The sequence below is a fragment of the Vibrio coralliilyticus ATCC BAA-450 genome, assembly GCF_000176135.1.
Lineage (GTDB): Bacteria > Pseudomonadota > Gammaproteobacteria > Enterobacterales > Vibrionaceae > Vibrio > Vibrio coralliilyticus.
The window spans coordinates 57,672-107,770 of sequence record NZ_ACZN01000011.1 but is presented as its reverse complement, the minus strand read 5'-3'; the positions used below and the strand labels follow the sequence as shown (position 1 = coordinate 107,770).

Below are 50,099 nucleotides of genomic sequence, written 5' to 3'. Positions count from 1 at the left end.
AACACTGCTGAAGCCTTGTGGCGTCTGCCGTGTCAGTGGAAGCGCATTATAGGGAGTCCTTCTGATAGCGCAAGCCCTTTTTCAAAAAAAATTGAAAAAACTCATCGTTCGTTGAAAATGTGTTCAAAACAACAAAAAAGAGGGCAAAAAGCCCTCTTTTATCTATCTATTTCATTCAGTTTTAAATGAATGCGTACGCGTCAGCAAACATACGATCGCTGTTAGCGCCTTTGTTCTGGGTAAATTGTTCACGAGCCGCACCCGCCATTTCAAAACGTCCAGCAATGTAGATGTCATATTCTGCAAGAGAATCAAAATCGTCACTAACGGCTTGAAGCACGTTTCCGACTTTGCCTTGCCATTCAGAAGTAGCTTCTTCTACCACTGGAATAAAATGCACGTTGCTGAACTGTGCTGCGATACCATCCAGTTCGTCCTTAGCATATAGTTGGCGTTCATCCCGGCCACCCCAATAAAGGTGGATTTCATTGGTCTTATTTTGAGCTACGCAGTGGTCCAATATCGAACGTACGTAACTAAAGCCTGTACCACCAGCAATCAAAAGTAGAGGGCGTTCGCTCTCTTCTTTAACCCAGGCATCGCCATGAGGCGCATCAATACTGATGTCACCATCATTTTCTAATGCGTTTTGCATCGCTTCGACAACTTCAAGAGCATACGCGTTATGCTCTGCTGCACCAATGTGAAGCTCTAGCTCGCCTTCATGACGGCAAGGGCTGCTTGCAATAGAGAATGGACGTTTATCTTTTTCTCCCATCACAACCATTAGATACTGGCCGGCTTTAAAGCTGACTGGTGTCTCTGGATGCAACAGAATTCGATAGGTATTACAAGCTAACGGCTCAATAGACTTTACTTTACATTGGATGGTCATGTTATTCCTCTTACTTACTCCTCAAAAGTAAGTACCAAATTACTTTCTGCGAAGGCCTGACAAGCAAACACCCAGCCTTGTTGCTGCTCTTTCTCTGTGAGCATTGGCTCAAGCTGATAAGTGACTCGACCTTCTATTTTCCGACACAGACACGCTGCGCACGCTCCCACTTGGCAACGGTTTGGGAAGCTGATGTTATGGTTGAGCGCAGCTTCCAATACCGTTTCCCCTTCCTGCACATCGAATTGTATATTCTGCGGCTGCAAGGTCACCAAATGGCTCATAATATTCCCAGCTTACTCCATTTTGCATCGACCTGCGCAACTAACTGAGAATCTTTCTTGATTGGGATGCCCCACTCTCGCTGGACTTCTCCCTCAAACTTGTTGGTCGCATCCAAACCTAACTTAGAACTGCGACCTTCTTTTGCTTCTATTTTAACGGTGTCACGATTAGGGTCCATTCTAGTGGTGATCGCCCAGATAATGTCATTCCAATCGTGCACATCGACGTCATCATCGCAGAGAATAACAAACTTGGCATCCGTATACTGCTTGAGAAACTCCCACACACCATTAAGCACCGCTTTCGATTGCATAGCGTGTGTTTTCTTCATCGAGACCACCATGAAGCGATCAGCGCCAGCAGATTCTGGTAAAGCAATATCAACAATTTCTGGGAATGCCTGACGAAGTTGTTGTAACTGCTCATCCGTAATCGCTGTTTGGCTTGCGGATGTTAACTCTGGGTCAGAGGCCTTTTCGGCATCCCATTTAATCGTTGCATCCAAGCCCATCTTAGAGCCAAGCCCTACAACCGGTGAGGCGAAGTCGAGAGAATCAATAGGCGTGTTGTCAATCATTAAGGTATCGCGAACAGGTTCCATATGCTCACACATGGCCTTCACGACATCATCCCAACTTCGCGCATTGACACTTTCATCGCACACTACAACAAACTTGGTGTACATAAACTGGCGAAGGAAAGACCATACCCCCATCATGACTCGCTTAGCATGCCCTGGGTATTGCTTTTTCATCGTCACCACCGCCATGCGGTACGAACAGCCTTCAGGCGGTAGGTAGAAATCTTCAATCTCGGGAAACTGCTTTTGCAGGATAGGAACAAACACTTCGTTTAACGCTACACCCAATACAGCAGGTTCATCTGGCGGACGTCCTGTGTAAGTGCTGTGATATATCGGGTCCTTACGCATGGTGATATGCGTAATGGTAAAAACATGGTGTTTTTCTTTTTCGTTGTAATAACCAGTGTGGTCACCATAAGGCCCTTCGTCCGCATACTCATTCGGGTCAATGTAACCCTCAAGCACGATCTCTGCACTGGCAGGCACTTCAATGTTATTACTCACAGATTTAACCACTTCAGTTTTACTGCCTCGAAGCAAGCCCGCAAACGCATACTCAGATAAGGTATCTGGTACTGGTGTTACCGCGCCTAATATAGTGGCTGGGTCAGCACCAAATGCGACTGAAACAGGGAAAGGCTCTCCCGGGTTGGTTTTCATCCAGTCACGCAGATCAAGGGCGCCACCACGGTGTGCTAGCCAGCGCATGATGATTTTGTTCTTACCAATTTTCTGCTGACGGTAAATTCCAAGATTCTGGCGCTTTTTATGTGGCCCTCGAGTCACGGTTAACCCCCACGTAAGCAGAGGCGCGACATCATCTTGCCAACAACTCATCACAGGGATTTTATCGAGATCAACTTCGTCACCTTGCCAGACAATCTCCTGACAGGCAGCTTTACGTAACCTTTTGGCTGGCATGTTTAAGACTTGTCTAAAAACAGGCAGTTTCTCTAACGCGTCTTTAAAGCCACGTGGTGGCTCGGGCTCCTTAAGATAAGCCAACAATTTGCCCACTTCACGCAAATCTTTGACGTCTTCACGACCCATACCTATCGCAACCCGTTCAGGAGTGCCAAACAAGTTGGTCAGCACAGGCACATCGTAGCCAATGGGATTTTCAAACAACAATGCCGGGCCACCTGCACGTAAAGTACGGTCGCTAATCTCTGTCATTTCATAATGTGGATCGACAGGCTCGGAAATGCGTTTAAGCTTCCCTCCCTGCTCAAGGTGGGCGATGAAGTCGCGTAAATCCTTAAAACTCATAGGTCTTCTGTGACTGATTAAAGTGCAAGCAGTATAACAAAAAGAGGGATCTTCCGATCCCTCTTTTCTATAAGGTTATTTTTATTGTGATAACACGTTCAAAATCGCGCTGCTGCGTACTTTTTGATTATGGCTGGCGAGCTCTTCTAGCCATGAGGTGTAACCTTGATTTGCCAGCTCTGTCGCTACCATTGAAGCTTCATCACGAATTGCCATTCTGTCGATCAAAAACGCTTTGACCTCATCCGTCATGGGTTTGATACGAGTTAGCTCTTTAATGGCTTGTTCTTTAAGGCTCGGGTTATGAGAAGCGAGCATGATCTGATTCACCGAGAATTCATCGCCGACCTTTGCCAAACGACTCAGCTCGGACTGGCTTTGAAAATCGGCACGCATCAACCAAAGCAGTTTGTAAACATCAGGGTTTTCACTCACCTGAGCTAAACGCACCATCACCTGTGAGGATGGCAGCCAACTGGTCACAGCCTCTCCGGTAAGTTGAACCACTAAACCTTGTACTGCTTCTGGCGATAAGCTGTCTAACTCACGAATCAGTAACGCTTCACGCGCTTGGATTTGGTAATCACTACCCGACAACCACTGCTTTAGATCCAGCTCGCCACGTTCTGCACTCAACACAAACTCAAGTGTCGACTGATCTTGCTGCCACTGTTTCAGTAAACGGCTGGCGATGGCTGGATAGTTAAAGGCAGGAATGGAAAACTCATAGCCATCACCTCTTTCCAACACTTGATAGGTTGGAACCATAGCTTTTTGGTGCTCGACGAACAAAGCCATTTTTGGCGTCAAGATGACGTTTTGATCTTCAATTTTTTTGAGCAGTAGGAAACGCGCCACTTCTTGTTGAGGAAGCGACAGTCTTTCGAGGGCGAAGTTGAGTGAGTCGATATTATCTTCGACAGCATATTGGAGCAGTTCTGCAACTTTCAGATGAATCTGCTTATCCTGAAGTAACAGCTCAGCTTTTTCGGGCTGCATTTCCTTCGCAGCAACCGTTGGCGCTCCAATCAATAAAGATGTGCATAGGAGAACCGACGACAACATTCCTTGTTGCATGTTAACCTCCTCTTAACATTCTCGCTCATTGTGAGGCCAATCAAATGAGAATGCAAACAAAAACGCCACCGACAAGGTCGATGGCGTTTGGAGTCACAAATTCTTACTGGCGACGCATGGCATCAAAGAACTCATCGTTGGTCTTCGTCATGGCTAACTTATCGATTAAGAACTCCATCGCGTCGATCTCACCCATTGGATGAACAATCTTACGCAGAATCCACATCTTCTGAAGCTCTTCATTCTTAGTCAGAAGTTCTTCACGACGAGTGCCTGAACGGTTGAAGTCGATGGCAGGGAAAACACGTTTCTCAGCAATCTTACGGTTCAGGTGGATCTCCATGTTACCTGTACCTTTAAACTCTTCGTAGATAACTTCGTCCATCTTAGAACCAGTATCAACTAGAGCTGTTGCTAGAATCGTCAGGCTACCGCCTTCTTCTACATTACGTGCCGCACCGAAGAAGCGCTTAGGACGGTGCAGTGCGTTTGCATCCACACCACCAGTAAGAACTTTACCTGATGAAGGAACAACTGTGTTGTATGCACGTGCTAGACGAGTGATAGAGTCAAGCAGGATAACCACGTCTTTCTTGTGTTCAACAAGACGTTTTGCTTTCTCAATAACCATCTCAGCAACTTGTACGTGGCGAGACGCTGGCTCATCAAACGTTGACGCAACCACTTCACCTTTAACCAGGCGTTGCATCTCGGTAACTTCTTCAGGACGTTCGTCGATAAGAAGTACCATTAGCTCACATTCAGGGTGGTTGTAAGCAATGCTTTGAGCAATGTTCTGCAGCAGCATTGTTTTACCCGCTTTTGGCGGAGCAACAATCAGACCACGCTGACCTTTACCAATTGGTGAAGCCAGGTCAAGAACACGTGCAGTAATATCTTCAGTCGAACCGTTACCACGCTCCATCACCATACGCTCGTTTGCGTGCAGTGGCGTCAAGTTTTCAAATAGAATCTTGTTACGCGCGTTGTCTGGCTTGTCATCGTTAACTGTATTGACTTTTAACAGAGCAAAGTAACGTTCGCCATCTTTCGGTGGACGAATCTTACCTGCAATGGAATCACCCGTACGTAGGTTGAAACGACGGATCTGACTTGGAGAGACATAGATGTCATCTGGGCCTGCCAAGTAAGAACTGTCTGCACTGCGCAAGAAGCCAAAGCCGTCTTGAAGTATTTCCAGAACCCCGTCGCCAAAAATATCTTCACCACTTTTCGCGTGTGCTTTAAGGATGGCGAAGATAATGTCTTGCTTTCTTAGACGCGCCAGGTTTTCAAGGCCTAAGCTTTCGCCAAGTTTGACAAGATCAGACACAGGTCTGTTCTTCAGTTCTGTTAGATTCATTGTGGTGGATACTTTTTTAGTCAAAATAGGATCTGTTATTTTAGTTAAGATGAATTTTGGTCACAGGATCGACCAAGAAGAGAAACTTGTTTATTTAACGTGCGATAAATTAGCACTAAATACTAGCCTAGTCTAGATTTTGTTAGGCTTCAAAAACAAAACCGTGCATTGAAGTGAATGCACGGTCTTATCAGAACAACCCAATTATAGGTTAGCGTCCAAAAACTCTTTTAATTGAGTCTTAGACAGCGCGCCTACTTTGGTTGCTGCCACGCCACCATCTTTGAAAAGTAGTAGCGTTGGGATACCACGAATACCAAATTTAGGTGGAGTACCTGCGTTTTGGTCGATATTCAGTTTACCGATAGTGAGTTTGCCTTCGTACTCTTCGGCGATTTCGTCCAGGATAGGAGCAATCATCTTACAAGGACCACACCATTCTGCCCAAAAATCAACAAGAACCGGGCCTGCAGCGTTTAGTACGTCGGCTTCAAAACCGTCATCAGTTAGCTGCAAAATCTTATCACTCATCTTCCACTCCAATGTGTTTTTTCGGAACTGGTTGGATGATAACCAGTATTTAGATGCCCTATTGGAATGTATTTACTTTCGTATTGCAAGCTTAAGCTGATATTCTATAGCCATGAAAAAGACGCATATCACAGAGCAAAAGTTCGCCGATTTGGGTTTACACCCCCAAGTTGTTGAAGGTTTGAAGAAAAAAGGGTTCGAGTTTTGTACCCCAATTCAAGCCTTGGCGTTGCCGGTACTGCTCACCGGCCAAGACATTGCAGGTCAGGCTCAAACAGGGACAGGAAAAACCCTGGCTTTCTTGACTGCTACTTTTAACCATCTTCTGAACACACCAGAGCACGAAGGTCGCAAGCCGACTCAACCACGTGCGATTATCATGGCACCGACCCGTGAGCTGGCAATTCAGATTTACAATGATGCTGAACCTCTGGTTGCAGAAACCGGCATTAAAGCTGCGTTAGCTTACGGTGGCGAGAGCTACGACAAGCAACTTGCTAAGTTAGAGCAAGGTGTGGACGTGCTAATCGGTACCACAGGTCGCATCATCGACTTTTACAAGCAGCGTGTCTTCAACCTGAACAATATTCAGGCTGTTGTGCTTGATGAAGCGGATCGCATGTTCGATCTTGGTTTCATCAAAGACATTCGTTTCCTATTCCGTCGTATGCCAGAACCAAAAGAGCGCTTGAACATGTTGTTCTCTGCGACTCTGTCATACCGTGTTCAAGAGCTGGCTTTCGAACATATGCACAACCCAGAACACGTTGTGGTGGAGCCAGAAGTCAAAACAGGTCACCGCATTCAGGAAGAGCTGTTTTACCCGTCTAACGAACACAAAATGTCTCTGCTACAGACTCTTATCGAAGAAGAGTGGCCAGAGCGTGCGATCATCTTTGCCAATACCAAACACAAGTGTGAATCCGTATGGGGTCACCTAGCGGCTGATGGCCACCGTGTTGGTCTATTGACGGGTGACGTACCTCAGAAAAAGCGCGAACGCATCTTAGAGCAGTTCACTAAAGGTGAAGTTGACCTGCTAGTAGCAACAGACGTGGCAGCTCGTGGCCTTCACATCCCTCAAGTGACCCACGTGTTTAACTTCGACCTACCAGACGATTGCGAAGATTACGTACACCGTATCGGCCGTACGGGTCGTGCAGGCGCAAGTGGCCATTCAATCAGCTTTGCTTGTGAAGACTACGCCATCAACCTACCGCCAATTGAAGAGTACATTGAGCACACCATTCCTGTTTCAGATTACGACCCAAGTGCACTGATCGAAGATCTACCAGCACCGCTACGTATGCGTTCTAACCGTCCGCAACAACGTCGCACCAATACTGGTGGCTCACGCTCAGGCAACCGTCGTAACAACAACCGCTCTCGTCAACGTCACCAAAAGGATTCTTAAGTCGTCTATGAGCCAAGCAGTTTCTTCCCCGCTCTACGCAGCCATCGACCTCGGGTCGAACAGTTTTCACATGCTCGTTGTGCGTCACATTGATGGCAGCGTTCAGACTATGGCAAAAATTAAACGTAAGGTTCGTCTTGCCGCTGGGTTAGACGACAACAACGCTTTAAGCCAGGAAGCCATGCAACGCGGATGGGACTGCTTGAGTCTATTTGCAGAGCGACTTCAAGATATTCCAACCCAAAATATCCGCATTGTGGGCACCGCAACACTGCGCACCGCCACCAATGTGGATATCTTTCTTGAGAAAGCAAACCAGATTCTTGGTCACAAAATTGAAGTGATCTGTGGCGAAGAAGAAGCAGCCACTATCTATAAAGGGGTTGCCCACACATCTGGCGGCAGCGGTCGTCGTTTGGTGGTCGATATTGGCGGTGCCAGTACCGAACTTATTATCGGTGAAGGTTTCGAAGCCAAAGCACTGACCAGCCTGAAAATGGGTTGTGTTACTTGGCTGGAACGTCACTTTAAAGACCGCCAGCTCACCGTAACCAACTTTAATAATGCAATTGAAGCGGCTAAAGAAACGCTGAAACCTATCCTTGAGCAATACACTCAAATTGGTTGGGACGTGTGTGTCGGTGCTTCTGGTACGGTTCAGGCTTTGCAGGAAATTATGCTGGCACAAGGTATGGACGAGGTCATTACTCACGCCAAACTCAAGCGTCTGCAAAAACAAGCCATGCTAGCGGATCATTTGGAAGAACTTGAGATTGAAGGGCTAACGCTAGAACGCGCATTGGTCTTCCCAAGCGGTCTTTCGATTCTCATCGCTATCTTTGAACTGCTTGAAATTGATTCGATGACACTGGCTGGCGGCGCACTGCGCGAAGGCCTAGTGTATGAAATGGTCGATGAACTCAAGCAAGACGACATTCGTGCTCGTACAATTGCCAGTGTTCAAACCCGCTACCAAATTGATACGGCTTACGGTCAGCAGGTGGCCACCTTAGCCAGTAAATTGCTTGAGCAATGTGAAGCTGAGTGGATTGCTGAAGCTCAGGGCAGCGTATTGCTAGAGACAGCGGCTAAGCTGCATGAAATCGGTCTGACGATTGATTTCAAGAAAGGCGGCGAGCACAGTGCCTACTTGCTACAAAACCTGGATCTACCGGGTTATACCCGAGCACAAAAGCACTTTCTTGGTGAAGTATCACGTCGTTATCGCGAGCAACTGACTTCTCTACCAGAGCAACATGCGCTGTCAGGTAACAGCGCCAAACGCGTATTACGTTTGCTACGTCTCGCGGTTTTGCTGACCCATCGTCGCAATCCGGATTTAGAGCCGAACATCGCGCTTCAATCACAAGGCGATAAGCTCACCCTGACGGTTGCTGACCAGTGGCTGAAAGCCAATCCTCTGACTGCGGCCGAGTTAGAGATTGAAGCCAACCGTCAGAGTGACATTGGCTGGCCTTTGAGCATCATTGCCAACTAACTAAAGAACAAATAAAAAGCCCGACAAGATAACTTGTCGGGCTTTTTTGTTTTCGAGGAGCGAACCTTACTTAGCGCCAATCACTTTAAAGTCAGGATTAACGGCTGTGAGCTTCTTAACCAAGTAATTCAGCAGCACACCATACATAGGCACAAACAGACCTAAGCTGATCACTAGTTTGAATCCATAATCCACCAGCGCGATTTCGGTCCAGTGCTCCGCCATAAATGGATCTGGGCTTTGGTAAAACGCAATGGCAAAGAAAGCAATAGTATCCAGCGCGTTACCAAACAAAGTGGAACACGTTGGGGCAATCCACCACTGCTTCATCTGGCGCAGGCGATTAAACACATGCACGTCTAGGATTTGCCCTAGCAAATACGCCATAAAGCTCGCAATCGCGATACGCGCGACAAACAGATTAAATTCACCTAAATGTGAGAAACCTTGAAATTGCCCTTCAAAAAACAACACTGATAAGCCATAGGACACTGCGAGCGCTGGTAGCATCACCAAGAAAATAATCTTACGCGCAAGTTGGGCACCAAAAATTCGTACTGTCAGATCGGTCGCTAAAAAGATAAACGGAAAAGTGAAAGCGCCCCACGTGGTGTGAAAACCAAAGATGGTAAAGGGAAGCTGAACCAGATAATTACTCGACGCAATAATGATCAGGTGAAACAGAACTAACAAGAAAAGGGCTTTGCGCTGCTGCGCAGGGGTAAAGTTACTCATGCGATACCTTTTTAGTTTGGTTTGGGGGTGAGGGAACCCAAAGCGAATCTCTTCCAAGCCACGGAAAGACTCTTACCAATAATGTTAAATGAATTTAGATTCGATATTCAGCACAGTCAAAGTCCCAATAACAGAGGCTCAAGCCATCTAAACAAGTGAAACTTCAAATATGATAAATACCGCGGCGGGCGATTATACATTAACCAACATGAGTCGCAACAACTAGACTTTATGCAATCGTTGACTTAGTTAAAAACCACGTTGGAACAAGCCCGCAAGGTAGTCTAGCTCTTCTTTGCTGTCTTCGATGGCTAACGCTTCTAACCAGATGCTTTCACTGTAATGTTCGGACTTGAGAAACAGCTGACACCCCTCAAAATCAATCAACCACGAATGAATGTCGGCGTCCCATTGCTTTTCAATCACAGACGCAGAGAGGAGTTTTATCAGCTTATCGGCCAGTTGAGGAAAACTATCAAAATCAAAACGCGGAGCTCGAATGATGATACGCCCTTCTTGCGCTTGATACTCAAGTAAACCAAATTCCGTTTGCTGCACTGAATCAACCATGATGAGTAATGTGCTCCTGAATTAAATCTAAGAATGGATCCGCGTATTTCTCTAACTTACGTTGCCCTACTCCATTGACCGCTAGCATTTCACCATAAGAGGTTGGCAAAATTTCCGCCATATCAATCAAGGTGGCATCACTGAATACCACGTACGGTGGTAAACCATCTTCATCGGCAATCGCTTTGCGTAACTTACGCAACTTGGCAAACAGCTTTTTGTCGTAGTTTTTACTGGTGAGTTTGTCGGACTTAGCCGCTCTTGCGGCGGTATCCAGACGAGGCACGGCTAATTCAAGAGCGGTATCGCCACGCAATAGTGGGCGCGCTTCCTCAGTAAGCTGTAAGGTCGAGTTGCGAGTAATGTTCTGGAACAACATCCCTTTATGGATCAACTGACGAAAAATACTCACCCAGTAATCGTGACTGTTTTCACGCCCAATACCATAGGTAGTGAGCTTGTCGTGGCCATTTTCACGGATGCGGATATTCTGCATTCCGCGCAGGACTTCAACCACATACCCCATACCAAAGCTCTGATTAACTCGGTAAACACAAGACAACGCTTTACGTGCCTGCTCGGTGGCATCAAAATGCTTGGGCGGGTCCAAACAGATATCGCAGTTGCCACAAGGCTGCTCACGGTACTCACCAAAATAATTCAACAGCACCTGACGACGACACGTCTGCGCTTCAGCAAAAGCACTCATCGCATTGAGCTTATGCGCTTCAACCTGCTTTTGTGGCCCATCGTCTTTTTCATCCAACATCCGCCTTAGCCAGCTGATGTCCGCTGGGTCATACAGCATCATCGCTTCCGCAGGCAAGCCGTCCCGACCTGCGCGACCAGTTTCCTGATAGTAGGATTCAATGTTGCGCGGAATATCAAAGTGAACCACAAAGCGCACGTTAGGTTTGTTGATCCCCATACCAAACGCCACCGTCGCGACCACAATTTGGATATCATCACGCTGAAATGCTTCTTGCACATAAGCGCGCTCGTCTGCCTCTAAGCCAGCATGGTAACTGGCGGCACGAATATGGTTGTTGCACAGTTTTTCCGTCACCATTTCAACTTTCTTACGGCTACCGCAATAGATGATGCCGCAGTTGCCTTTCTGCGTGTCGAGAAAACGGATCACCTGAGAAATTGGTTTGTGTTTCTCAACCAAGGTGTAACGGATGTTGGGGCGATCGAAACTGCTTAGGTGGATATGCGGCTCGTTCAATTGCAGACGATGCATGATGTCATTGCGCGTCGCATCATCGGCCGTCGCCGTCAGCGCCATAAAAGGCACATGAGGAAAGTGCTGTTTGATCTGGCCGAGCGACGCATATTCAGGTCTGAAATCATGTCCCCACTGAGAAATACAGTGTGCTTCGTCAACGGCGATCATGGACAGCGATAGGCTTTCAAGACGCTCAATAAAGTCACGCATCAGCACACGCTCAGGTGACACATACACTAGCTTCAACTGGCCTGACTGCATTCGATTGTAGACCGAAATCAACTCATCGCGGGGCATGGAAGAGTTGACACACTCTGCCGAAACACCATTTGCTTTAAGCTGATCGACCTGATCTTTCATCAGTGATATCAGAGGAGAAATCACCAGTGTTAAACCGCCACGAACTAAGGCCGGAACCTGATAGCAGAGTGATTTACCGCCACCCGTCGGCATGATGACCAAACTATCCTGACCGTTTACGGCTGCTTCAATGACTTCTTGCTGACCATCTCGAAACGACTGATAACCAAACACATCCTCCAGTATGCTTTGTGGAGTCGGTGAAGGATCAGATTGTTCGGCAAGCAGTGTCGCGGTCATTGATATCTCGATTGAGCAAAGAGTGGGGAAATGCAAAGGGCACATTGTAGTAGTGTTCGGATGTGAATAAAACCGCAAATTGCTAGGTGATTAACTGACTCATTCGTATACTGGATGCTTCCTTTTGCAAAAATCATCCTTTGAGTAAACGTCAATGACACCAGAAGAACAGCAAAGAGCACGGCAAGGCGTCCTTCTCGCCATAGGTGCCTACACCATGTGGGGCATTGCACCGATCTATTTTAAAGCCATTAGTGAGGTTTCACCGTTTGAAATCCTCAGCCATCGAGTGGTGTGGTCTTTTGTTCTATTAGCGGTATTGCTACATGTAGGTCGTCGCTGGCGTGGTGTACGAGATGTGATTCGCTCCAAAACCAAAATGCTGTTTCTGGTTTCTACCTCACTACTCGTGGGAGTGAACTGGCTGATTTTTATCTGGGCGGTAAATGCCAATCACATGCTAGATGCCAGTCTCGGTTACTACATCAACCCTCTGATTAATGTGCTGCTCGGCATGTTGTTCTTAGGCGAGCGGCTACGTAAATTGCAGTGGTTTGCTGTGGCACTGGCAGCTTGTGGTGTGATGGTTCAGCTGATCGCTTTTGGCTCTGTGCCTACCGTCGCCATTGCTCTGGCACTGACATTTGGTTTTTACGGACTATTGCGTAAGAAAGTCAGCTTAGATGCTCAAACGGGCCTATTCATTGAAACACTGGTAATGCTGCCTGCCGCAGCGGTGTATTTATTGTGGATTGCCGATTCTCCGACTTCCGATTTTTCAGCGAACCCGATGAACCTAAACCTACTGCTGATCTCCGCTGGTGTTATCACCACTTTGCCGCTGTTGTGTTTCACTGGCGCTGCCACACGCCTTAAGCTCTCAACTCTGGGCTTTTTCCAGTACATTGGCCCAAGCCTGATGTTCTTGCTGGCGGTACTGGTGTACGGCGAGGCCTTTACCACAGACAAGGCCATCACCTTCGCCTTTATCTGGGGCGCGCTAGTGGTCTTTAGCTTCGACGGCCTTAAAACCAGCAAGCAATCACGCAAAGTTGCAACGGCAAAGTGATCGTTTTTTACAAGACAATGTGACACAGCCGATATAAGCTTGGTGAAAGTTTCACCAATCTTTTTTGTTTTATGGACCAGGTCAACTATCACACGACACAGAATAAAGAGATTAGCCTGATTGAAGCCAACTATCAGAAGTTTGCCTTTCAGCGCCACTATCATCTTGATTTTCATATCGGGTTGATCACACACGGCCAGCAAAAATTCCATTATCAAGGTCAGAGCCACAATGTTGGCGCCGGGCAAATTGTCATCATGCCACCGGATGAACTGCATGACGGGCGCTCTATGCTCGACAGTGGCTATCAAGTGCGCGTGTTCTCCGTCGAGCCGGAATGGTTCAGTGAATTAGCCGAGCTGAAACAAAACAGCGCTCAGATCCAATTCAATCAGTTGATTGTCTCCGATTCGCGCATCTTCAATCCTCTCGCTCAGTTGCACAGTGCGTTAGCCGATAACCAACTCAGTCAGCTGGCGAAAGACTGCCTGCCTTACGAAGGCTTCGAACAGCTTTTCACCCATTATGGTGCTCTGGAGCAAAAGCCTGTTGTCCCGCTAGGTAATCAGTCAGTCTCAACGTTAAAAGACTATCTGATGGAGAATCTGGCGCAGCCAGTCAGACTTGAACAACTCTCCCAGCTGTGTGACCTCAGTCCAACGCAGTTCCAGCGTCACTTCAAAGCCAAAGTTGGTCTGACACCTTACGCCTGGCTGAGCCGCCTGCGCTTAGAGCAAGGTTTTAAATTGCTCAAAAGCGGTGTCTGCGGTACCGAAGTGGCACACCAGATTGGTTTCTACGACCAAGCCCATTTCAGCAAAGCGTTTAAAGCCACTTATGGTGTTCCCCCTTCTAAGGTTCAGTGCCAATAATTTACAATCATTACTCTTTCGAACAGGGCACAATCCGGTCATCAATTATCAAAGAGCCTTACCATGAACGAACTGACCATTCTTGCCACGTTAGCCACTGTCCACTTTATCGCTTTGATGAGCCCTGGGCCGGATTTCGCGCTAGTGGTACAAAACGCAACACGTTATGGTCGCCAGACGGGCTTATACATTGCGCTTGGCTTGTCGTTTGGCATTCTGCTTCACTCTGTACTGAGCCTAACGGGCGTCAGCTACCTTGTTCACCAGCAGCCGACTTTATTTGCGGTGCTGCAACTCGCTGGCGGTAGTTACTTATTCTACCTAGGCTACGGCGCACTCAAGGCCAGTTGGTTAACACTACGTAATAACAAGCAAAACGACGAGCCGCCCGCTCAAACCAGCTTATTACTGAACAACAAGCGTCAGGCTTTTTCGCGCGGCTTTGCCACTAACATCCTCAACCCAAAGGCGTTGGTATTCTTTGTCAGCCTGATGTCGAGCTTAGTGCCAGCCAGTATGTCATTAACCGGCAAAGGAATGGCGTTGGTCATTCTTTGGGGGCTGTCTTTGCTATGGTTCTCGTTTCTTGCTTGGGCCTTATCAACTCAACGTATGCAGAGAAAAATTCATTCTCTGGCCGTATATATCGATAGCCTTTGTGGCGTGCTATTCACACTTATCGGCCTAAGCATTTTGTGGCAATCCCTGTCCGCCCTGCTTTCAAGTGTCTAAAATTTGATTCGAGATTACATTTTCATAACAAATCCTTAGACTCAAAGTTACTCCACTGTCACTCTTGTCGCTGCATAAATAACAAGGAGAACAAGATGCAGTGGAAACATACTTTCCTAACGACGTGCCTATTATTAACGTCCGTTGGTGCTGCCGCGAATCAGGCTGCCGATTCAGTTGCCCCAGAACACAGTAGTGGCTTAGAACAAAAGCAACTGGTTAAGGCCAAAGACTGGATGGTCACCGCCGCCAACCCGCTCGCGACACAAGCGGGCGCTGATATCCTCAAGCAAGGCGGCAACGCTATCGATGCTATGGTTACCACTCAGCTCATGCTGGGTCTGGTTGAACCGCAATCCTCAGGGATTGGTGGCGGCGCCTTCTTGGTTTACTGGGATGCCAAAAAGCAGCAGTTAACGACTTATGATGGCCGTGAAACTGCGCCTTTAGCCGCAACCCCTCGCCTTTTCCAAGATGAGAAGGGCGAACCGATGCAGTTTTACGATGCCGTCGTAGGTGGCCGTTCTGTCGGTACGCCAGGTACCGTAAAACTGATGTGGGATACTCATCAGAAATACGGCAAGCTTGAATGGAAAAAGCTGATTGAGCCTGTGGTCGAAGTCGCTAAGAACGGTTTTACCATCAGCCCTCGTCTAGCAACCTTAATTGAGAAAGATGCAGAGCGCCTGTCGCGTTTCCCTGCCACAAAAGCCTATTTCTTTAATAGTGATGGCTCTGCCAAGCAGCAAGGCACATTACTAAAGAATCCTGAATACGCGGCGACTCTCGAAGCCATCGCCAAAGGTGGTGCAGATGCCTTTTATCAGGGCAAGATTGCAAGCGATATTGTCAGTACCGTTCAGTCAGCCGCTGGCAACCCGGGCGTACTGGCACAAGCCGATTTCGATGCTTACCAAATAAAACAGCGCCAACCTGTCTGTTCCGCTTATCTGAGCTACGACATCTGCGGAATGGGTCCACCAAGTTCTGGCGCCCTTACCGTGGGTCAGATTCTGGCGATGACAGAGCAGTTTGATCTCAAAAACTGGGGCCCTGATAACGCCAAATCTTGGCAAGTTATCGCCGATGCTTCACGCTTAGCCTTTGCAGACCGTGGCATGTACATGGCCGATGAAGATTTTGTCCCTATGCCAACTCAAGGTTTGATCAACTCAGACTACCTTAAACAGCGCGCGAAACTGATCACGCCAGGGAAAGCACTCGAGTCAGCACCAGCGGGCACACCACCTTGGGACTACGCTCAGCGCCAAAGCCGTGATGAATCCATCGAACTGCCATCTACCAGCCACTTCAATGTGGTTGATAAAGAGGGCAACGTAGTGTCGATCACCACCACGATTGAGAACGCGTTTGGTTCACGCTTGATGACCAATGGGTTCCTGCTCAACAACGAGCTGACCGACTTCTCGTTTCGTACCCACAAAGATGGCTACCCTATCGCCAACCGCTTAGAGCCGGGCAAACGCCCTCGCTCCTCAATGGCACCGACCATCATCATGCAAGACGACAAACCTTACATGGCGATCGGCTCTCCAGGTGGCAGCCGCATCATCGGTTATGTTGCCCAAGCGATCATTGCTCACACGCAATGGGATATGGATATTCAACAAGCCATCAACCAGCCACACTTACTGAATCGCTTCGGTACATTAGATATTGAGCAAGGTACAGAGGCAGAAAAGTTCAAATCGGAGCTGGAGAAAATGGGTTTCGAAGTGAATATTCGTGACTTAAATTCTGGCCTACACGCAATTCTATTCAAAAATAATGAATTAGAAGGCGCTGCAGACCCAAGACGCGAAGGTGCCGCTATCGGCCAATAGCGTCGATCTGCTCACCGGCTTGTGCGAGATCTCTTACAGGCTGGTGAGCAAAAATAGCTTTTTTAGTGAGAGTATTACAACTTATCGTACATATCCTATTGTAATAAAAGGAAATGTTCTAATTTTGACCAAACTTTTATTCAATAAGTCAAATTCTGTGCTATTGCTGAAAACCGTCAAAAACGTAATATTAAACCTGTCGGAAGGATGCTGACACGGAACAGGAATTACCACGGATTTGGTAATCTTCAGGAAGAAGATACGGTTGCTCAGGATGAACAATCGGCAAGGATAGCGAATAGGACATTGAACGGACTCAATAGTAACTAGGATGGTTGCTACTAGGGATGGGAAATGGACACCTCTGGACGAGGAAAGGACTTATCATCAGGATGATGAAAAGGACACCGCTCAAGGAACAAGCGAAGTGAGCTAACGAGGATTGTTAGCAGACCAGGATAGGGTCAAGGACACCGCTAGGATGGCGATGAATGGACTAAGCTGAAGGACATCAGCATACTATCAAGGATTTGATGCATGGAGCACTTCTAGTAGCCGGATTGCTGCGAGTAAGACTATAACCCCGATGGGCGCAAGCCCTCGGGGTTTTTCTTTATCTGCGTCTCTAAAAATTCATCAAGATTTACTCGCATCTAACTTTTGACATTTTTTTTGTTCCCCACCAACCACGTGCTAGGTTAACGTCGTGATGTAAGTTCAATCACGATAAACACTATCAATAAGGAAGAAAAAATGAACAAGGTAACATTTCAGGGCAACCCAGTTCCGGTATCAGGCGAATTTCCACAAAAAGGCACTCAGGCAGCAGACTTTGCTCTGACAGCCGGCGATTTGTCTGAGCTGACGCTATCGTCGCTGCAAGGCAAAAAAGTCATCCTGAATATTTTCCCAAGTATAGATACGCCAGTATGTGCTCAGAGTGTTCGTCACTTTAATGAGCAGGCAGCAGGAAAAGACAATGCAGTGGTAGTTTGTATCTCAGCAGATTTGCCATTTGCCGCGGGCCGCTTCTGCGAGGTTGAAGGCATTGAAGGGGTTCAGCATGCCTCAACGTTCCGTTCACCACAGTTCGCTCAAGACTACGGTGTCGCAATCTCAGAAGGTCCATTAGCAGGCCTGACAGCACGAGCGGTAGTTTGCCTAAATGAAGAAGGTTTGATCACTCATTCACAGCTTGTCAGCGAAATCACTGAAGAACCGGATTACCAGTCAGCACTTGCTGCGATCTAAGTCCCTCAAGATCCAAAAGAGCGGCTCATCGCCGCTCTTTTCATTCTATAACAACTGCTCAATTCGAAGCTTAAGCTGATTTAAGCGCTCAATAGCACTAGGCTCTCCCTCAGCGAAATCGAACGCTTTATCATTCAGTGCACACACCGTACCAATCGCTTCTCCGCGATGCATGATAGGCAATCCGTAATAGACGCCTAAACCAAACTTCACCAGATCTTCGTTGCCTCGCCACTCTTCATCTGCCGCCGCATCTGCGACAAGTAAAGGCGATTGAGTATCCACAACCCGCTCGCAGTAAAGCTCATGACAACCGGGCTGGACGCTCTTAGGCCCTGCATCTCCGGCGTTATAAATGGGTTGTTGGTTGGCAGCAAAAACAATCATGGTTTCTGGTGTCGACTCCATGATCAATAGAGAGTGAAGACCAAACTGCTGAGCAATGGCATTAAGTTCAGCAGTTAGATCTTGTTGGTGGTTCGCCAACTGTTTGAACGGCATAGCGATTTCCTCTTATCAGACGTTGCCTACCTATTATTTAAACAAGCTCGACATAAGAGCAAAATTTAACCGCCAGAGTGTGAGCAAGATAAAATTAGAGCTTTTCCAACTTAGCGTAAGCCGTCACCAACCATTTGATGCCTTCACCATTGAATGCGACTTGAACTCGGCTCTGTGGACCACTGCCTTCAAAATTGATGATCGTCCCTTCACCAAATTTTGGATGCATCACCCTTGCACCTAGGCTAAAGCCAGTTTCATTGAAACTCTCTTTGACCACAGTCTGACTGAAACGCCCCGAGCTTGCTGGGCGACTGACCTGCGCTTTCATACGCACTTCATCTAAGCAGCCTTCTGGCAATTCACGAATAAAGCGCGACGGTTTATGGTATTTGTCCTGACCGTACAAGCGACGCATCTCAGCATAAGTGATGTAGAGTTTCTCCATCGCACGTGTCATCCCCACGTAGCAAAGTCGGCGCTCTTCTTCTAAGCGCCCAGCTTCTTCAGCGGACATCTGACTTGGGAACATCCCCTCTTCGACGCCGACCATAAACACCAGTGGGAATTCCAGACCTTTTGCACTGTGCAAGGTCATCAGTTGCACCGCATCTTCGAACTCATCGGCCTGACCTTCACCCGCCTCAAGCGCGGCGTGGGTCAGGAATGCCGTAAGCAAGGTCATTTCTTCTGCTTCTTCCGGCTTTTCGAACTGACGCGTTGCCGTTACCAACTCTTCCAAGTTCTCAATGCGTGCTTTGGACTTTTCACCTTTTTCCTGCTCGTACATAGCGAACAAGCCGGAGTATTTGATCACGTGGTCGGTCTGCTCATGCAGAGACATTTCACAAGTATCATCCTCCAGCGCGCTGACCAGCTCAACGAAACGGCTTAACGCCCCCGCCGCTCGACCAGCCAGAACTTGCTCATCGAGCAAAGCAACACTCGCTTGCCACATGGTGCAACCACGATCCCGCGCTGCAAAACGAATCGTCTCTAAGGTTTTGTCCCCGAGCCCACGTGTTGGTGTATTAACCACGCGCTCAAACGCCGCGTCGTCATTGCGGTTTGCCATCAATCTTAGATAGCTCAGCGCATCTTTGATTTCCTGACGCTCGAAGAATCGCATGCCACCGTAGATACGATATGGCAAGCCAGCCTGAATTAACGCTTCTTCCAATACACGAGACTGGGCGTTGTTACGGTAGAGCATGGCGGCATCATTCAGTGCACCACCTTTTTCCTGCCATTCTTTAATCTTGTTGACCGCGAAACGGGCTTCATCCAACTCGTTGTAAGCAGAGTAAACCGAGATAGGCTCACCTTCGACGCCATCAGTCCATAGCTCTTTACCCATACGCTCGGTGTTATTGGCAATCAGAGTGTTGGACGCTTCAAGGATGGTTTTGGTCGAGCGGTAGTTTTGTTCCAGACGAATGGTGTTTACGCTTGGGAATTCGCGGGTGAACTTCTCAATGTTTTCAATCTTAGCACCGCGCCAACCATATATAGACTGATCATCGTCCCCTACAATCATCACGTGTGACTCTGGACCAGCCATCATTCGCAGCCAAGCGTATTGAATGTTGTTGGTATCTTGGAACTCATCCACCAAGATATGTTTAAAGCGTGCCTGATAGTGCTCGCGGACAAATTTGTTATCACGCAACAACTCATGAGCACGCAGAAGAATTTCGGCGAAGTCGACCAAACCCGCACGGTCACACGCTTCCTGATAAGCCGTGTAGAGCTGCAGATAGGTTTTAGTCACAGGATCGTGGTAAGCGTCAATATGATTTGGACGCAGACCTTCGTCTTTCTTGCCGTTGATCCACCAGCTCACTTGACGTGCTGGCCACTGCTTTTCATCCAGATTTTGCGCTTTGATGAGACGACGCAGCAGTCTTTGCTGGTCATCCGTATCGATGATCTGAAAATCTTCCGGCAATTTAGCATCAAGGTAATGCGCGCGCAGAATACGATGACAGATACCATGGAAGGTGCCGTTCCACATCCCAGAAGCACTGCCCATCATCAGCTCTTCAATACGGCCTCGCATTTCCGCTGCGGCTTTATTAGTAAACGTCACCGACATAATGGAAAAAGGAGACGCCTGCTCCACCGACATCAGCCACGCGATACGGTGCACCAGCACCCGGGTTTTACCACTCCCCGCGCCCGCTAGGACAAGTAAATTTTCAAGTGGAGCGGCAACGGCTTCACGCTGCTTATCGTTGAGGCCGTCAAGAAGTAATGAAGGATCCATTATGAGTTCAGCTACTGGTTATCTATACATGAAAATCGATTATAACCTAAACACCCTGCCTATTTCAGAAGAAAAAACACAAATTTTTTATGTTGCATTTTCTTTATAAAACATAGCCTTAAATAAACAAAACCAATAATAATGCGTTTTTTTATATTTTTTCTGAAAGTTTATTTGCGCTTTTTCTATCCTTTTAATTAAGCAAGTTGATGAATTAGCTTGTGAAAAATACCCAAGTGACCTCTAAAGAACCGTTTTGACGGAGATTACTTGGGTATTCACTAAGAAAGGAAAAGTCTGAGGAAATTACTATGAAAAAGTCTAATCTTGCTGTTACTGCTGCTGTTACTGGTCTACTAGCTCTAGGTGGCACAATGCTCACTGCAGCACCTGCTGTTGCTGCAGAGAAAGAGAAATGCTACGGCGTTTCAAAAGCAGGTAAAAATGATTGTGCAACCAAAACCAGTTCTTGTGCAGGTACTGCAAAAGAAGATAACCAGAAAGATGCCTTCGTAGTCGTTCCTAAAGGACTATGTGGCAAGCTAGCTGGCGGTAGCACTCAGTCTTCTTAATAGATTGGATAAGGCGACCTAGGCTCAACCCGGTCGCCTTTATTTTTGTTTTACTCGCATAGGAAGAGTTCGTGAATAAGGACAACTACCACGACCAGGTGGGTGTAGGACTGCGCTCTCCTCATATCGATTATTTCACTGACAATAAGCCCGCCTTATCTTGGTTGGAGATCCACAGTGAAAACTACTTTCAGCCCTACTCACCAGCCAGACAAAGCCTGCGCAAACTGATGGATGACTACCAGATCAGCTGTCACGGTATTGGTTTATCACTGGGCAGCGTTGAAAGAGTCAACCCTAATCACCTTAAACAACTCAAATCGCTCATTGATGAGGTCAACCCATTTTTGGTCTCCGATCATCTCAGCTGGAGTGAAAATGGCGGCCACTATTTCAATGATCTTCTGCCACTGCCTTATACAGAAGAAGCCTTGGAAGTGTTTTGTCGCAATGTCATCGAAGTTCAGGATTATATTCAGCGCCCAATGCTGATAGAAAACCCATCGAGCTACGTGAAGTTTGCTCACTCTACGATTGACGAGTGGGAATTTCTGGCTGAAGTACAGAAGCGCACCGATTGCCGACTACTGCTTGATCTCAACAATATTCACGTTTCCGCCTTTAACCACGGTTTCGATAGCCAGACCTATATCAACGCGATTCCCGCCGATAAAGTCGATGAAATTCATTTGGCAGGCTTTACGATTAAGCAGTTGGAAAAAGGTGAAATCTGGATTGATACCCACAGCCAACCTGTTTCTGATGAAGTGTGGACACTATACGAACAATGGCTGGCGACTCACGGTCCGCGCCATACACTGATTGAATGGGATCTGGATATTCCTCAGCCTGACGTGTTACTGGCAGAATGCCATAAAGCCAGTGAGAGGCTGATTCAGTTTGACGCTCTGCAGGGGAGAAAGGCGTCATGACTCAATCTCTAGCAGAACTGCAAAAAAACTTCGCCAGCGCTCTGCACTATCAGGCGACGGGTGATGCCTGTGATATCTGCTCTGATACCTTCAGTGCCGACGAACGAATGCAGATTTACCGCAACAATTTCATCATCAGCTTAAGCGAAGTACTTCAGGCTACTTACCCTATGGTACTGGCGCTGGTGGGTGAAGAGTGCTTTGAACAATTAGCTCGTCAGCATGTGCTCAACCACCCTCTTCGTTCTGGTGACGTGACTTACTATGGTGAACATTTCGTGACTACCATAGAAGCCTTCCCTGCAGTGGTTGAGGCTGCGCCTTATGCTGCGGATGTGGCACGTTTTGAATGGCAAATCGACCTATCTCAACAGCTTCAAGGTGGTGTCAAAACACCAGAAGCTATTTTGCCAATTGCTCGCCTAGCGGAAGTCGCAGAGCAGCAGCAGCCTTACATCCATTTTCATCTTTCGCCCGGCACTTTGCCTTTTCATTCGCCCTACGCGGTGTACTCGCTGCGTCTGGCCATTGAGAATAATGATTTCGAACAGCTGACGCTCAATCAGGCCGAATATGGCGTGATCATCAGTCAACCCGACGGTCAATGTTGGACTATGTCGCTCGATCAGCTGCCTTTTGAACTGCTTCAGTATCTCAGCTCAGGTTGCACGCTAGGGGAAATCCCTGAAACGCACCTACCTTATCTGGGAGTACTACTGGAGAACCAGTTAATTTCTGGGTTTTCTCTCGCCCAATAAGAATAAGGATTGTTACTATGTCTAACGCAATAAAAAACATGATCGAGAGCTACGACGCCTTAGTCGATAAAGCCCAATGCGTCTTTGTGCCACTGCTGCTACTGTTTTGTCGACTCTGGGTTGCCTGGGTCTTCTTCAATTCTGGCCTAACTAAAATTGCTTCTTGGGACAGTACTCTGTACCTATTTGAGTACGAATATCAGGTGCCAATTTTACCTTGGGAGCTGGCCGCTTACATCGGTACCGCCGCCGAGCTTATTCTGCCTGCTTTCTTAGCATTCGGCCTGTTGACCCGCCCAATGGCGGCCATCTTGTTCGTATTCAATATCATTGCCGTCGTTTCCTACCCGCTGCTGTGGGAGAAAGGCTTCTACGACCATCAGCTCTGGGGCCTGATGATTCTCAACGTCGTAGTCTGGGGACCGGGCTTGGTTTCTCTGGATAAGCTGCTTAAGAGTAAGCTACAAGGTTAAACCCAATACAAAAACGCCCTCCTAATTGGAGGGCGTTTTTAGTTTCAAAGCTCAGTGCTTAAGCACGAATCCCTGAATGACGCAGCAAGGCATCGATTTGCGGCTCACGACCACGGAATCGCTTGAACAACTCCATTGGCTCTTCACTGCCACCCATTTCGAGAATGTTATTTAGGAAGCTCTTACCGGTATCGGTATTAAAAATGCCTTCTTCTTCAAAGCGTGAGAAAGCATCTGAAGAAAGTACTTCCGCCCACAGGTAGCTGTAATAGCCTGCACTGTAACCACCAGCAAAGATATGGCTAAAGCTGTGCGAGAATCGGTTCCACTCCAGACTTGGCAAGACAGCGACCTTAGATTTCACATCCGCCAGTGTTTCCAGCACGCGAGGACCGATTTCAGGGTCAAATTCAGTGTGCAGCGTGAAATCAAACAAACCAAACTCGAGTTGACGAAGAATAAACATCGCCGACTGGAAGTTCTTTGCGGCCAGCATCTTATCCAGCATTTCTTTTGGCAGTGGTTCGCCCGTTTCGAAGTGACCAGAGATAAACGCCAGCGCCTCTTCTTCCCAACACCAGTTCTCTAGGAACTGACTTGGCAACTCTACCGCATCCCACGGTACACCGTTGATGCCCGAAACTGCGCCAGTATCGACCTGAGTCAGCATGTGGTGAATACCGTGGCCAAACTCGTGGAATAAAGTCACGACTTCATCGTGAGTAAACAGCGCAGGCTTGTCACCAACCGGTTTGTTAAAGTTACAGGTCAGATACGCCACTGGTGATTGCAGCTCACCTTTCGCATTGATACGACGTACACGGCATTCGTCCATCCAGGCACCGCCGCGCTTGTGTTCACGCGCATACAGGTCAAGGTAGAAGCTGCCTCGAAGCTGATCGTTGGCATCAAAAATATCAAAGAATCGCACTGACTCATGCCAAACATCAACGCCCTCTCGCTCTTTGACATTCATACCAAACACACGCTTCAGAACTTCAAACAAGCCACTTACCGCTCTTTGTTCTGGGAAGTAAGGACGTAGCTCTTCGTCAGAAATCTGGAACAAGTGCTGCTTCTGCTTTTCGCTGTAGTAAGCAATGTCCCAAAGGTTGAGTTCTTCAACACCAAACTCGCTCTTAGCAAACTGGCGCAACTCTTCAACTTCACGCTCGCCTTGCGGCTTGGCTTTGCTGGCAAGATCATTGAGGAAGCCCAACACTTGCGATGGGTTTTCTGCCATTTTAGTCGCCAGAGACTTCTCACTGAAGGTATTGAAACCTAACATACGGGCGATTTCATAACGCAGCTTCAACTGCTCGTTAATGATTTCACTGTTGTCCCACTCGCCCGCTTTCGGGCCACGATCCGAGGCACGAGTGACGTAAGCTTCATAGAGCTCTTTACGTAATTCCTGATTGTCACAGTAAGTCATCACCGGAAGGTAAGATGGGATATCCAGCGTTAGCAGGTAACCATCCAGCTCTTTGGACTCTGCCGCTGCTTTGGCTGCCGCCAGTGCAGACTCCGGCATACCTGCCAATTGTTTTTCATCTTCAATGTGTTTGGCCCACCCCATGGTCGCGTCCAACACATTGTTAGAGAACTTAGAACCCAACTCAGACATGCGCTTACTGATTTCACCGTAGCGGTGCTGTTCGTCGGCTGGCAGACCAATGCCTGACAACTCAAAATCACGCAGGGAGTCTGTGATGGTTTTCTGCTGTGCCTGAGTCAGCCCAGCGAATGCCTCACTCGCTTTAATTGCCTTATATGCCTCAAACAACCCTTTGTGCTGCCCTACCCAAGTGCCGTATTCGGACAAAAGAGGTAAGCAGCTTTCATACGCTTCACGCAATTCATCACTGTTCATCACCGAGTTCATATGGCTCACAGGTGACCAAAGGCGGCTTAGGTGATCATCCACTTCTTCAATCGGCGCAACGACATTTTCCCAACTTGGGTCGCTGTTTCCTTCCAGTACCAGATCGATTTTCGCCCGGCAGTCTGCAATCGCCTGTTCAACGGCTGGTTTCACATGTTCAGGTTTGATTTCAGAAAACGGGGGCAAATCGGTAAAGCTCAGAAGAGGATTAGACATAAAGCATTCCTTTTATTGGCAAAAAGCGAACTGACGGGTTCGTCTTTGTTATTTCTCGTTCGTCTTAAATAGTAAATATAGGTAGGTTCAGCAATTTTCAATAGTGACGTATACTACAGCTATTAAATTACCCGGTGTTGTCACCAGTTAGAGAGTGTCATTTTGTTAAGTTATCGCCACAGTTTCCACGCAGGCAACCATGCTGACGTGGTTAAGCATATTGTTCAAAGCCTTATCCTCAACGCGCTCAAGCAAAAAGATAAGCCATTTGTTTACCATGATACCCACTCAGGAGTGGGTCGCTATGACTTAACCCACGAATGGTCAGAAAAGACAGGTGAATACAAACACGGTATCGCGCGTGTCTGGCAACAAACTGAGATTCCAGAAGAAATCCAAAGCTACCTTGAATCGATTCAGACACTGAACAACGGTGACAAACTGCGTTACTACCCAGGCTCGCCGCGTGTCGCTCGCGCGCATCTGCGTCCACAGGACCGCATGGTATTAACGGAACTTCACCCAAGTGACTACCCGTTATTAGAACAAGAGTTCCATCGCGACCGTCAGGTCAGCATCTATAAGGAAGATGGCTTCAAGCGTTTGAAGGCGAGCTTACCGCCGCAGGAGCGTCGTGGTCTGGTACTGATTGACCCACCTTACGAGCTGGCGAAGGAATACCGTGATGTCGTCCAAGCGATTTATCAGAGCTATAAACGCTGGGCCACGGGGATCTATGCTATCTGGTATCCGGTCGTTAATCGCTGCGACATTGAAGACATGATTGAAGGTCTTGAAGGCCTTGGCATCCGTAAGATCTTACAAATTGAATTAGGTGTTGCGGCGGACAGCAATGAACACGGGATGACCGCCTCAGGCATGATTGTGATTAATCCTCCATGGAAGCTGGAAAGCCAGATGAACGCCATTCTGCCTTTCCTCAAAGAAGCAATTGCGCCTGCAACCGGTCATTTCAAAGTAGACTGGATTGTACCGGAATAACGGACACTCGCGCTCAATGTACAGCGCAGGCCGAAGAAAAATTAAACAGGGTAGATTGAGTTCAACCGATCTATCCTCCATATCAAAGACAATGAATTAAAACTCGCAGGGAGCTTGCGACTGGGCAACACATGTCGCACAGCGCCTTAATCCCGCAATAATTGGAGAAAGTAATGGCGACTCATTTTGACTATATCTGTATCGGTGGCGGTAGTGGTGGTATTGCTTCAGCAAACCGAGCAGCGATGTATGGTGCTAAAGTTGCGCTGATTGAAGCTCAGGATCTAGGCGGCACGTGTGTAAACGTAGGTTGTGTACCGAAGAAAGTCATGTGGCATGGTGCTCAGGTGGCTGAAGCGATGAACCTATACGCTGAAGACTATGGTTTTGACGTTGACGTGAAAGGCTTTGACTGGAGCAAACTGGTTGAAAGTCGTCAAGCTTACATCGGTCGTATTCACCAATCTTACGATCGCGTACTTGGCAACAACAAAGTCAATGTTATTAAAGGCTTCGCTAAGTTTGTTGACGAGAAAACCGTTGAAGTGAACGGCGAGCACTACACCGCCGATCACATCCTAATCGCTGTAGGTGGTCGTCCAACGATTCCTAACATCCCAGGTGCAGAGCACGGCATCGATTCAAACGGTTTCTTCGAACTAAGCGAGCAACCAAAACGCGTAGCGGTTATTGGTGCTGGTTACATCGCCGTTGAAATTGCTGGCGTACTTAGCGCTCTTGGCACAGACACTCACCTTTTCTGCCGTAAAGAATCACCACTGCGTAGCTTTGATCCAATGATCATCGAGACGCTGGTTGAAGTGATGGAAGCGGAAGGCCCAACACTACACACCCACTCAGTGCCAAAAGAAGTGGTTAAGGAAGCCGATGGCAGCCTGACGCTTCACCTAGAGAACGGCAACACGCAAAACGTCGATACACTGATCTGGGCTATTGGTCGTCATCCAGCAACCGATGCGATTAACCTAGCATCAACGGGTGTTGAAACTAATGACCGTGGTTACATCAAAGTTGATGAATACCAAGCGACCAACGTGCCTGGTATCTACTGTGTCGGCGACATCATGGAAGGCGGTATCGAGCTAACGCCAGTGGCCGTTAAAGCAGGTCGTCAGCTATCTGAGCGCCTGTTTAACAACAAGCCAGAAGCCAAGATGGACTACAACCTAGTACCAACGGTGGTATTTAGCCACCCGCCAATCGGCACTATCGGCCTGACAACCCAAGAAGCTGAAGAGAAGTACGGCAAAGACAACATCAAAGTCTATACGTCTGGCTTTACCGCAATGTACACAGCGGTCACTAAGCATCGCCAACCATGTAAGATGAAACTGGTCTGTGCCGGTGAAGAAGAAACCGTAGTAGGCCTACACGGTATCGGCTTCACGGTAGATGAAATGATCCAAGGCTTCGGCGTTGCAATGAAGATGGGCGCAACCAAAGCAGACTTTGACTCTGTGGTGGCTATCCACCCAACGGGCTCAGAAGAGTTTGTTACCATGCGTTAATCAAACCAAACGACAAAGCAGGCCAATGGCCTGCTTTTTATTGCATCCATTTATTAATCGAGCGTCAATACAAAGTCTCATGGTTGTTTCGAAATTGAATAGGAGTCATGCCAAACCTAGCTTTAAACGCTTTTATAAAGGAAGAATCATTTTGATACCCCACTTTATGAGATATAGATTGAATGGGTAGTCCTTCCTCCAGCAATGGCAAAGAACAAACTAATCTCAAATGCTGCCTCCACAAGGAAAATGAAGTACTAAATTCTTTGCTAAACAGTCTAGTCAATGTCCTTTGAGTAGCGCCTACAGCATTACTCCACTCGCTCAACGTGTAGTTTAGAGATGGCTCTTCAGTAAGTTTCTCAAAAATTAACTTAATGCGTCTATCACGAGGTATCAACAAGCTAAAGTCTCCCGTCTGACTTTCCTTCATTTGGTCGTAAAGGACTTCAATCAAGCGAGCCGTTCTTATTTCACTATCCAGTGACTCAGATTCGCACTCTTTCTTTAAGGTCAACATCAGCTCGCGCATAAACGCAGAGACTGAAACCGACATAATTCGATGTTCAAACTCAGGGCATATATTAGGATTAATGTATATGCCCAAGAATACTGTGTCAGTCAATGCACTAGAGGCATGAACGACACCTGCCGGAACAAGGACGGCTGTCGTCCTCGGTACCAAAAACTTACTTTGTTTAGCTTGAGTCTGTAACAGACCTGTAACCGGATAAACCAACTGATGCCATGTATGCACATGAAAGTCCTCCTCCATTCCTTTTGCCATATGGATAATTTTGCCTACAGCAGATGATGTAATCCTAAGATCAATCATTTTATTTGCAGGAATATTTTGTCCACTTAAGTCCATTAGCCGTCCTTACAGCCTTAATTGATCGTTATATTCATAATGTATCATAACACTAACAAATAAGTCATAAGAATCATTAGGTTAAATGTTATGCATAGATTATTGAGGAACGCCCAATGGCACTGCCGATAGTTATAATTGGGACGGGAGCTAGCGGCATCGCTGCAGCTAAAGCCATCAGGAAGATTAACTCAGAAGTAGAACTAATTCTCATCACTAATGGGGATGGCTATACGTACACAAAGCCCAAGCTATCACTAATATGCAAGAATGACTTTGACGAGCAATCACTGAATATAAAAAACAAAAAAGAAATAGAGACCACTTTATCATGTTCTGTATTATCAAATGTTCAGGTAATTTCGATCAACACTGAAGAAAGCTACATTGCACTAGATAATAACCAAAAAATCGCATTCCACTCTCTAGTCATAGCATCAGGAGCTACACCTAAAAAGTCCACTGCATCTTTGACATCAACGTTTTTTATCCATAGCTACAACTGTATTGAAGGCTATAGGAAACTATTGAAAAGAATAAAAAATGCTAAATCGGTAGCGATAGTAGGCGCTGGGGTTGTTGGATGCGAGATAGCGTATGATCTTTCTTGTAAGCTTGAGCAGGTTTACCTTCTTTGCAATAAAGAACTTATTTTAAAAAACACTGCACCAAAAAGCATTAGCAATGAAATTGAACATCGTCTATCACAAAGGAACGTTAAAGTACTAAAGAATTGTGAAGATATCTCATACAAGAAAGAGAAATCAACAAACGAAATACATTTCAGTTCTAATCAAGAAAAAAAAATCTTACCTGTTGATTTAGTTATAGAAACTATTGGGATAAAACCTAATGTTGGATTTATTGAGGGTAGCCATATAAATATAAATAATGGAGTCATTGTCAATAACCAGCTTAAAACTAATATAGACAATATTTACGCATTAGGTGATTGTGCAAGTTACAAAGGAAAAACAATAAGCAACCTTCAATTTATAAATAAATGCGCACTTATTATATCTGAAAATATTTTTGATAAAAAATCAAAATTAGAAGAAAACAATTACAACTTATTCATTAAGGTTGGACTTCCAATAATAAACCAAACATTCACTATATAAAAAAGGAGAAAATAGTGAAAAAGTATGTATGCGTTGTATGTGGGTACATATATGACGAAAAAAGTGAAGAAAATGAACATTTATTTCATAATCTGCCAGATGATTACATTTGTCCAGAATGTGATGAAGGAAAAGATGCTTTCCAACTAATTAATAACTAATAATAAAGGAATAATAATGAATTCATATCCAAACTATCTGACTTTTTCTGAGCTCAGCAAAAATCCCACTTTCACAGATCAATTTTTTCAAACCGAAGTAAAAATTGAAAAAAATAAAGTTTTTTATCCTAAAAATAGAAGCCTAGAACCTTACTTTTCTAATGAATTTGATAGCCAAAAATTTGGGGCTGCACAGTTTCTAGGTTTCTTACACGATACAATCGCTGTGGAGCACAATATTGTGATCCCCGCTATCAGAGATTTACATCTTCTACCAATTGAAGTTCCACAAACCCCGCTGGAAGATTTATATAAACTTGTGACAGATGAAGGTCATCACGCAGCCCAAGCTCTTACATTTATAAATGCAATAAAAGATTTATTTCATCTGGAAGTGTATGAGAAAGACAAGGAAATGCCATTATTTTTGAGAAAGCTATTTGACAAGAAAGAGTTTTTGGAGACTGAAAGAGATATCGCTATATTTAATATGATAATTGGTGTAGTTACTGAGACGAGGATCTCTAAAGAATTAGGGTTATTCACAAATGATGAGCTAATTAATTCAGCAGTAGTTGATAACTGTCGTTCCCACCAAGAAGATGAAGTAGTCCATGCATCTCAGTTCAGAGCACTAGGAAAGTGGTCCTGGGAAAATTTTAATGATAGGCAAAGAGAAATTGTTGCAAAAATATATGCTGAAACCACTATTGCTAGGAGTTATCCGGATATTGATAGACTAGGATTCTACTTTTCTCAAGCTTCTGGGATAAATCGTAATGAATCCAGAAAGATTATATCTGAAGTGTACACTCAAGATGTTTTGATGGAAGAAATGCTCCTTGCTGCAAGGCCGACCATCGCTTTTCTAAAAAACCTCGGAATACTCGACTACTCATCAGCAACGCAGACACTAAAAAGTGCAGGTATAGAGGTATAGGGATCTTATGACTGAATTTATTAAATCAAGCATTAGAAGCTCATTTCTATTGTGGATAAGTGTAATAAAGCTAATGATACCAATTGCAATAAGTGTCAAGCTATTGGATGAAGTAGGAGGAATACACTTTATCGGTACTTTATTAGAGCCAATCATGATATCAGTTGGCCTCCCAGGAATTATGGGGCTGGTATGGGCTGTAACCATGTTTACTAATTTATGGACAGGTGCATTACTCTTCGTAACGTTAATTGGTAACGTTGAAGTAACATCAGCTCAAGTAACAATTCTTGGGATTATGATGTTAATATCACATGGCCTTCCTCTTGAGATTCGCATGGTTCAAAAGTGTGGCGTGAGTGCTATTTTCTCACTTATTTTAAGACTAAGTGGATCATTAATTCTTGCCTATTTATTTAACTTTGCGTTCAATACTTTCAACCTATTAAATGAGCCTGCACTTGTGATGATAGGTGAGGCAAGTTCACTACAAGAATCATTTTCTTCATGGTGTGTATCTCAATTAAAGAGCTATATTTTGGTATATTTCATGCTAGTTGGACTAGTCCTAACTCTTGATTTACTGAAAAAATTTAACCTAGTTCATAAGTTAGGAAAAATACTATCTCCATATTTTAGCTTAATAGGAGTCTCAAAAAACTGTGCTCCTATAACATTTGTTGGTATGACACTTGGACTCGTGTATGGGGGAGCTCTACTCCTTGAAGAAGTAGAGAAAGGAGAGTTAGATGAGGATGATGTTCTGCTTTCCGTTACCTCGATGAACTTATTCCACTCAATAATAGAAGATACTATAATTATATTCATGATGGGTGGAGCATTGTTTTGGATTTTAGTCGTTAGATTTATTTATACTGCTATCGTTATGAAGTTGATCTCAATATTGATTAAATTAAACGAACAAGCAGTATGGAAAATAATAAAAAATTAAAGGTAAGCTTATGTGTGGGTTTATATTTATACACTCAAAATATAAAAATAAAAACCTAAAAGAGACAGCTCTGAAAATGTCTAAAAAAATTAGACATAGAGGTCCAGATGACTCGTCATCCATATCCAATGACACATTTTCAATGACCCATGAAAGGTTATCTATTATTGGTATTGAAAATGGTAAGCAACCAATTCATAGCAACGAACTAGATTTATATCTTGCTGCAAATGGTGAGATATACAACCATATTGAACTCAAAAATAATTATTCTAATTCATATTATTTTGAAACTAATTCAGACTGTGAAGTAATAATTCCATTATTCAATAAATATGGTGTTGAACTGTTTAATTATTTAAGTGGTATGTATGCCTTCGCAATCTATGACTCCAAAACGGACAACTACTTAATAGGGAGAGATCCTATAGGAATAATACCGCTCTACTACGGATTTGATAAAAATAATAATCTTTATGTAGCTTCTGAGATGAAGGCACTTATCGATATATGTGATGTCGTTATGGATTTTCCACCTGGTCACTATATTTGGAGCAAAGATGGTGATACTCCACAACAATACAATCATTACTCTTGGAAAGAGTATGACTCAGTCAAAAATAACGTTTCCAACTTGAAAGTTATTCACGACTCATTATGTACATCTATCGAAAAGCACATGATGTGTGATGTTCCATTCGGCCTACTATTATCTGGAGGGCTAGATTCTTCAATCATTGCATCTGTCGCTCAGAAAATAAGGCGTTCGAAGGGTCTTAATCCTTTGCATTCATTCGCTGTTGGTCTAAAAAACTCTCCTGACTTAAAAGCAGCTAGAGAGGTGGCAAATAGTATTGGAACCATTCACCATGAAGTGATTTACAATATTGAAGATGGCATTAATGCAATTAAAGATGTTATTTACCATCTAGAAACTTACGATATAACTACTATTCGAGCTGCAACACCCATGTACTTAATGGCTAGGCAGATTAAGGCTATGGGATTGAAGATGGTTTTATCTGGAGAAGGAAGTGATGAGCTCTTCGGTGGTTACTTGTACTTCCACAAGGCTCCAAATGCTAAAGAATTTCATGATGAAACCGTTCTTAAACTAGAACAACTTCATAAATACGATTGCCTTAGATCAAACAAAGCTATGGCAGCCTGGGGAGTTGAGAGCCGCGTTCCTTTCTTAGATAAAGAGTTTGTGGAATGTGCGATGACTCTAAACCCCAATTCAAAGATGTGTGGTAACGGTGTGATTGAAAAGAAAGTTCTTCGTGAAGCCTTCATCGACTACTTGCCTGATGAGATTCTATGGCGACAAAAAGAACAATTTTCTGATGGGGTTGGATATTCTTGGATTGATAAAATCCATTCTTATGCTGAAACTAAAGTCTCCACACCAGAGATGGAAAGAGCTAGTTTAAAGTACCCAACAAACACACCGTTAACGAAAGAAGGTTATTTATACCGGAGTATCTTTGAAAGCTTTTTCGGAGGCAGCTCAGCAGTTCTTTGTGTTCCTCATGGCAAAACAATAGCTTGTTCGACTCCTAATGCTATCGCTTGGGATGAATCCTTCCAGTCTTGTGCAGATCCGTCAGGCCGTGCAGTGAAGAATATTCATCGCAATAGTGAATCAGCCTAAGTAATCTGATTTGGGCATCTGAACTTGATGCCCAAATTATCACTTCTGTGCCTTACTGATAGCTTAACTGGTTACCTTTCTCGAAGCGATACAGCACTGCTAGCCCCGGTAATGTCGCGATCGCAACATAAACACCCACATAGGCGGAGCTAAGCAGCATGGCTTCTGTCACGATCAGTGGTGTTAGGCCACCAAAGATAGACAATGCAATGTTATAACCAATACCTAAGCTGGTGGTTTGGTTAGCAGATTGCTGCCATAACAGCGCGGCCAAGTTACCTAAAATAATCGCTGCCAACGTACTGATACCCAACACTGCTAACGCTTGCCAGATGAATTCGCTGGAACCAAGTAGCGCAAACAAGGGGACCGCTGCAAACAGCATAAACAGCGCTCCGACTTTAAATGCTTGTTGTGGTGAGGAACTTTTGTCGACGACAAACGAAAATACGAACAGCAATACCACCAGTACTGACGAGTTGATCAGTGCGAGGTTCTCAATCCCCATCGCTTTGCCCAAGATACCGCTCGCTAGGTTCTGAACATAGAACACCACCGCACCAAGAATGGAGATACAAAACACTTTGGCAATGATCTGACGGCTCGACTTACTTGCTACCGCTTCTGCTTTCGGCAATTCAGGTAGAGAAAGACGCAAATATAAGCTTACGATAATGTTCGCGACACCCACTAGCAGCGGCACTCGCCAGCCCCAAGCACTCATTTCTTCTGCCGTTAAGTAATGCTCTAAGCCTGCAACGATAAGGAGAGAAATGATGACACCGACAATAGAACTCGCAACAATCAAGCTGCTCACACGTGAGCGTTCTGATTTCTTCGCATCGTAGAGAAGGTAATTGATTAGGGTTGGGTATTCGCCCCCAAAGCTAAACGCTTGAATCATTTGGAAGAACAAGAACACAACCACCACGTACTGTCCGACCGTGTCGACTGGTACAAATGCCATCGATACCGTAGCTAAGCCAGTCAGAAGGTTACAAAAAACCAGTGCTCGTTTACGCCCGTATTTGTCGGCGTAGCGGCCAATCACAACGCCGCCAAAAGGTCGGATCAAAAATCTCAGGGCAAATACGCCCCACACCACCAGCTCTGAGTGCTCAATGCCTTGGGTGGCAAATAGCTGGGAAATGTACATAGATATCGATGCGAATACAGCGATATCATAAAACTCCATGGCATTACCAAGGACAGCACTGGTGCGCTGTTTCCAGGTGAGTGACATTCTGTTTTACTCCTCTATAAGTTCTAATTGATTTCCATCGGGGTCTGAACAGAAAAAGTAACGGAAACTACCTAGCCTAGCGTTGTAAATAGTAGTGATGTTGGTGACTTCCGATAATTTTCTATGAAAGGCTTCAAGATCATTCACACGTAAAGCGAAATGGGTGATGCCCACTCTTTTTAACGCGATCAATGATTCAGAAACTGGGGCTGAAACGTCCCCATAAAAATGAAAAAGCTCGATTCTCGAGCCTTGGTTTTCCAACATATGAATGGTGACCTGCTCATCCCGATAACTTCGTTCAAGCTGGTAACCAAACAATGCATAGAAATTTTGGCTGGCGACTAAATCGCTGACCGTTAGCGATACGTGATGAAACTGTCCAGACATGCGACTGTCACTCCATGTTCCACCAGTTTTCTAAAGAAGACCGAATCAGGCTGAGGTTCACAGCCCAGTTTGCATTTGATGATATAGAGTCGCCGCGCTTCTTCCGCCTCTTGGCAACCTCGAAGCAGAGCCACCTCTTGAAAGGTTTTCATCTCAAGAAAGTAACGCACACTGGTGAGCTCATCGTGTGTCAGCGTCAGATTGCCGAACACATAAGGTTTCTCTTCGTCATAATTCGACTGAACTGAATTGGCGGCTGACAAGCTATCAATAGAGATTTGTATCTCTTTATCACTCCAGCATTCAAGCGCAAGGTGATTGACCTTAGGACGGAACGCAATCGCCTGACTGACCACATCGCAAGGTAACGGCGTGATTGGCAAAGAGATGGAGAGGATGTCGTACTGTGAGCCCTGATTGGTCACGATATCGACGCGGTTATGGCTCGCTTTCGCTGACTCACGGAAATTGTGGGCCCCTTGACTGTTCCACAGGTTAATGCCCGGCTTGAGACGCGAATGGAGGTTTTTATACAGCTCGTCGCCCCAATAAGCCAGATGCCATGAATAGTTAGTCGACACGGTTTTTACTTGCTCAAGTTGTGTATCCACTCGAGAGAAAGACACCGTCTGATCGACTCCCATGTACTCAACATAGCGTTTGAATACATGGCACATCGCTTCCATGTCAGCGTTACGTACATCCATGACTTGTTAGTATTATCAGCAAAAAACAATATGCGTATCATACCTTATGCATTTTGTTTTACTACAAAAAGTAAGGCCGAATTAAACGGGTTATCAATAATTGAGGTAAAAGCAGAAAAATCACATTGAGATGCACAAAAGCTTCCAAGGATAATATTAAAAACATTTTATTTAACAAATAGATAAAAATGTTTACATCAAATAAAACATCACCATTAAAAAAACCACTTCGTCACACCATAACCCGCACCAATAATTAATTACTGTACATCCACCCTATCCTATCGTTGGGCAGTACGCTGTTTAGGATGATTCATAATGAGTCTGAGCGTTGAAATGTATTCGCAACCTAACTTTCATATTCAGACAATAGACTCTGCGGCTTTTGACGATCTGCTAGCAATTTCTTCCTATGAAAATCAACAAACACAACACAGCCCTCCTTTTGCTCTTGGCCCTACTTTCCGGCTGTGAAGATGAAACAGCTAAGACTGAAACGACACCAACTGGACGCTGGGTGACGGGTGACATGCACATTCACTCGACGGCATCAGATGGCCATAACTTGATTACCTCCGTGCTGGACATCGGCTATAACAAATACGGTATGGACTACCTGATTTCCACCGATCACGGAGGCTTTAAGAGCTTTGAAATCTCATCAGATAATATGTGGCGAATGGCGCGGCAAGGTTCGTTTATCGTAGATTGGAACAATCAACAAGAGCCACACAACCACGACTATGCCAAAGACAACTTTGAACACGCCAAACACGAACGCGAGTACGCCTTTAACTCCAATATAATGCTGGAGCATCTGAACAATTATCGTCAACAAGAGCTGGCTAGCGATAAACTGCTATTAAAAGGGATGGAATGGACTGCACCGTACGTAGATGAGCACACCACGCTGTTTATCGATGAAGGCTATCATACCTCCGCTGAGCTCAATAGTTTCCATAACCAATACTTCAAGGGCAACCCAAGCGACCAATCAGAGGGAGGAGCAGACAAGCAAAACATGCTGGATGGCGTGGCTTACCTACAACAAAACCATCCAACCAATAGCTTCTTTACCCTAAACCACCCATCGCGCAAGCACGAGTATCGTATTGAGATTATCCGCGAGATGTTGGCAACCGGACCGAATGTGTTTGCAGGCATGGAAGGCGCGCCTGGACATCAGCGTAATCCAGCTGCTCGCGGCTCTTATGAAATGACCCTACCAATCATGATGACCGATATCCAAGGCAAGGAATATAAAGCCTACCATGGAACAACCTATGGAGGCTTCGATTATATGACAGCAAAAGTTGGCGGCGTCTGGGATGCTTTGTTGTCAGAAGGTCATAAGTTTTCGATTTTCGTCGGAAGTGACTTTCACAGCATGCTGAAAGATTTTTGGCCTGGTGAGTACAGCAAAACGCACTTGTACCTGACTGAAGAGTCACCTCAAGGCATTATCAATGCAATAAAAAGCGGCAAATCTTTTGCGACACATGGTGATCTGATTACACAACTCGATTTCCATGTAACCCAAAACGGCCGCAAAGCTGAGATGGGCGAAGTTCAAGCGATCGATCACACTCAGCCAGCCACAGTAAATATTCAATTTACTATGCCAGAAACGAATAATAATGGTGACGCGGTTAACGTCGAGTTCGTCGATGTCATTGTAGGCACCATTACCAATCAGGTATTACTACCCGGTGATGAAATGTATAACCAGCCATACACAGATCTGGCCAAAGTCATTCAGAGCTTCGAAAGCGGAACCGAAAGCTGGTCAAGAGAAGGAAACACAGTATCACTGAGCTTTACCGTTCCAGCACAAGAGAAACCTTATTACCTGCGCTTACGTGGCTCAAATACTCCGAAAGGCACCGATAAATACGTGGATGCTCAAGGTAATCCAATCTCTGATCTTCAAAAAGACCAATCAGACATTGCTACCATGGCGTGGAAGGACTTGTGGTTCTACTCCAACCCAGTTTATATCAACCACCCAACTCAACACTGACTCATAAACTAAAAGCCAATCAGGGTCACTTTACCCTGCGCCATATCTTCCAGCTGACAGGAGAAGTCGACCCTCTTGTCAGCTTCTTTACTGTACAAAGCTTCGAGCTTTTCAAACGCGGATGGGATAAAACTGACATTTTTCAGTCGCAGGCTTTTGCGTGAATTACTGTCGAGAAACGCAAGAGAAGACTTATCGAGCACTCGCTGGCAGGTATCGAGAATGTCTTTGCTCACCAGCTTGCTATGAATTGCTCTTTGCAGGTCTTGCTTACTGATTGCGGAATTGCTGCGCGAGAATACACAAATCGCATAGATGTCGAGAATAGCCACTGCGCGCGGCCTTTGCGTTTCGCCATCCTCGTACACTGCAAGCAGGCACGGAATTTTACTCTCATCAAAGGATTGCTGGCGGATATTGTTCAGCACTAGGCGATCGCTGATTTCACGTTTCATCAGCTTTTCCAGCTGAGATAACTTAGGCAGAGCGAGCTCTTTCTGCACATCGTTGATGTTTTCCAGCGCCCTTTCGCTCTCTTCAGCTCCTTGCACTAATGGTAAGAGTTTGCGGTGCAGCTCTTTGTCATCAAAGGGCTTGGACAAAACAAAACTCGCGCCAGCCGCTTTGGCTTGATTAATCTGCAGTTGATCGTCAACCGTAGTAATCATGCCCATCTTGACGCCCAGTTCGAGCTTTTTGATTTCCTCAATTAAGGTCAGCCCCGTCATGTCTGGCATGTACCAGTCGGTGAGGACGATTTCTGGCTGCCATTGTTTAACCTGTTCAAGAGCATCAAGTGCACTGTCGGTTTTCTGAATAGACAAGCGGCGGTAGCCGAAATTTTCTAAGGCTCGCCTGACGATTTCTAATGTGGCTTTACTGTCATCGACAATCAGAATCTTCACAAATCGCATTCTACTCTTGCTGGGGGCTGTCTAAATTATAGGCACAATTTGTTATGACAACTAAACTTACACTCTATTAGGATTCAAAAAACATGGAATGAGTTCATGGATTTAGCGCCTCTTCTCACCACAGAAAATCTCATTGCCCTGGCGGTCGACATGGGGTTATTCATTTTGTTGGTATGGTTTGTGATTCTATTGTTGATACTTCGCGAGTTTCGCCACTTCGCTCGAGAGGTCGTTCATGGCAAAAATATGGACCGCAATACCTACGAACTGTGCCAGCAATCCGTCGATAGTGCGCTGAATTACACCGCTGAGAACAGCGACACTCTCAATGACCTCATTATTATCCAGCAGGCGTTGGAAGCGCAGGTATCACAAATAAAATCCGCTAATGACGGGGGGTTAAGCGCTCAAGATCAGGAATCGATTGAAGAGCTCAACCAGAAGTTGAGCAAATCGCATCAGTTGATCAAAAAGCTCAAAGGCGACCTCAGCCGCAGCATCAAGGGATTAAGAACCGCTAAAAATAAACTTCTTAAACAATCAGATACCGTCGAAAGCCTGCAACAGGAGAAAGAGCAGCTAGAGAAACAGTTTGAACAGTTGGAGCAGGAATATGTCCAGATCAGTGAGGCTGGCGGTTTTAATAAGCTAGAGAAAGAATACCAGCATGAACGGCAACAACTGCTTGGCATCATAGACACCTACAAGAAAAAAGCCGCAGAGAAAGGTGACGTCGGAGAAGTCAAAGCTCAGCTGGAAGCGGTGCAACAGCAGCTGCACCACATTACCAAAGAGAAAGACTTTGTTGAGAAAAAGTACCTCGACTTACTCAAAGAAGCTGAAGAAAAAAACCAGTAGCAGAGCCACTGGTTTTTCGATTACTTCACGCACATGACATTCAACAGCGATGTGCCTTTCAACTGATTGACCTTACCGCTATAAAACAGTCCAGTACGCTCTGCGCCCCAGTACGGTAAGTGCATTGGCCACTTGTCTCGTGACATCACCTTCGCATCCAACAAAGATTGCCACTCTTTTGCTGTTGCCAGACGCATTCCCATTCGGTAACAGGTCTTATAGGCCATTTCATAGTCCATGCGATTCCATGGCAATTCATGTTCCATATAGAACTGGTCGTTGCCAAACAGAGCGTATGGCACCTTGTACTCGACCCCATTGATGGTGGTGTGTTGACGAATCGACACGCTTTTATCCTGCTTTTGCTTAGGCTCTGCTTTTGGCACCACCTTAGGTTCAGGTCGGCTTGGTGCCGGTATCACCGTTGTCTGCTGTTGTGCCACTCTAGGCGCTGGCTGAGGTTTAGGCTTGGTTGTAGGCTTAGTCATTGGTGCGGCTTTTGCCGTCGGCGCTCCTTTCACCACTTCGCGGACGAAGGCCTCTTTATACTCTGGCAGCTTCTTCACTTTAGCCAGGTCTTGTTTTGCTTCAGCAAAGTCTGTGTATGGACCAATCAGACAGCGGTAGGCTTTGCCTTCCGGTTTCGCCCATACATCCGAATTGATGTGTTGATAGATTTTCTTCGCTTCAGGCAAAGCCAGCGGTTTGCCGTACACACCACACTGGATCCAGAAATAAGACGCCTGACCTTTTGGCTTCTGTTTTCCCCACATCCCTTTGCCTATCGGGCAAGCAGCATCCAGCACAGGTAAGGTGTCGCTAGACGCCTGAGTTGCATCACACAAAAATTCTTCAGCATATGTCGGAGCTGACAACATCGGCAAAGCCAATATTGCGAGGCTCATGAGTGTTACTAAAGGTCGCTTAGATTTAACGGCCATTCTCATTCCCATACTCTTAATTCAAACCTTTAATTCGATGTCCATATCGTGATCGATATAGTGACATTATTGACGGCTTACTGTTGAGAAAATGTCGATGCAAAAAAAGAGCCGTAACATGTTACGGCTCTTAGTGTAGTGAGATATTTATAATCAAATCTTAGGCTTGGATCACCCTTTGTAAATTTTCGGGTTAAATACATCTCGCAACCAGTCACCCAAAAGATTGATAACCAGTACTAATGTCACCAAAACCACACCTGGGAAAGCAGTAATCCACCATGCACCGGAGAAGATGTAGTTAAAGCCAATGCTGATCAGAGCACCCAATGATGGCTGGTCGACCGGAAGACCTAAGCCAAGGAAAGAAAGTGCCGCTTCAGACATGATGGCATTTGCCACCTGAACCGTCGAGATCACCAAGATAGGCGACAAACAGTTCGGCAGAATGTGGCGGAACATGATGCGTGGTGCTTTAAAGCCCATCACACGTGCCGCTTCCACGTATTCTTTTTTCTTCTCAGCCAGTACCGAGGCACGAATTGTCCGCGCGTATTGCGGCCATTCTGCGACACCAATGATCACCACTAGCATCACAACGGCATATTGACTGTAAAAGTCACTGCCAAAGCTGGCTTTGAAGATGGCCGATACGATGATGGCAACCATCATGGTAGAGAACGAAAGCTGTACATCGGCAAAACGCATTAGGAAGCTATCTACACGACCACCAAAGTAGCCCGCAGACAAGCCGATGACGATACCCAACACTAACTGTAGTCCAACCGCCAGAAAACCGATGGTCAGTGACAGACGTGAGCCGTACAGAATGGTCGATAGAATATCACGCCCCTGTTCGTCAGTACCCAAAACAAAACGCTCGTCGCCGTCTTCCATCCAAGATGGTGGCAACTCTGAGTCCATGATATCAATAGACGCCAGATCATACGGGTCTGTCGGTGACAGTATTGGTGCGGCAATCGCCATCACTAGGAATAACATGAACACGGTAAAGCTGGCCATTGCCACTTTGTCGCGTTTGAAATAGTAGAGGAAATCCGATTGTTTAAAACGCTCCAAATGAGACGGAGCAGTTGCTGTTTGACTCATGGTTATGCTCCTTTGCCTGTCAGGTTAACGGTCGGGTTGATAATGCCGTATAGCAAGTCGACGATGGTATTGGTCACAACGAAAATCAGGCCAACGAAAATAACGTAAGCGGTGATCAGCGGTGTATCCACACGGTTGATTGCTTCAAGGAAAAGGAAACCAGTACCTGGCCATTGGAAAACCGTTTCAGTCAGGATGGTGTAGGCCACCATAGTACCAATTTGCACACCACCAACAGTTAGAACAGGCAGCATGGTGTTTTTCAGTGCGTGCTGGTAGTAGATCTTGTTCAGCGCTAGGCCTTTCGCCTTACCAAATTTGATGTACTCAGAGCTCAGCACTTCCAGCATTTCTGAACGCACCAGACGGATGAAAAGCGGCAGCATGATAGACGCCAGTGCAATACACGGCAGAATCAAATGCGCTAAGCCATCAAGAGTAAAGTAGCCGGATTCCCAGCCGAGCACATTGGCGGTTTCTCCCCGCCCATAGGACGGCAACCAGCCAAGCTCAATTGAGAAGACATACATCAGCATAATCGCGGTCAAAAAGACCGGTATGGAAATCCCGACACTACTGAACGCCATCACCACTTTGGTAAATATACTTTTCGGGTGAATCGCGGAGTAAACGCCGAGGGGTATCGAACAAACGATGATGATAACTGTGGCGCCAAACACTAGCTCTAGTGTCGCAACCAGCTTATCAAGAATCACTTCAACCGCAGGGCGCTTGAAGAAATAAGAAGTACCTAAATCACCTTGCAGCGCAGCGCCAACAAAGCGAGTGTATTTAGTAATGAAGGGATCGTTAAGGCCGAGCTCATCACGCAGAGCTTGACGCTCCGCTTCAGAAACCGACTGACCAACAAGCTCACGCAATGGGTCACCCAGATTGTCCTGAATGGCAAACGCCACCAAACTGATCACAAACATCACTATCAGTGCCTGAAACAGGCGCTTGACCAGAAACGAAAACATTCCTTGCCCCTTTAACTTTCCGTAGATTTCAGTCTGCTAAACCAGAAGTACTCCGGTCGCATTTTCAGTCTTAAAAATGGCACCTAACCCGACTGAAACAAAGCTAAGCACCAAAAAATTAAGTTTTGGCACCCGAAAAGGGTGCCAATATTCCTACTTAATTCTGTGAGGGGTTATTTCACCACCAAGTCACCGAAGTAAGGGAAGTTCATCGCGTTCACGATTGGCGCGATATCAACGTTAGATTTTGCACCCCAAGCAAGGTTCTGCCAGTGTAGAGGAACAAACGCCGCTTCGTTGTACAGCGTTGCTTCTACTTTCTGTAGCATTTCTGCACGCTTCGCTGGATCCGTCTCTACGTTAGATGCGTTAACCAGCTTATCAACTTCAGCGTTAGAGTAATGACCACAGTTGTACTGGCCTTTACCTGTTGTTTCGTCACGCGTCATCGTTAGGAACTCAGAGAAGTTCGCAGAATCTTCTGTATCTGAGTGCCAACCGATCATCAGCATGTCAGCCGCACACTTATCGAACTCTGGCCAGTATTGCGCTTTAGGCATAGTCTTCAGATCTACTTTGATACCGATCTTAGACAGCATTGCCGCCGCAGCCTGAGCAATTTTCGCGTCGTTTACATAACGGTTGTTTGGCGCCATCATTGTTAGCGTGAAGCCGTTTTCGTAACCCGCTTCCTTCATTAGCTCTTTCGCTTTCTTCAGGTCGTAACGTGGCACGAGATCCGCTTCGTAGCCAGCGTAGCCTTCAGGACCTTGCTGACCCGCAACCGTTGCGAAGCCTTTCATGATCTTCTTCACGATGCCTTCGTTGTTGATCGCGTGAACAATCGCCTGACGAACACGAACGTCTTTCAGTGCTTCGTTGCTGCTTTGGTTCATTTGGAATGTGATGATACGAGTACCAGGTAGTGTTACTAGGTCTACGTTCTTCGCACCTTTCACACGTTTGTGATCGTTTGGTGCAACCGGTGCAATCATATCGACGTCACCAGAAAGAAGTGCTGCAACACGTGTTGCGTCTTCTTTGATTGGCACTAACGTTAGCTTGTCTACGTTACCCGTGTCTTTGTCCCAGTAATCGCCAAAGCGCTCGAACGTCACTTTTACGCCTTGCTCACGCTGAGTGACGATAAATGGACCAGTACCAGATACGTTAGTTGAAGCGAACGAGTTACCGTGCTTCACCACTTCCGCTTTGTCTTTACCATCTTCGGTCTTACCAGAGTAGAACTTGCTGTCCATTGGGAAGATGTACGTTGCGGTCTGTAGAACCAGCGGGTAAGCACCTTTCGATACTAGCTCAACTGTGTAGTCGTCTACTTTTACCATCTTCTCGTATGGTTCGAAGATCGCTTTAAAGTCAGGAGAGTCTTTCAGACGGTCAAACGTCCAAACTACATCATCAGCCGTTAGTTCGTTACCAGAGTGGAACTTCACGCCTTTACGAAGCTGGAAGCGGAAAGTTGTGTCATCTACACGTTCCCATTTCTCTGCTAGGCGAGGTTCAAAATCTAACTTTTGTGTGTAACGAACTAGTGGATCAAACACCATGTGAGACATTTGCAGTGTACCGCCAGATAGCTGCTCATGTGGATCCAGAGACACTGGGTCAGCATCATAAGCCACTGTGATATCTGCCGCTGCTGCGCTAAAGCTTAAGCCAGCTGCCATTAAAGCCACTGCTAGTTTGCTTTTCATGGTTTTCATTGCATAACTCCTTATGCGGGATTCATCCCTAGTTGTTGTATTTGCTTCTGTTTTTGTCACCCAAATATCGGGTAATGTCTACGACTTACGCCGTTTTTACTTCTTCTCTTAAGCCTGTAAATTCAGGCATTAATGAAATCAGTTGTTGACTGTATTCGTGCTGAGGTGATCTAAAGAGCTGTTCGGTCGGCGCCACTTCCAGTAGCGAGCCCATTTGCATCACACCCACTCGATCACACATTTGGCGAATAACGGGTAAATCGTGACTGATAAACAGCATGGTTAGATTTAACTCATCTTGTAAATCTTTTAATAAGTTCAGAATCTGTGCCTGTACCGATACATCGAGCGCTGATGTCGGTTCATCACAAATCAGAAGACGTGGACGGGTTGCCAGTGCACGCGCAATCGAAATACGCTGACGCTGACCACCTGAGAATTCGTGTGGGTACTTCACACCCGCCATCTTGCCCAGACCAACGTGATCAAGAAGATCGTGCACGATCTGGCGCGTTTCGTTTTCATTGCTAGTAAGCTTGTGGAAACGAATTGGCTCAGCGATGATATCGAAGATCTTCATCCGCGGGTTCATTGAGGTGTATGGGTTCTGAAACACCATCTGCATTTGACGGCGTAGAGGGCGACGCTCTTTCTCTGACTTCAAAGACGTGAGGTCAATGCCCTCGAATGTCACCTTGCCCGAGTTTGGCTGATACAAACCCGCAATCACACGTGCAATGGTTGACTTACCCGAACCCGATTCGCCTACCAAGCCAAAGGTTTCCCCTTCGAAGACTTCAAAGCTGACATTATTCGATGCCTGCACATACTCACGGCGGCTTTCAAACAATGAATCCTTGGTGGTAAAGCGAAGATTGACGTTCTCAACGGTCAATAATGAGCCGGTGTAATCACGGTGATCCTGACTTTGACCTAACCAGTGATTCTTCACATCCAATGGTTCCATTTCGTGCGCTTCTTCTATATAGCTCACGAGTGGGAAGCGATCGAGTTTTACATCGGAACGCGGTACCGCAGAAATCAGACTGCGAGTATATGGATGATCCGGATCCCCAAGAACTTTGGCAGTGTTACCAAATTCAACCAAGTCGCCTCGGTACATTACCGCTACACGATCTGTTACGTTAGAAACCACGCCCATATCGTGCGTTACCAACATACAACCCACGTTGTTCTTAATACACAATTCTCGAATCAAACTCAGGATTTGATCCTGAATGGATACATCCAGTGCCGTCGTCGGTTCATCGGCAATGATCAGATCCGGCTCACCAGCCAGTGCAATCGCAATCACCACGCGTTGACGCATACCGCCAGAGAATTGGTGTGGGAACTGCTTGAGACGGTTTTCCGGTTGAGGGATACCCACTTGCTGCATCAGAGATAGAGCGCGCTGATACGCTTCTTCATCCGTCACCTTCATGTTGGCATGAATGGTTTCTTTCAACTGCTGTTCGACAGTAAAAAGCGGGTTAAGTGAGGTCATTGGATCCTGAAAGATAAATCCAATTTTTGAGCCTCGAACCTGGCGCATTTCTTCTGCCGATAAGCCTGAGATCAGCTCACCGTCCAAGTAAACATCACCACTCGCGATGCGACCAGGTGGGCTCAGCAAATCAATGACGGCATTACCGACTGTCGATTTACCAGCACCAGACTCACCCACAACGCCCACAATTTCTCCTCGTTCGATGTTGAACGATAGAGATTTAACTGCTGCATGCACACCGTGGCGTGATGGGTATTCGATTCGAAGATTTTTAACTTCTAAAAGTGACATTACCAGACCTCTACTGCTTTGGCAGTTTTCTGCCCTGTCTGAAAAGTGAATCCATTCAAGCCAGCCTGTCCACCCAATCAATTTAGATAAAATTGGGTACACCGTTCTGGCAATTTATAAGGTCATCAATTTGGCAAAAAATTCACAGAAAAGCAACAAACATAGTATAAAAAGTCGATTTCGAACAAATATCAAGCAGCTTATGAAAATAAATATGCAATTAGGTTATATCATCGGTTGGTCAAACCTGTTGCCAATACCCTCTAAAACCCCTTGTTTATAAGCACTACCAGTTATGACTTAGGCCTTGACGTTATAAATAATCAAGAATAAAAATTCACAAAAAACACAATGGAGTCATTTAACAAAATAAAAACATACCACTATAATTAACTAAATAGTTAGTAATTTAAACCATACAAATCGACAATAATAAAACTTTAGTCCAGATAAATAGTAAATCAATAGCAAAAATTGCCATGATTAATGATCAATAATCAGATCGAGCATAGGTGGAATTTCTGCTTAACTATTTAGTGCATACGTAGAATATATGACTGTTGGTAGAAAGAGTGTCACGACCAAGAAACTGAGTGTTCAAGGTGACACAGTAAGCATAAAGAGAACCATAACTGCACTTATTCAAACGCTTGTATCCGGATGCAAGAAACCAATATTTTCTTTATGTCCGCCGGATAGCAAACGCCACCCGCTCAATATGGAATGATGATGCTCTCAGAAGCGAGAGCCCCGCTTTTAATCTAAGAACGCAATCTCCATATTTGCCCTTCAATAAATAAGAAAGCATTAGTGGTTGTCGATGTTTTGAGGAATTACAGAATTGGAGAGGCGAGAGGACTTCTCAATCAAAGAGATTAGACGTGAAAATATGGATAGAACAGAAACGAAAAAACCCCAGTCTTTCGACTGGGGTTCTATCTAATAGTGGTCGGTGAAGAGGGATTCGAACCCCCGACCCTCTGGTCCCAAACCAGATGCGCTACCAAGCTGCGCTATTCACCGACTGTGTTTCATCTTGAATGTATCAAGATTGGAAGCAAAGCTACCAGAATAAATGGGGTGGCTAACGGGACTTGAACCCGCGACAACTGGAATCACAATCCAGGGCTCTACCAACTGAGCTATAGCCACCATCAATTTTTGTGTCTATCGCTCTAAAGCCATAAACGAAAGAGTGGTCGGTGAAGAGGGATTCGAACCCCCGACCCTCTGGTCCCAAACCAGATGCGCTACCAAGCTGCGCTATTCACCGACTTAAGTTTTATCTCGATAATGAATCAAGAAAGGAGACTATGCCACCAGAATAATGGGGTGGCTAACGGGACTTGAACCCGCGACAACTGGAATCACAATCCAGGGCTCTACCAACTGAGCTATAGCCACCATTATATTTGCCAATTTAACTTACCTTAGTAAGCGTCCGGATGGCGCGCCCGAAAGGATTCGAACCTTCGACCTTTGGCTCCGGAGGCCAACGCTCTATCCAGCTGAGCTACGGGCGCATGCCCTATCGGCGGAGTGGAATAATACGTATATCACACTAGGCCGTCTAGTACTTTTTAAACTTTTTTTATCGTTTGGTGCCTTTTTCGGCAATTAAAGTGTGATAAACCCCTATTTCCCATTAGATAACCCCATGGAAGCGGGTAACTTGTTGTTTATTGCAACAAGTTATCAGGATATAATCACCCAATATTTACATTGATTTAACAGCAAAACGCTGTGGATCAAACCACACTCTAATAATAGGTAAGCACGAACTTACCTTCAGGAATGTAAAGTGAGTTTAATGGATATGTCTCGAAAAATCTTAACCGCTTTGGTCGCTGCGATCACTTTTTCTAGCGCCTCTTTTGCAGCTAATGTAAGCCAAGAAGAATACGATGCGATTGCAGAACGCATTAAACCTGTTGGTGGTGTTTATCTAGCAGGCGCAGAGCCAGTAAAAGCAGAGCCAACTGGCCCACGTGATGGTGCGACAGTATACGGTACATTCTGTATCGCTTGTCACGCATCAGGTGTAAGCGGCGCCCCAAAAACTGGTGATGCTGGTGACTGGGGTCCTCGTATCGCACAAGGTAAAGACGTGCTGAAAGACCACGCAATTAACGGCTTCAACGCGATGCCAGCGAAAGGGTCTTGTATGGATTGTTCAGATGACGAAATCGTTGCTGCGATTGAGCACATGATTGCTGGTCTGTAATCCCACCTTATATAGAAGAAGGGCTTGGTTTTTACCAAGCCCTTCTTTTTTGTCTGTGCGCCTTATAAGTGGCAACTACTTCTTATTGAACATCGCACGAATATTAGCGATGTGAGCCTGCCCTTTGGCCATGCGCTCTTCTTGCGTCTGGGGCTTTTTATTCACTTCCCACTCCACATCATCAAATGGAAGCTCATCAAGGAAGCGACTCTGGGTCGGCTTTATCAACTCACCAAACTGGCGGCGCTCTTTACACATGGTAAAGGTTAACTCGCGCTGGGCTCGTGTGATCCCTACGTACATCAGACGGCGTTCTTCCTCGACATTATCTTCATCAATGCTGGTCTGGTGAGGTAAAATGCCCTCTTCCGAACCAATCAAGTAGACATAAGGAAACTCCAAACCTTTTGACGCATGTAAGGTCATCAGTTGCACCGCATCACTGTCATCATCTTCTTCACCCCGCTCCATCATGTCTCGCAGTGTCAGACGTTGAACTACCTCTTTAATGGTCTTTTCTTCCTGATCATAATTGTCCCCTTCTAGGTCAGCCACAATCCAAGAATACAGGTCCGAGACGTTTTTCATCCGCATTTCTGCTGCTTTTGGGCTCGCAGAGGTTTCATATAGCCAGTCTTCGTAGTTGATGTCCCGCACCAATGAACGCACCGCTTCTACAGTGTCTCCTCGCTCAGCCTGATCGGCAATCTTGACTAACCACTGACTAAAGCGGCGCAAATTTTCTAACCCACGGCCAGACAAGTGCTGCTCCAGTCCGATCTCAAAACTGCACTCAAACAGGCTCTTGCCGCGCATATTGGCGTAACTGCCCAGTTTTTCCAAGGTTACTGGGCCAATCTCACGCCGTGGCGTGTTCACAATACGCAAAAATGCATTGTCATCATCCGGGTTCACCAACACACGTAAATACGCCATGATGTCTTTGATTTCAGCACGAGCAAAAAATGAGGTACCGCCAGAGAGCTTGTAAGGCACTCGGTTTTGCATCAGCGATTTTTCAATCAGACGAGACTGATGGTTACCACGATATAAGATAGCGTAATCACGGTAATCAGTACGATTGAGGAACTTATGGGCGATCAGCTCACCCGTCACTCGCTCCGCTTCATGTTCTTCATCTTTCGCCAGCAACACTTTGAGCTTTTCGCCATCGGGGATTTCAGAAAACAGCGACTTCTCATACACGTGCGGGTTGTTGGCAATTAAAATATTGGCAGCGCGCAGAATTCGGCTAGTAGAACGATAGTTCTGTTCCAGCTTGATCAAACGAAGGCTTGGATAATCTTCTCCTAATAACACTAAGTTCTGCGGCTTCGCACCACGCCAAGAATAGATTGACTGGTCATCATCTCCTACCACCGTCAGGCGACCCCGCTCGCCAACAATCAGTTTGACCAACTCGTACTGACTGGTGTTGGTATCCTGATACTCATCGACCAATAAATAGCGAATACGATTCTGCCAACGCTGCCGGACTTCTTCATTGGTACGCAGCAGCAGAACCGGTAAAGCGATCA

The 50,099-nt window shown here is 45.9% G+C and carries 45 protein-coding genes and 5 tRNA genes (1 of these 50 only partly in view); 22 read left to right on the top strand and 28 right to left on the bottom strand.

All coding sequences use genetic code 11. The annotated features are described in order from the left end of the window. The coding region (locus VIC_RS26960) for a hypothetical protein (RefSeq protein WP_236612148.1) at positions 1 to 189 on the top strand (189 nt) is incomplete at its 5' end. Here VIC_RS26960 and fre read toward each other — a convergent pair. The 6 genes from fre to trxA all read right to left on the bottom strand — a co-directional run bounded on the left by fre (position 182) and on the right by trxA (position 6,003). Next, a complete protein-coding gene (fre, locus tag VIC_RS02765) occupies positions 182 to 895 on the bottom strand; it encodes an NAD(P)H-flavin reductase (RefSeq protein WP_006957649.1) in 714 nt (237 codons plus the stop codon). The two genes, VIC_RS26960 and fre, sit on opposite strands and share 8 nt — an antisense overlap. Before the next feature lie 14 nt (positions 896 to 909). After that, positions 910 to 1,179, bottom strand: a complete 270-nt coding sequence (locus VIC_RS02760; protein ID WP_006957648.1) for a 2Fe-2S iron-sulfur cluster-binding protein — start codon at positions 1,177 to 1,179, stop codon at positions 910 to 912. Further along, positions 1,176 to 3,032 carry a 4-hydroxy-3-polyprenylbenzoate decarboxylase gene (ubiD, locus tag VIC_RS02755; protein WP_006957647.1) on the bottom strand — a complete coding sequence of 619 codons (1,857 nt, stop codon included), beginning with the start codon at positions 3,030 to 3,032 and terminating at the stop codon, positions 1,176 to 1,178. The genes VIC_RS02760 and ubiD overlap by 4 nt, the downstream gene beginning before the upstream one ends. 81 nt (positions 3,033 to 3,113) lie before the next feature. Further along, on the bottom strand, positions 3,114 to 4,109 hold the full coding sequence (locus tag VIC_RS02750) for a hypothetical protein (RefSeq protein WP_006957646.1): 996 nt from the start codon (positions 4,107 to 4,109) through the stop codon (positions 3,114 to 3,116). 103 nt (positions 4,110 to 4,212) lie between these two features. After that, positions 4,213 to 5,472 (bottom strand): transcription termination factor Rho, encoded by a 1,260-nt coding sequence (rho, locus tag VIC_RS02745; RefSeq protein WP_004745495.1) that lies wholly within the window; start codon positions 5,470 to 5,472, stop codon positions 4,213 to 4,215. A gap of 204 nt (positions 5,473 to 5,676) precedes the next feature. Further along, a complete protein-coding gene (gene trxA, locus VIC_RS02740; RefSeq protein ID WP_006957645.1) occupies positions 5,677 to 6,003 on the bottom strand; it encodes a thioredoxin TrxA in 327 nt (108 codons plus the stop codon). 112 nt (positions 6,004 to 6,115) lie between these two features. On the opposite strand from trxA, the gene rhlB reads away from it, so the two are divergent. Both rhlB and gppA read left to right on the top strand, forming a co-directional pair. Then, positions 6,116 to 7,417: an ATP-dependent RNA helicase RhlB gene (gene rhlB, locus VIC_RS02735; RefSeq protein WP_006957644.1), complete on the top strand. Its 1,302-nt coding sequence runs from the start codon at positions 6,116 to 6,118 to the stop codon at positions 7,415 to 7,417. 7 nt (positions 7,418 to 7,424) lie between these two features. Further along, on the top strand, positions 7,425 to 8,915 hold the full coding sequence (gene gppA, locus VIC_RS02730) for a guanosine-5'-triphosphate,3'-diphosphate diphosphatase (protein ID WP_006957643.1): 1,491 nt from the start codon (positions 7,425 to 7,427) through the stop codon (positions 8,913 to 8,915). 66 nt (positions 8,916 to 8,981) lie between these two features. Here the strand turns inward: gppA and VIC_RS02725 are convergent, their stop codons facing one another. From VIC_RS02725 to recQ, 3 genes are all read right to left on the bottom strand, one after another. Further along, positions 8,982 to 9,650 (bottom strand): 7-cyano-7-deazaguanine/7-aminomethyl-7-deazaguanine transporter, encoded by a 669-nt coding sequence (locus tag VIC_RS02725; RefSeq protein ID WP_006957642.1) that lies wholly within the window; start codon positions 9,648 to 9,650, stop codon positions 8,982 to 8,984. A 249-nt stretch (positions 9,651 to 9,899) separates the two neighbouring features. Further along, positions 9,900 to 10,220 carry a DUF3630 family protein gene (locus tag VIC_RS02720; RefSeq protein WP_006957641.1) on the bottom strand — a complete coding sequence of 107 codons (321 nt, stop codon included), beginning with the start codon at positions 10,218 to 10,220 and terminating at the stop codon, positions 9,900 to 9,902. Further along, positions 10,213 to 12,048 carry an ATP-dependent DNA helicase RecQ gene (gene recQ, locus VIC_RS02715; protein WP_006957640.1) on the bottom strand — a complete coding sequence of 612 codons (1,836 nt, stop codon included), beginning with the start codon at positions 12,046 to 12,048 and terminating at the stop codon, positions 10,213 to 10,215. Before recQ ends, VIC_RS02720 begins: the two co-directional genes overlap by 8 nt. Before the next feature lie 154 nt (positions 12,049 to 12,202). Between recQ and rarD the strand changes: the two genes are divergently transcribed. From rarD to tpx, 5 genes are all read left to right on the top strand, one after another. Next, entirely contained in the window at positions 12,203 to 13,117 is a 915-nt protein-coding gene (gene rarD, locus VIC_RS02710) for an EamA family transporter RarD (RefSeq protein ID WP_039951214.1), read from the top strand. A gap of 71 nt (positions 13,118 to 13,188) precedes the next feature. After that, positions 13,189 to 13,989: an AraC family transcriptional regulator gene (locus tag VIC_RS02705; RefSeq protein ID WP_006957638.1), complete on the top strand. Its 801-nt coding sequence runs from the start codon at positions 13,189 to 13,191 to the stop codon at positions 13,987 to 13,989. A 63-nt stretch (positions 13,990 to 14,052) separates the two neighbouring features. Continuing rightward, positions 14,053 to 14,721 (top strand): LysE family translocator, encoded by a 669-nt coding sequence (locus tag VIC_RS02700; RefSeq protein WP_006957637.1) that lies wholly within the window; start codon positions 14,053 to 14,055, stop codon positions 14,719 to 14,721. 95 nt (positions 14,722 to 14,816) lie between these two features. Continuing rightward, on the top strand, positions 14,817 to 16,565 hold the full coding sequence (gene ggt, locus VIC_RS02695) for a gamma-glutamyltransferase (RefSeq protein WP_006957636.1): 1,749 nt from the start codon (positions 14,817 to 14,819) through the stop codon (positions 16,563 to 16,565). 753 nt (positions 16,566 to 17,318) lie between these two features. Continuing rightward, positions 17,319 to 17,816: a thiol peroxidase gene (gene tpx, locus VIC_RS02690; RefSeq protein ID WP_006957635.1), complete on the top strand. Its 498-nt coding sequence runs from the start codon at positions 17,319 to 17,321 to the stop codon at positions 17,814 to 17,816. A 45-nt stretch (positions 17,817 to 17,861) separates the two neighbouring features. On the opposite strand, the gene VIC_RS02685 is transcribed toward tpx, so the two are convergent. After that, on the bottom strand, positions 17,862 to 18,317 hold the full coding sequence (locus VIC_RS02685) for a GAF domain-containing protein (protein ID WP_006957634.1): 456 nt from the start codon (positions 18,315 to 18,317) through the stop codon (positions 17,862 to 17,864). Between the two features lie 94 nt (positions 18,318 to 18,411). Next, on the bottom strand, positions 18,412 to 20,586 hold the full coding sequence (gene uvrD / locus VIC_RS02680; protein WP_029236297.1) for a DNA helicase II: 2,175 nt from the start codon (positions 20,584 to 20,586) through the stop codon (positions 18,412 to 18,414). 308 nt (positions 20,587 to 20,894) lie between these two features. Here uvrD and VIC_RS02675 point away from each other — a divergent pair, with 308 nt between their 5' ends. The 4 genes from VIC_RS02675 (at position 20,895) to VIC_RS02660 (ending at position 23,318) form a co-directional block, all read left to right on the top strand. Next, positions 20,895 to 21,155: a BufA1 family periplasmic bufferin-type metallophore gene (locus tag VIC_RS02675; RefSeq protein ID WP_006957632.1), complete on the top strand. Its 261-nt coding sequence runs from the start codon at positions 20,895 to 20,897 to the stop codon at positions 21,153 to 21,155. Between the two features lie 71 nt (positions 21,156 to 21,226). After that, positions 21,227 to 22,087: an MNIO family bufferin maturase gene (bufB, locus tag VIC_RS02670; protein ID WP_006957631.1), complete on the top strand. Its 861-nt coding sequence runs from the start codon at positions 21,227 to 21,229 to the stop codon at positions 22,085 to 22,087. Next, on the top strand, positions 22,084 to 22,845 hold the full coding sequence (locus tag VIC_RS02665; protein WP_006957630.1) for an HvfC/BufC N-terminal domain-containing protein: 762 nt from the start codon (positions 22,084 to 22,086) through the stop codon (positions 22,843 to 22,845). The genes bufB and VIC_RS02665 overlap by 4 nt, the downstream gene beginning before the upstream one ends. A 17-nt stretch (positions 22,846 to 22,862) precedes the next feature. Beyond that, positions 22,863 to 23,318 carry a DoxX family protein gene (locus VIC_RS02660; protein ID WP_006957629.1) on the top strand — a complete coding sequence of 152 codons (456 nt, stop codon included), beginning with the start codon at positions 22,863 to 22,865 and terminating at the stop codon, positions 23,316 to 23,318. Between the two features lie 58 nt (positions 23,319 to 23,376). On the opposite strand, the gene prlC is transcribed toward VIC_RS02660, so the two are convergent. After that, entirely contained in the window at positions 23,377 to 25,419 is a 2,043-nt protein-coding gene (gene prlC / locus VIC_RS02655; protein ID WP_006957628.1) for an oligopeptidase A, read from the bottom strand. 162 nt (positions 25,420 to 25,581) lie between these two features. On the opposite strand from prlC, the gene VIC_RS02650 reads away from it, so the two are divergent. After that, positions 25,582 to 26,421: a 23S rRNA (adenine(2030)-N(6))-methyltransferase RlmJ gene (locus VIC_RS02650; protein WP_006957627.1), complete on the top strand. Its 840-nt coding sequence runs from the start codon at positions 25,582 to 25,584 to the stop codon at positions 26,419 to 26,421. A 173-nt stretch (positions 26,422 to 26,594) separates the two neighbouring features. Beyond that, positions 26,595 to 27,950 carry a glutathione-disulfide reductase gene (gorA, locus tag VIC_RS02645; protein ID WP_006957626.1) on the top strand — a complete coding sequence of 452 codons (1,356 nt, stop codon included), beginning with the start codon at positions 26,595 to 26,597 and terminating at the stop codon, positions 27,948 to 27,950. A gap of 64 nt (positions 27,951 to 28,014) precedes the next feature. Here gorA and VIC_RS02640 read toward each other — a convergent pair whose 3' ends face one another. After that, positions 28,015 to 28,821, bottom strand: coding sequence for an AraC family transcriptional regulator (locus VIC_RS02640; RefSeq protein WP_006957625.1), 807 nt, complete (start codon positions 28,819 to 28,821; stop codon positions 28,015 to 28,017). A 116-nt stretch (positions 28,822 to 28,937) separates the two neighbouring features. On the opposite strand from VIC_RS02640, the gene VIC_RS02635 reads away from it, so the two are divergent. Genes VIC_RS02635 through asnB form a run of 5 tightly spaced genes read left to right on the top strand, consistent with a single transcriptional unit; the run spans position 28,938 to position 33,649 of the window. Then, entirely contained in the window at positions 28,938 to 29,942 is a 1,005-nt protein-coding gene (locus VIC_RS02635; RefSeq protein ID WP_006957624.1) for an FAD-dependent oxidoreductase, read from the top strand. 14 nt (positions 29,943 to 29,956) lie between these two features. Continuing rightward, the gene (locus VIC_RS26090; RefSeq protein WP_080555900.1) at positions 29,957 to 30,103 is read left to right on the top strand and encodes a rubredoxin; all 147 of its coding nucleotides are present in this window, start codon (positions 29,957 to 29,959) and stop codon (positions 30,101 to 30,103) included. 16 nt (positions 30,104 to 30,119) lie between these two features. Then, positions 30,120 to 31,043: a diiron oxygenase gene (locus VIC_RS02630; protein ID WP_006957622.1), complete on the top strand. Its 924-nt coding sequence runs from the start codon at positions 30,120 to 30,122 to the stop codon at positions 31,041 to 31,043. A gap of 7 nt (positions 31,044 to 31,050) precedes the next feature. Next, the gene (locus VIC_RS02625; RefSeq protein ID WP_006957621.1) at positions 31,051 to 31,995 is read left to right on the top strand and encodes a hypothetical protein; all 945 of its coding nucleotides are present in this window, start codon (positions 31,051 to 31,053) and stop codon (positions 31,993 to 31,995) included. A gap of 10 nt (positions 31,996 to 32,005) precedes the next feature. Next, positions 32,006 to 33,649, top strand: coding sequence for an asparagine synthase B (gene asnB, locus VIC_RS02620; protein WP_006957620.1), 1,644 nt, complete (start codon positions 32,006 to 32,008; stop codon positions 33,647 to 33,649). A gap of 52 nt (positions 33,650 to 33,701) precedes the next feature. Here the strand turns inward: asnB and VIC_RS02615 are convergent, their stop codons facing one another. Genes VIC_RS02615 through VIC_RS02605 form a run of 3 tightly spaced genes read right to left on the bottom strand, consistent with a single transcriptional unit; the run spans position 33,702 to position 35,989 of the window. Continuing rightward, positions 33,702 to 34,892 carry an MFS transporter gene (locus tag VIC_RS02615; protein WP_006957619.1) on the bottom strand — a complete coding sequence of 397 codons (1,191 nt, stop codon included), beginning with the start codon at positions 34,890 to 34,892 and terminating at the stop codon, positions 33,702 to 33,704. Positions 34,893 to 34,898: 6 nt separating this feature from the next. Then, positions 34,899 to 35,282, bottom strand: a complete 384-nt coding sequence (locus tag VIC_RS02610) for a VOC family protein (protein ID WP_039951208.1) — start codon at positions 35,280 to 35,282, stop codon at positions 34,899 to 34,901. Next, positions 35,252 to 35,989, bottom strand: coding sequence for a hypothetical protein (locus VIC_RS02605; RefSeq protein WP_006957618.1), 738 nt, complete (start codon positions 35,987 to 35,989; stop codon positions 35,252 to 35,254). The genes VIC_RS02610 and VIC_RS02605 overlap by 31 nt, the downstream gene beginning before the upstream one ends. 412 nt (positions 35,990 to 36,401) lie before the next feature. Here VIC_RS02605 and VIC_RS02600 point away from each other — a divergent pair, with 412 nt between their 5' ends. Beyond that, on the top strand, positions 36,402 to 38,009 hold the full coding sequence (locus VIC_RS02600) for a hypothetical protein (protein ID WP_006957617.1): 1,608 nt from the start codon (positions 36,402 to 36,404) through the stop codon (positions 38,007 to 38,009). Between the two features lie 8 nt (positions 38,010 to 38,017). Here VIC_RS02600 and VIC_RS02595 read toward each other — a convergent pair whose 3' ends face one another. Beyond that, positions 38,018 to 38,914, bottom strand: a complete 897-nt coding sequence (locus tag VIC_RS02595) for a response regulator (RefSeq protein ID WP_029236299.1) — start codon at positions 38,912 to 38,914, stop codon at positions 38,018 to 38,020. Positions 38,915 to 39,019: 105 nt separating this feature from the next. Between VIC_RS02595 and VIC_RS02590 the strand changes: the two genes are divergently transcribed. Next, entirely contained in the window at positions 39,020 to 39,781 is a 762-nt protein-coding gene (locus tag VIC_RS02590) for a hypothetical protein (protein ID WP_006957615.1), read from the top strand. A gap of 20 nt (positions 39,782 to 39,801) precedes the next feature. Here the strand turns inward: VIC_RS02590 and VIC_RS02585 are convergent, their stop codons facing one another. The 10 genes from VIC_RS02585 to VIC_RS02540 all read right to left on the bottom strand — a co-directional run bounded on the left by VIC_RS02585 (position 39,802) and on the right by VIC_RS02540 (position 47,860). Next, positions 39,802 to 40,722, bottom strand: a complete 921-nt coding sequence (locus VIC_RS02585; RefSeq protein ID WP_080555899.1) for an SPOR domain-containing protein — start codon at positions 40,720 to 40,722, stop codon at positions 39,802 to 39,804. 171 nt (positions 40,723 to 40,893) lie between these two features. Continuing rightward, positions 40,894 to 41,832 carry an ABC transporter permease gene (locus VIC_RS02580; RefSeq protein ID WP_006957612.1) on the bottom strand — a complete coding sequence of 313 codons (939 nt, stop codon included), beginning with the start codon at positions 41,830 to 41,832 and terminating at the stop codon, positions 40,894 to 40,896. A 2-nt stretch (positions 41,833 to 41,834) separates the two neighbouring features. Beyond that, positions 41,835 to 42,812, bottom strand: a complete 978-nt coding sequence (locus tag VIC_RS02575; protein WP_006957610.1) for an ABC transporter permease — start codon at positions 42,810 to 42,812, stop codon at positions 41,835 to 41,837. Positions 42,813 to 42,985: 173 nt separating this feature from the next. Beyond that, a complete protein-coding gene (locus VIC_RS02570) occupies positions 42,986 to 44,536 on the bottom strand; it encodes an ABC transporter substrate-binding protein (RefSeq protein ID WP_006957608.1) in 1,551 nt (516 codons plus the stop codon). 85 nt (positions 44,537 to 44,621) lie between these two features. Further along, complete coding sequence (locus VIC_RS02565; RefSeq protein WP_039951204.1) at positions 44,622 to 46,337, bottom strand: dipeptide ABC transporter ATP-binding protein; 1,716 nt, start codon at positions 46,335 to 46,337, stop codon at positions 44,622 to 44,624. Between the two features lie 946 nt (positions 46,338 to 47,283). Continuing rightward, positions 47,284 to 47,360 (bottom strand) — tRNA-Pro (locus tag VIC_RS02560). Between the two features lie 53 nt (positions 47,361 to 47,413). Continuing rightward, positions 47,414 to 47,489 (bottom strand) — tRNA-His (locus tag VIC_RS02555). 44 nt (positions 47,490 to 47,533) lie between these two features. After that, positions 47,534 to 47,610: transfer RNA gene (locus VIC_RS02550), tRNA-Pro, on the bottom strand. A gap of 55 nt (positions 47,611 to 47,665) precedes the next feature. Then, a tRNA-His gene (locus VIC_RS02545) sits at positions 47,666 to 47,741 on the bottom strand. 42 nt (positions 47,742 to 47,783) lie between these two features. Then, a tRNA-Arg gene (locus VIC_RS02540) sits at positions 47,784 to 47,860 on the bottom strand. Between the two features lie 287 nt (positions 47,861 to 48,147). On the opposite strand from VIC_RS02540, the gene VIC_RS02535 reads away from it, so the two are divergent. Beyond that, positions 48,148 to 48,561, top strand: coding sequence for a c-type cytochrome (locus tag VIC_RS02535; RefSeq protein WP_021457724.1), 414 nt, complete (start codon positions 48,148 to 48,150; stop codon positions 48,559 to 48,561). Positions 48,562 to 48,636: 75 nt separating this feature from the next. On the opposite strand, the gene rep is transcribed toward VIC_RS02535, so the two are convergent. Beyond that, positions 48,637 to 50,099, bottom strand: the 3' portion of a protein-coding gene (gene rep / locus VIC_RS02530; RefSeq protein ID WP_006957602.1) for a DNA helicase Rep. It continues 556 nt past the right edge of the window; the window shows 1,463 of its 2,019 coding nt (coding positions 557-2,019); the start codon falls outside the window, past its right edge; it ends in the stop codon at positions 48,637 to 48,639.

Bases quoted from the DNA above. Each gene is read 5' to 3' on its own strand.
- fre (WP_006957649.1), bottom strand. From the start codon at position 895: ATGACCATCCAATGTAAAGTAAAGTCTATTGAGCCGTTAGCTTGTAAT.
- VIC_RS02760 (WP_006957648.1), bottom strand. From the start codon at position 1,179: ATGAGCCATTTGGTGACCTTGCAGCCGCAGAATATACAATTCGATGTG.
- ubiD (WP_006957647.1), bottom strand. From the start codon at position 3,032: ATGAGTTTTAAGGATTTACGCGACTTCATCGCCCACCTTGAGCAGGGA.
- VIC_RS02750 (WP_006957646.1), bottom strand. From the start codon at position 4,109: ATGCAACAAGGAATGTTGTCGTCGGTTCTCCTATGCACATCTTTATTG.
- rho (WP_004745495.1), bottom strand. From the start codon at position 5,472: ATGAATCTAACAGAACTGAAGAACAGACCTGTGTCTGATCTTGTCAAA.
- trxA (WP_006957645.1), bottom strand. From the start codon at position 6,003: ATGAGTGATAAGATTTTGCAGCTAACTGATGACGGTTTTGAAGCCGAC.
- rhlB (WP_006957644.1), top strand. From the start codon at position 6,116: ATGAAAAAGACGCATATCACAGAGCAAAAGTTCGCCGATTTGGGTTTA.
- gppA (WP_006957643.1), top strand. From the start codon at position 7,425: ATGAGCCAAGCAGTTTCTTCCCCGCTCTACGCAGCCATCGACCTCGGG.
- VIC_RS02725 (WP_006957642.1), bottom strand. From the start codon at position 9,650: ATGAGTAACTTTACCCCTGCGCAGCAGCGCAAAGCCCTTTTCTTGTTA.
- VIC_RS02720 (WP_006957641.1), bottom strand. From the start codon at position 10,220: ATGGTTGATTCAGTGCAGCAAACGGAATTTGGTTTACTTGAGTATCAA.
- recQ (WP_006957640.1), bottom strand. From the start codon at position 12,048: ATGACCGCGACACTGCTTGCCGAACAATCTGATCCTTCACCGACTCCA.
- rarD (WP_039951214.1), top strand. From the start codon at position 12,203: ATGACACCAGAAGAACAGCAAAGAGCACGGCAAGGCGTCCTTCTCGCC.
- VIC_RS02705 (WP_006957638.1), top strand. From the start codon at position 13,189: ATGGACCAGGTCAACTATCACACGACACAGAATAAAGAGATTAGCCTG.
- VIC_RS02700 (WP_006957637.1), top strand. From the start codon at position 14,053: ATGAACGAACTGACCATTCTTGCCACGTTAGCCACTGTCCACTTTATC.
- ggt (WP_006957636.1), top strand. From the start codon at position 14,817: ATGCAGTGGAAACATACTTTCCTAACGACGTGCCTATTATTAACGTCC.
- tpx (WP_006957635.1), top strand. From the start codon at position 17,319: ATGAACAAGGTAACATTTCAGGGCAACCCAGTTCCGGTATCAGGCGAA.
- VIC_RS02685 (WP_006957634.1), bottom strand. From the start codon at position 18,317: ATGCCGTTCAAACAGTTGGCGAACCACCAACAAGATCTAACTGCTGAA.
- VIC_RS02675 (WP_006957632.1), top strand. From the start codon at position 20,895: ATGAAAAAGTCTAATCTTGCTGTTACTGCTGCTGTTACTGGTCTACTA.
- VIC_RS02665 (WP_006957630.1), top strand. From the start codon at position 22,084: ATGACTCAATCTCTAGCAGAACTGCAAAAAAACTTCGCCAGCGCTCTG.
- VIC_RS02660 (WP_006957629.1), top strand. From the start codon at position 22,863: ATGTCTAACGCAATAAAAAACATGATCGAGAGCTACGACGCCTTAGTC.
- prlC (WP_006957628.1), bottom strand. From the start codon at position 25,419: ATGTCTAATCCTCTTCTGAGCTTTACCGATTTGCCCCCGTTTTCTGAA.
- gorA (WP_006957626.1), top strand. From the start codon at position 26,595: ATGGCGACTCATTTTGACTATATCTGTATCGGTGGCGGTAGTGGTGGT.
- VIC_RS02640 (WP_006957625.1), bottom strand. From the start codon at position 28,821: ATGGACTTAAGTGGACAAAATATTCCTGCAAATAAAATGATTGATCTT.
- VIC_RS02635 (WP_006957624.1), top strand. From the start codon at position 28,938: ATGGCACTGCCGATAGTTATAATTGGGACGGGAGCTAGCGGCATCGCT.
- VIC_RS02630 (WP_006957622.1), top strand. From the start codon at position 30,120: ATGAATTCATATCCAAACTATCTGACTTTTTCTGAGCTCAGCAAAAAT.
- VIC_RS02625 (WP_006957621.1), top strand. From the start codon at position 31,051: ATGACTGAATTTATTAAATCAAGCATTAGAAGCTCATTTCTATTGTGG.
- asnB (WP_006957620.1), top strand. From the start codon at position 32,006: ATGTGTGGGTTTATATTTATACACTCAAAATATAAAAATAAAAACCTA.
- VIC_RS02615 (WP_006957619.1), bottom strand. From the start codon at position 34,892: ATGTCACTCACCTGGAAACAGCGCACCAGTGCTGTCCTTGGTAATGCC.
- VIC_RS02610 (WP_039951208.1), bottom strand. From the start codon at position 35,282: ATGTCTGGACAGTTTCATCACGTATCGCTAACGGTCAGCGATTTAGTC.
- VIC_RS02605 (WP_006957618.1), bottom strand. From the start codon at position 35,989: ATGGATGTACGTAACGCTGACATGGAAGCGATGTGCCATGTATTCAAA.
- VIC_RS02600 (WP_006957617.1), top strand. From the start codon at position 36,402: ATGAAAATCAACAAACACAACACAGCCCTCCTTTTGCTCTTGGCCCTA.
- VIC_RS02590 (WP_006957615.1), top strand. From the start codon at position 39,020: ATGGATTTAGCGCCTCTTCTCACCACAGAAAATCTCATTGCCCTGGCG.
- VIC_RS02585 (WP_080555899.1), bottom strand. From the start codon at position 40,722: ATGGCCGTTAAATCTAAGCGACCTTTAGTAACACTCATGAGCCTCGCA.
- VIC_RS02580 (WP_006957612.1), bottom strand. From the start codon at position 41,832: ATGAGTCAAACAGCAACTGCTCCGTCTCATTTGGAGCGTTTTAAACAA.
- VIC_RS02575 (WP_006957610.1), bottom strand. From the start codon at position 42,812: ATGTTTTCGTTTCTGGTCAAGCGCCTGTTTCAGGCACTGATAGTGATG.
- VIC_RS02570 (WP_006957608.1), bottom strand. From the start codon at position 44,536: ATGAAAACCATGAAAAGCAAACTAGCAGTGGCTTTAATGGCAGCTGGC.
- VIC_RS02565 (WP_039951204.1), bottom strand. From the start codon at position 46,337: ATGTCACTTTTAGAAGTTAAAAATCTTCGAATCGAATACCCATCACGC.
- VIC_RS02535 (WP_021457724.1), top strand. From the start codon at position 48,148: ATGGATATGTCTCGAAAAATCTTAACCGCTTTGGTCGCTGCGATCACT.